This window comes from Paenibacillus segetis (assembly GCF_014639155.1).
Classification (GTDB): Bacteria; Bacillota; Bacilli; order Paenibacillales; family Paenibacillaceae; genus Fontibacillus; species Fontibacillus segetis.
Map to the genome: position 1 here is coordinate 2,768,233 of NZ_BMFT01000001.1, position 57,671 is coordinate 2,825,903.

Sequence of the window (57,671 nt, forward strand, 5' to 3'; positions counted from 1 at the left end):
TATGACATTACTTGGACTATAAAGCACATTATCACCAATTTGGGGTGCTGTAGGTATCGGCAATGGTGTTGGTCCTGTATTAGTACTAGACGAACCACTCATTAATGTTTGGTTATACAAAGTAAACGTATCATTTCGGACTGTGACACTCACTGCACTTTCTGCTGCTTTTTGTGGGTCTTGATCAAAATTAACTTTTATATCTTCTGGAACATCAGATGGCTCATAATCATTTGTTGATTCAGTGTTATAATACGGCTCGTTATACCCACTTGGTTGTATTCGAATGCCGCCACCATCAAAAGCATAGTTCCATAGTGCACTTTCATTGATCCTATAAATTTTCACATCTTGAATCGTCCAAAATGAGTACTCTTTCTCAACATCTACTTGTACCTTTGTTCCCGGTTCTTCTACTTCTTCGCCAGGAGCGGGAGGAGGTGTTGGTTCTGGTGCTGGAGCATTTGGGTCTGGTGGTGGTGGTAAAACTGTAACATTTATCTTAAACGAACACTTTCCAACCATCTCTTGGTACACATAATTATGTAAATAAGTCTTTGACCAGACATTTCCGTACAAGCTTTCAGTTGTTGGAATTCCATTTAATACGTTAAACCGCTCACTCCCACGGCTATCTGCTTTAATTACTGCGCTCACGTTTGGACTTAAATCCTGTCCTTGCATCGTCTGACCAGGTGAAGGTTGTGTACACTCAGCACTTCCTTCACCTGGATCTGGTGGATCTGGTTCATCGCCCTCATAGTAATAATTAACGTAATATACTGGAAAACTTCCGTCATATGTGAATGCCATTGGATCACCTATCAACATAGATGAACCAGACGGATCTCCACTTGTACTTTTCCTGTATCCTTTATAGCTATATTTTTGTGTTCCCGGGGTATGAAGCAAGGTATACAGCGTATTAATTTCAAGTTTCTTTTCTGTATCTCTAAACCCGTCTACTCCATTAATTGACACACCTTCTGTGGTGAAATGCTTGATGATTGCTTTTCCTTCGTTCGGTTCAAGCTCTGCTTTAAATAAAATAGGAAAATAATATCGATATGATTTTACTCCAGGATCAAACTCAGTTGTGTCGTAAACCTCAGGACGTGGAGCATCTAATGTGAAAGACTCATTAATTCTTATCGTTGCCGTATCCGTTCCTAAACCTCTTTTTTGTTTAATATCGACTGAATGGACCGTAGCGAACGTTTGTCTAAGACTATCCCATGTTGCTCCATATCTAGCTGTGGCAAACATTCTATCTACCCACGTTGAACTTTCCCCCGGAACAATATTTTGATTAAATGATTCAGCAGTAATAGACTTTACTTTTCTTCCGGAATAAATAAATTGGTATTCCCAATCATAGTGGGCTTCTGCCATTGTAGTCCCAGGTGCTAATCTTTGACCCGTATAAGGATCTGCAATATATTGCCCCGCAGAATTCGTCCAAACATCGGCATAACCCATTCCTACCGAATAATAGACATTATTATTTTGTTCACTCCTTGTCCACTGCAGCGTTACTGGTCCCTTTACACCTGCAGCCGCTTGCACTTCACTAAAAGACATAATGAAAAGTATACATATCATTACCAGACTGACTAATGATTGTTTTTTTCTTATCACACGATACCTCCATTCGTGACAATTATGTTCTTAAATTCACTTGAGAGGATTTTCAAATAAGTGAACACTATCATCATCATAATTTGCAGGGAAAAAGAAATAGTCGACATTCCCTATCTTAAAGTTTTTCCAATTCTTATCATTAACAATAAAACTATCTCCTTGTTCGACAATAGGAAATTGAGCTATGTATGTGCCATCTGTTTGTTCAGTGACATGACCTGTTCTTGAACGTATATTTCCATCCCCACATAACATATTAATGACAAATCTCTTTGGCCCCTTGTATCTCACATGAATCCCATAGTTTTTCCCATCCGTTACCATCCACATATCCATAATGGTGGTATTCTTAAAATGCACAGGCATAGTTTCATAGGAAACTTTACGCACTTCAGTAAATTTTTTATCAAATGACTCTAAAAAAAATTCGAGTCCAATAAAATATTTTCTTAAAGGATCAAGATCTTCTAGTTCCGTAACATCTTCAATTTCAGGAATCTCTTTATCCCCAATCCAAACCCAATTTCCAACCTGATCCCAGCTTACGGTCTCACCAAGATTCTCGCTAACAAAACGTAGTGGTACATAAGTCCGTCCCTTCACAGCCTTTGCAGCGGTTTCCATCGTCACCGTTTTACCATCGACAATAGCAAGTTTGCTGTCTAAAGTCAGTTCAATCGTTTTTTCATCTTTTACATACGTTACCGTTTTCCCGCTGAATCCGACTTTTGCACCCAGCGCTTCACCAATCCCACGAAGTGGAACTTGGACGTGATTATTCTCCGTAACTGGTTCTCCACCTTCAAACTTAACCTTGCGACCATCAACAAGGACCGCTAACTTTGGACTTCCAACGATAGGTGCACTTGTCGCTCCAGCCGACGAACCAAATTGAAAAATACTAAATCCAAGAACACACGTTAACAAAACTATACAAATCCTTTTCATAAACCCACGCTCCTATGCATTTTAAATTCTAAAATATTACAAAACATATAATTCGTCTTTATCTATGTTGAAATTAAGAATAGGTATACCATTCTAGGATTCTTTCGAGGGGCTGATCGCAATAACCTCCTTCACAATTACTTATTTGATAAAATAAGGTAAATTTAGACACAAAAAAAAACACACCCTGCCAATCGTACGACGATTGCAAAGGTGTGCTTCACCTGATTCCATATTATAACAGTAAGGGCTGTTCGTAAACAGTCTACCTAATATTATTTTTTCTTGCTGCGCTCTTATTTTTTGACCAAACGAGCGATATAAAATCCATCTGAATGATAGTCCTGCGGCAAAATTTGCAGTCCGATTGCTTCTCTTGCACTAGTCCCAATCAGCCCTTGCCAGAAGCTATGATCATCTTGTGCAATTTCAAATTCAGGATGGCGACTCAAAAAATGTTGTACCATTTCAGCGTTCTCCTGAGGTTCAATCGTACACGTACTATATACCAATATCCCTCCAGGTTTGAGCAATCCACTTACCGCATCTAATAACTCTGTCTGAATTCCCCGAATTTCAGAAATATCTCCAGGTGTCTTAGCCCACTTCAAATCGGGTTTACGTCGTATAACGCCAAGTCCCGAGCACGGAGCGTCAAGTAAGATGCGGTCAAAAGATTCCTGCGGATACCGCTCAGCCAATTTGGCTGCGTCCTCCGACAAAGTAACTACATTACCAAGTTCCAAACGCAACGCCTGGTCTTCGATCAGCTTTGCCTTGTGTGGATGAATATCGTTCGCGACTACTTTACCGCTACCCTCTAGCTTCTCCGCAATATGACAAGTCTTTCCGCCAGGAGCCGCGCAGCAATCCAATACAGACATACCAGGTTTCGGATCCACAGCATGCGCCACCAGCATCGAGCTTTCATCCTGCACAGATAATAAACCTTCCCTATACCATGGAGTCAACGCCATATTTCCGCCACTCTTTACGATAATACCATCTGGAGACAATTGCGAAGCTGACACATCTAAGCCCTGCTCTTCCATCAGCTTCAGCAGTTCATCCCGGCTAACCCGTGCAGTATTAACTCTTACGCTAACTGATGGAGGTTCGTTATTTGCCTGGCAAATGGCTTCGGCTGTTTCTTCGCCATACTGCTCAATCCAACGAGACACAAGCCATTCAGGGTGAGAATGCTGCAGCGAAATCCGAGCGACTGGTGACAAATGATCTGGAAGCTTCAATTCATCCTTACTGCGCAGCACACTACGAAGTACACCATTAACCATCCCAGAGATCCCTTGGTGTCCCCGTTTTTTCGCTATATTCACCGCTTCATTAACCGCTGCGTGCGGGGGGATCCGATCTAAATAATACAATTGATAGAAGCTGAGTCTCAGCAAATTCCGTACCCAAGGCTGAAGTTTCCCAAGCCCCTTCGAGACAAAAGGCTCTAGCAAATAATCAATTGTGTTCAGACGTGATATTGTACCATAGACTAACTCCGTAGCTAGACCTGCATCTGGACCGGATAGTCCCGACTTTTGCAGAGCGCCATTTAATAGCAAATTGCTATAAGCACCCTCCTGCTCAACCCCAGTTAATACTTGAAGCGCCGTATCGCGTGCGGAAGGTTTCTGGTTTGCTTTTGAATTCGTCTTGCTCCGGTTCTGCTGAGGCTTCGCCCCACTACGATCCCGACCTCCACCGCCAGGGTGAACATTTTTACCATTACTCATGACAATACCGTGCCTTTCTTCATCACACCACCGCGAATAAATTCCGTCGCTTCCATCGCTTTTTTACCTGCAGGTTGAACTCGGGTCAATAGAACGCTTCCGTCACCTGTCTTGACTTCAATCCCACGCTCAGACAAATTGAGCACCGTACCCGGAACTTGTCCAGATCCTGCGGAAGAAGGATTTTCAGAAGGATTAGCTACAGCCCATACCTTAAATACTTCATCATTCCACATCGTAAACCCGCCAGCAAAAGGAACTAATCCTCGCACACGATTAAAAATCTCACGCGAAGTTGCGTTCCAATCAATTCGCTCGTCTTCACGAGATAAGTTCGACGCATAGGTAGATGCCTCATCATTTTGTGGAATCCGCTCAGCTGTACCGGCTATAATCAACGGAAGTTGTTCTAGCAACAACTTGGCACCCGCTACACTTAACTTTTCAAAAATCGAACCTGATGTATCCTCATCCTCAATCGGGACAACAGATTTAGCAATCATATCACCTGTATCCAAGCCTTCTGCCATATACATAAGCGTAATCCCGGTTTCTTTCTCCCCATTGATGATAGAGCGCTGAATCGGAGCACCTCCCCGATACTTTGGAAGCAAGGAGCCATGTATGTTGAGACAGCCATATTGCGGCAAATCAAGTACAGCCTTAGGCAAAATTTGACCATAGGCAGCTGTTACAATAAGATCTGGCTGTAGTGCAGCCAACTCCTCCACCGCTTCCGGCGCACGCATACGCTGCGGCTGTAGCACGGGAAGACCATGCTTTAAAGCAGCTTCTTTGACAGGTGTCGGAGTCAGCACCTTTTTGCGTCCTTGTGGACGATCCGGTTGTGTCACAACTCCAACCACGTTATAACCTTCTCTTAGTAAACTTTCCAAAGCAGGAACCGCAAAAGCAGGGGTCCCCATGAACACTATATTCATCGAAGAAGTCACTCCTTCTCTTCACCCTCAGGTGTAATTTCATACACTCGTTCAGCTATATCCGTATATAAGACACCATTAAGATGATCAATTTCATGTTGGAACGCTCTTGCCAACAATTCGCTTCCCGTGTACGTCACCTCTTTACCATTCCGGTCCAGCCCTTTTACCGTAACCGTCATAGCTCGGCGTACTTCACCACGTAAATTTGGAATGCTAAGACAACCCTCTGAGCCAAATTGCTCACCTTCCATCGACACGATCTCAGGATTAATCAGCTCAATCAACCCATTCTCGTCCCCCACATCAACCACAATGACACGTTTCAAAATACCGATCTGAGGAGCAGCTAAGCCCACTCCTTCCGCATCGTACATCGTATCCGCCATATCGGTCAGCAACTTCTGCACATTCGGCGTAATCTTCTTAACTTCCTTCGCAACCTGGTGCAATACCTCATCCGGTTCATTCACAATTATCCGTATCGCCATAATGGCCACCATCCTTAACACAAGAAATGATATATAAATATATGCCTTATCAATATTCTGCAATTCTATACTAACATAATGCGCTTCCCGTAGGGACAGCCCTTCTTCGACTATGCTCTCAAAAGTTGCAGGAGCACCAACCGTAAAGCGTGCCCGTCAGGGTGAAAGCGCTCCACCTCCACCAGTCCCCAGGTACACCCACCCTAGCAGCTTTGAGCAGCATGTTTTCCCTGGTTTCCCGGGTGAGCCAAAAGTGAGACGTACCCGAAGGGGGAAAAGCGTACCACGGACCAACCAAAGCGCATTCCCAAAGGGAACAGCGATGCAGGAGCGCCTCTTTCCCTCCAACGTTCCTTAAAGCGGGTATCCAAAGGGCAGCCAGCCCTTGGGGCCCTCCCTTACGATAAGGGAGGGTTTGGGTGGGTTGGGACCCCCTACATGAGCATCTGCGGATCCACATCAATACTAATCTGCAGCGAAGCATCGCGCAAATTATCCACAGTGGCAGATGCCGTCTCTCGTACGAGACCAACCGCGTCCAAAGCGCCGCGATATTTCACCATACATTGGAACCGATAACGGTTCTTGATCCGTGGAATTGGGGATGCTACTGGCCCGAGAATGTCCAGTGCCTCCGGCATAAACCTGTCCAAACTGCCATACCAGCCCTTTCGCTGAGCCTTGGCACGTAGCTCAACAACGAAATTCTCAGCCATTCGCAGAAGAAGGGGTAGCTTCTCATGTGACATTGTCACTAGGATTAAGCGGCTGTAAGGTGGATAATGTAACGCCTTCCGATGTTGCAACTCCTCTCGAACAAAGGAAGTGTAGTCATGCCCGCTCGCATGAACGATCGAATAATGATCCGGTACATACGATTGAATAAACACCTCACCAGGAAGCTGATGCCTACCCGCGCGACCAGCGACCTGAGTGAGTAGCTGGAATGTTTTCTCCGCTGAGCGGAAATCCGGGAAATTCAGTGCTGTATCTGCGGCGATGACACCAACCAAGGTTACATCAGCAAAATCTAGCCCCTTGGCTACCATTTGCGTACCAAGCAGTACGTCTCCTTTTTTCTCACGAAAAGCTTGTAATAACTTCTCATGGGAACCTTTCTCGCTGGTGGTATCAACATCCATCCGGATTACCCGGATGCCCGGGAATAACTTGCTGAGTTCCGCCTCTACTCGCTGAGTGCCTGTCCCAAAGTACCTTATATGCTCACTGCCGCATTCTGGACAAACGGCTGGAACTGGAGCCGCATAACCGCAGTAATGACAGCGCAAATTATTCGACTTCTGGTGATATGTTAGTGAGATGTCACACTCAGAACAACCCGCTACATAACCACAACTACGGCACATCACAAACGTGGAATGTCCACGTCGGTTGAGAAATAACACCGTTTGCTCGCCACGTTCCAAGCGAGTTGCAATCCCCTGATGTAAAGCCCGGCTAAACATCGAACGGTTGCCTTCCTTCAGTTCTTCCCGCATATCTACAATATGAACCCCAGGTAACGAACTACCGGAAGGGCGTTGTTTCATTTCAAGTAAGGTGGGCGCAAAATCATCATCAGACTTTGAACGAGCAGCATAATAACTCTCAAGAGAAGGCGTTGCTGATCCAAGAATAACTGCAGCACTATGCTGTTTCGCACGTCTCACCGCTACATCACGCGTATGATATTTAGGTGTCTCTTCTTGTTTGTAAGATGTCTCATGCTCCTCATCCATAACGATCAGCCCTAAATCTTTAAATGGAGCAAACACAGCAGAACGAGCACCAATGGCTACTTCTACGCGTCCTTCACGGATTTTACGCCATTCATCATAACGTTCTCCAGTTGAAAGACGGCTGTGCATGACCGCAACCTTAGCACCAAATCGGCCTTTAAACCGCTCCACCATTTGTGGGGTAAGTGAAATTTCAGGTACTAACACGATTGCCTGTCGTCCCATAGCAATACAGCGTTCAATTGTCTGTAGATATACTTCCGTCTTCCCGCTCCCCGTTACCCCATGGAGTAAAAACACACCATGCGCACGTTCATTAAGCGTTCCAATCAGTGCGTTATACACATATTCTTGTTCATGAGTACGTTCTAATGGAATTGTTCCTTTAAAGTACCGATCTTGATAAGGATCGCGGAATACCTCCACATCCTCCATGATGGCATACCCTTTCTCTACCAACTTCTTCACCGTACCCGCTGTGACGCGGAGGGTAGAGAGCACTTCTTGAAGCGATAGTGAAACGCCCACTTCAAGCAGAAACTCAAGTACTTCCTTTTGACGACGAGCCTGAGCAGTGAAAGACGCTAGAGCAATCTCTGCTTCTTCTCCACTTACAGCAGCAACAACGGTTTTCACCGTCTTTTTACGTATTTTATCCTTAATGCTCTGGCTTTCAGACAGGACTCCCTTACCGAGAAGCCCTTTGATCACTCCGAGATGGTCTGGGTAGCGCGAGCTTAGATGAGACATCGTCACTGGTCCCACCGATCTTAGATAAGAAATGATTTCTTCTTCATCGCTACTGAGAAAAGACGACATTGCAAACAAGGTACCCTCATCAGGCTCCCCAAATTCGCTATCTTGTTCATTCAAATGAATATATCTTTCCGCTTTACCTTTAAGAGCGGCTGGTATCATCGCCTGCAGTGTAGAAATCATACTACAGGCATATCTTTGACTCATCCATGCTGCAAGCTCCACCAAATCTTGCGGGAGCGGGGGAAGCAAATCCAATAGCTCTTGAATCGGCTTCATCCTGGACTTGTCCATTTCCGGCTGTTCATGTAGTGAAACAACAAATCCCTGAACCGTCCGCCGACCGAAAGGAACGCCAACCCGGCTTCCGACTTCGATCCATTCCGACATCGATTCAGGGATCAAATAGTCAAAAGGCCGGTCGGTTTCCCGGCTCGGCACATCAACTATGACTTTGGCCATTCTGTATATCATCGAGATAATCCCACCGTACGTTCTGCCACAAGTTCCATAATCCGCAGCCCCACTTCCTCTTTGGATAACTTAGGCAAAGACACGGCCAGACCATTTGTGTCATAAATGTTTACAACGTTTGTATCTGAACTAAATCCTGCGCCTTCCATGGTTACATCATTTGCAACTAGTAGATCGCAATTTTTGCGGCGGAGCTTATCCATCGCATAGGTCTCTAGTTCATTCGTTTCTGCAGCAAAACCAATTAAAAATTGTGATGTCTTATTCCGACCTAGTGTTTCAAGAATATCAATATTCTTGACCAGTTCGAGCGTCATGGTATCACCGGACTTCTTCATCTTGTGCATAGCACGTTCCTTAGGGCGATAGTCAGCAACAGCCGCAGCCTTAACTAAGATGTCGGTTGCTTCCCACAATGCATTTACTGCTTCGAACATTTCAGATGCTGATTCAACTGAAGTGATCTTAATACCAGACGGTGGTTGAACTTGTGTACTGCCAGCAATAATAGTTACTTCTGCACCAAGCTGCTGTGCAGCACGGGCAACAGCAAACCCCATTTTACCAGACGAGTCATTACTAATGAAACGAACGGGATCGATACGTTCTAGGGTACCTCCTGCTGTAACAACTACTTTTTTACCTGCGAGAGGTTTCTTGGACATGGCTTCCTGACGTTTGAAGAAATCTATGACAACAGAAACGATGGTCTCCGGTTCCTCCATTCTGCCTTTTCCCGTGTAGCCACATGCAAGTAATCCTTCTCCCGGCTCAATCATCATAACCCCACGCGATACTAGTTCTGCTAAATTCCGAGTTACCGCTGGGTGTACATACATATGTACGTTCATAGCAGGAGATAACATAACTGGACTTTGCGTAGCAAGCAATGTAGTCGATAGCATATCGTCAGCAATACCTGCCGCCATTTTCCCAATAATATTAGCAGTTGCTGGAGCCACTAGCACAAGATCAGCCCAATCAGCTAGATCAATATGAGCAATCGCATTTGGGTTCTTCTCATCGAAGACATCGGTATATACGGGATTCTTGGATAATGCCTGTAGCGTTAACTCAGTAACAAACTTGGTCGCAGATTTCGTCATAATAACCCGGACTTCCGCCCCTTGTTGCACAAGTTTACTACATATTGATGCTGCCTTGAAAGCCGCAATGCCTCCCGTGATGCCAAGCAAAATCTTCTTGCCAGTTAACATCGGTATCCCCTCGCTTTTCTCCCAATGGATATGACCAGAAAAAAATAACAACCTCGCGGTTGTCGTAAAGCAGCCCGGAGGCCAGTAGATTTAATCCTCGTCTATAAGTGGTTGACCTTGCTCATTTCTCTTGATTTGAACGTAATCACCATAAATTTCTTCAAGTGCAATTCCAACTTGTTTGTGGGATCTTGGTTGTTTCAGTTCGCTCTTCTCGCCTTCTCTAAGCTGTCTCGCTCTACGTGAAGCCGCCACAACTAACGAATATTTACTACCAACCTTGTTTAGCATTTTATCAATGGATGGATATAGCATTCATTACACCTCTTCTTATTAGGCTCATTCGCCAACAATTATTTTCTTACTTTACAATGTTCGGCGATGATGATGGATTCTATTCTTTTGCAGGCAAGATCAATCTCGTCATTAACAACCGCATAATCATATTTCTCTATCAAACCAATCTCATCTGCCGCAACCGACATCCGATGATCAATTGTCGCCTGATTCTCGGTACCTCGTCCTTGAATGCGCCCTTTGAGTTCATCTAGCGATGGAGGTAACAAAAATACAAACACTCCTTCTTTGAACTTCTCTTTCACTTTAAGCGCACCCTGAACTTCAATTTCCAAAATGATGTCTTTCCCCTCTTCGAGGGTCTGTTCCACGAAGTCACGCGGTGTACCATAGTAATTTCCAACATACTCCGCATACTCCAACAGCTGATCGTTCTCTATCATCTCAAGAAACTGTTCCTTACTCTTGAAGAAGTAATTCACCCCGTGTTCTTCTCCGAACCGGGGTTGCCGCGATGTAGCGGATACGGAATAGACAAGTTCCGGCATACGAACCCGTAATTCATTACAGACTGTTCCTTTGCCGACACCCGAAGGTCCCGATAATACAATAAGTAATCCTTTAGCCATAGCTCTCTCCATTTTATTCGTCGTTGTCGTCATCTTTGGTGGACAGACGATGAGCGACCGTCTCGGGTTGTACTGCCGAGAGAATGACGTGATCGCTGTCTGTTATAATTACTGCACGCGTACGACGACCATAAGTGGCGTCGATCAGCATGTGGCGGTCCCTAGCCTCCTGAATGATCCGTTTAATTGGAGCAGATTCCGGGCTAACGATAGAAATGATGCGATTGGCCGATACGATATTTCCGAAACCAATGTTAATAAGTTTAATTGCCATATACAGGTTGTTCCCCCTAATTTACTTGACTCACCAGCGTCAAAATACCAAATGAACATTACTCAATATTCGCTGTCTGCTCACGAATTTTCTCCAGTTCCGCTTTCATTTCGACGACACGGTTGACTAGAGTCAAATGATTGGCTTTGGATCCAATCGTATTGGTTTCCCGGTTCATTTCTTGGATCAGAAAATCTAATTTCCGTCCGACTGGCTCACGGGACTGAAGAAGTCCGCGGCACTGCTCAAAATGACTCTTCAATCGAATAAGCTCTTCGTCAATATTGGAACGGTCTGCAAATAGAGCCACTTCCATCGCGAATCTCTGCTCGTCAAATGCAGTCCCATCTAGCAGTTCATCAAGACGTCCCTTCAGGCGGTTGCGATAATCATTCACAACCTCCGGCGCCAGTTCAAGCAGTTCTGCATGAATCGCCTCAAGTTTTGCAAGACGATTCTCTACATCGGTAACCAAATGAAAACCTTCCTGTTCCCGCATTTGTAGCAACCCAGTAATTGCCTCTTCGATCCCTTCATTCAGTATAGTTCCCCATTCCTCATCCGGATGGTTACCGTTAGTTGAAGAATCTGGTACAGACAGAACATCAGGTAGAGCAAGCAAATCCTTCGCGCTCAAATGAGCATCGGCACCATACTTAGTTCCCAGCTCTTCAGCAGCGCGTAAGTAGGCCTCCACAACGGAAGAATTCAGCATGAAAGGCAAGGAATTCTCATCATCCCGCTCTCTGCTGATATATACATCAATCCGTCCACGCTTAACGTGACGCTGAACCAGGCGCCTTAGTCCGTCTTCGTAACATGCCCACTCCCGTGGCATCCGAAGAACAACCTCGGCGTACCGGTGATTGACGGATTTAATTTCAAATTGAACGACGAAACCGCCATAATGCTTGGCGGAACTACCGTAACCAGTCATACTGTGAGACAAATACATCACATCCGTTATACTATTGTAATTGATAATTATGAGTGAGACAAGTGGGATACATTGCGTTTCGACTTCTCTGTAACATAATTCATTAAAGCGACATTCATTTCATAGAACATAAATGGCGTCATCAAATAGATTCCGTTAAAATGTTCCATTGCCGTATCGAGTAATTCTTTGGCAATTTCCACACCCATTTCTCGACCTTCAGCGCCCTGTAATCCCTCAATCCGCTTACGAACATTCTCCGGAAGCTGGATGCCCGGCACCTCATTATGAAGATATTCAGCATTCTTGCCACTTGCGAGCGGCATAATACCAATAAATATCGGAATATCGAGATGGGCTGTTGCCTTTTTGATCTCTACAATTAATGCTGGATCATACACCGGCTGAGTCATGATATAGTCTGCACCTGAGGCAATCTTCTTCTCTAACCGTTCTACCGCTTTGTGCAAATATTTCACATTCGGGTTAAAGGCAGCACCAACTACAAATTTTGCTTTTTGCTTAAGAGGCTTACCTGAGAAGCCAATACCTTCGTTTAACTGTTTGATCATTCGAATAATCTCGAATGAAGTTAGATCATATACCGAGCTTGCTCCAGGTAGGTCACCAAATCGAGCCGGATCACCTGTTACTGCAAGCACATGATCAATACCCAAGGCATCAAAGCCCATCATATGTGACTGTGTTCCGATTAGATTACGGTCACGACAAGCAATATGGATGAGTGGACGAATCCCCAGCTGTGATTGAACAAGATGCCCCAAAGCCATGTTGCTCATTCTTGTAACGGCCAGTGAATTATCAGCAAGCGTCAATGCATCGACCCCAGCCTCTTTAAGGGCAGCTGCCCCCTTCATGAACTTAGTAATATCTAGATCGCGCGGAGGATCAAGTTCGACAATAACGGTATGCCGCTCCTTCACCGTCTCCACAATACTTGGAACATCTGTATCTCGACCATTTGACACTTTTTCAGCTTGTTGTCCCCGCTCAGCAAGTACAACTGAAGCTTGCACTTGTGGCAGTTCTCTACCTTCAGATAAAGGTGTAGGAACATATTTCTGCAGTGTCCGTGCAATGGATGCTATATGCTCAGGTGTTGTGCCACAGCACCCTCCAATAAGCCTAGCCCCCAGATCAGCAAATGGTAGCGCACATTCTCCAAAATAATTGGGTGTTGCCCCGTATATATACTCGCCATCAACATAATCCGCCAAACCCGCATTAGGATAAACCGATAGGGGAATATCCAGAGGTCCGTCCAACTTCTTCATTACACTCATAATACCTTTTGGACCAGAGTGACAGTTAAAACCAAAGACGTCAGCCCCATCTTGACGGAGTATTCCGAATGCATCTTGAATACTGTATCCATCCAACGTACGTCCTACTTGATCGACAGCGAATTGACATATCGCCGGAATATCCGTTAGCTTCCGTGCTCTCCCTAATGCGATACGCATTTCTTCAAGATCATAGAAGGTCTCGAACAATATAGCATCTACACCTTCTGTTAAGAGTGCAGAAATCTGTTCTTCAAAAAACATATCAAGTTCTCTTACAGAAACGTCCGATCGTTTCCCTCCGCGAATAGAACCTACTGCCCCGGCAATATATGCACGATTTCCTGCAGCCTTTCTCGCAATGCGTACAGCAGCACGATTGATCTCATCAACCTTGGATTCCAGACCAAACTTGGAGAGTTTGTAGGAGTTTGCAGAAAAAGTATTCGTCTCAATAAGTTGAGCTCCTGCCTCAATATAATGACGGTGTACATCACCAATTACTTCCGGCCGTAGCAAGTTAAATTCTTCAAAAGAAATACCGACAGGGAACCCCAATTGATACAAATAGGTACCCATTGCACCGTCGCCAACCAGAACATTATTATCCCATGCTTTACGTAAATCCAACATCATCCAAGACCCCCATTGCCGCAGATCATATTCTATCAATAATAGCTACTTCAAACACTCTGCACTTCATAATTTCACTCTAATGTACCATAAATCCCCCGGAATGATAAGAATTGTTCCAGAAACTCTAGAGATCTATTTATTTTCATCCAATAAAATAAAACAGTAGACCATGATTATCACCACGGCCTACTGTTATTCTTGAACTAATACAATCCCATTACAAACTGCCTTGGAAAGCAATTTCTGCAGGACCTGTCATATAGACATGATTGTCATGCTCATCCCATTCGATAAACAGATCTCCACCCTTCAATCCAATCCAAGCGGCCCGATCGGTAAGCCCGTTCAGTACGGAGGAGACGAGCGTAGCGCAAGCACCTGTTCCACAAGCTAGAGTGGGGCCAGCTCCCCTTTCCCACACCCTCATTTCTACGCGATCCCTGGAAGTTACGGTTGCGAATTCAACATTTATTTTCCGCGGAAAATAGGGATGTACTTCTAGCTGTGGTCCCCATGTTCCTAGGTCAAAGTTAGGGGCATCATCTACATAAATTACGCAATGTGGATTCCCCATCGAAACCGCGGTAAAAGCAAATTCTGATCCCCCCGTGGTAATGGGGTGATTCAACACCGGATTTTCCTCCAGTATGGTCGGAACCGCAAGACCGTCTAACACAGGTTCCCCCATATCAACCCGAGCCGTTCTAACGGAGCCCTGTTCCACCTGTAGGCGTACCTGCTGAACTCCCGCACCCAGCGTTTCAATCGTAATGTTATCTTTGTTGGTATAACCCTTCTCGTACACATATTTGGATACGCAACGGATGGCGTTACCACATTGCTCTGCTTCAGTCCCATCCGAGTTGATGATCCGCATTTTGAAATCAGCCTGCTCCGAGGGCAAAATAAATACGAGACCATCCGCACCTACTCCAAAAAATCGATTACACCATTTAATCGCTAGTTCAGATACATTCTCAGGTAGCGCCACTTCACCATATATCACAAGAAAATCATTACCCAATCCGTGCATTTTCGTAAAATCCATCTAACCCCACTCCTTATTAGCTTTGCGAAGCAAAGCTGACTTCGTAAGCATATGCCAAGCTTTGCTTAAAAAAGAGTGGTGAAACAATCCCCGCTGCGTAAACCGTTTGATCCTTCGATCGCTGTTGTAGTTGGATTGTCTTCATTGTATAACACCAAATAGGGATACAATCCAACTACAAAGGCGAACGCAGCTTATGCTTCCGTGGTAGCTTTCTATCGAAAGCTTGGAGCTTCTCCAGATTCAAACGTTTCACTCCGCTAACTTTTCACCAAACTTTACACAAAGCTTTGCTTTATGGGGTTAGTCTATATTTTAGCGCTATGAAAGGGTATTGATTTTATGCACGAATATTTGTACTTTTCACTGTTGCCATAGGACGAGGACCATTATATTTGCGGCGACGATTACCCGACCAGACGCTTCCAGCCCCCATTAGGAAAGTTGGAATGCCCGCAGCAACCAATGTAATCGCCCATTCGCGAGTTCCAAGCGGTACGGTTTTGAAGATAGGTTGTAACGGTTCAATGTACATTACCCCAAGGAGTAGCAGTACTGAAGATAATACGGCTATGACCAAATAGCGGTTTTGAAATATATTACGATGGAAAATCGAGCGAGAGCTGCGGCAATCAAATACGTGAATCAACTGTGCCATTACAAGGGTCGCAAATGCAACGGACTGTGCCTTGAGTAATTGATTCGCATCATTTGGAGAAACCTGCAGCGTGAGCCAGAAAGCCCCTAAAGTACACAGACCAATCAGAAAACCACGGCTCAATATTTTCCAGCCCATACGTCTAGCAAAGATATTCTCGTTTGCTCCGCGAGGTTTGTGCTCCATCAAGTCTTTCTCCGGCTGATCTACCCCGAGTGCCATGGCTGGCAGCCCATCTGTGACTAGGTTCACCCATAGTATCTGAATCGGAAGTAGTGGCAATGGTAGACCTGCCAACATAGCAAATAGCATGGTTAATATTTCTCCAACGTTTGAAGCAAGTAAATATCTAATAAATTTACGGATGTTCTCATAAATATTTCTTCCCTCTTCAATTGCAGCCACAATAGTAGAGAAATTATCATCGCTAAGAATGAGCGAAGAAGCTTCTTTTGCGACATCCGTACCTGTAATCCCCATGGAAATACCGATATCGGCCGCCTTGATTGCGGGCGCATCATTTACTCCGTCACCGGTCATAGCAACGACATGTCCTCTATTCTGTAAAGCCTTAACGATCCGCAGCTTGTGTTCCGGCGATACGCGAGAATAGACGTAGACTCCTTCAACCTGACGGTCAAGTTCCTCGTCCGTAAGTAACGCCAATTGTTGACCAGACATGGTCTGACCGCCTCGTGGTATAATGCCTAATTCGTTGGCAATTGCTTCAGCCGTAAGCCCATGATCTCCAGTGATCATTACTGTTTTGATACCCGCACGACGGCATACGGAGATGGCTTCTCTCGCTTCACGCCGCGGAGGGTCGATCATTCCAGTCAATCCGACGAAGATTAGCTGTGATTCAACCGCATCCTCATGATCAATACTATCCTGTGGACGCAGATCCCGATAGGCCATTCCCAGAACACGTAGGGCACTTCTTGCCATCGCCTCATTCGCTGCTAGAACCTTCTGCCTAAATGTACCTGTAAGCGGAACAACCTTACCCGCCCATAAAATATAAGAACATTGCTCCAGAAGCATATCTGGCGCGCCTTTTACTAATGCAATTTTCCCTCCTTGATGGGAAACAACAACCGACATCCGCTTACGCTTAGAATCGAATGGGAACTCTAGTTCACGAGCGTACATACTACCTAGTGAAGCAGGGGATAGTCCCATCTTTGAGGACAGGGTAACGAGCGCACCTTCCGTTGGATCGCCCTTTAACCGCCACTGAGAGTCAGCACCTTCATCTTTCCCTTTACGGCGAGCTCTTGCTTCCTCCCCTCCATCCTCTTCATAAATAACCGCATTACTGCACAATGAACTGATTTGAAGTAGACGACGTAGGGTTTGATCTCTTTTCAAATCAATAGGGATACCCTGATCGAGAACATTGCCTACAGGCTCATAACCCTCCCCCGTAACTTCCAGAGGCCGCCCCTCAATCCATAACCGAGTAACCGTCATTTTATTCTGAGTGAGTGTACCCGTCTTGTCACTGCAAATAACGGAAGCGCAACCTAGCGTCTCAACTGAAGGAAGTTTACGCACAATCGCTTTACGCTTGATCATCCGTTGTACACCTAACGCCAACGCGATTGTGACGATAGCAGGTAGTCCTTCTGGAATAGCCGCTACGGCAAGGCTGACCCCCGCAAGGAACATACCGCCTGCTGGCTGGCCATTAATTATCCCTACAAGAACAACTAGTACGGTTAATGCTAATGACAAGTAAATCAATATTTTACCTAACTGCGCGAGTCGCCGCTGTAATGGCGTTTCTTGTACTTCGGTATTTTGGAGTAAGTCGGCAATTTTTCCCATTTCTGTGTCCATGCCACTACTGACGACAATACCTTTACCAGAACCACGGGTAATCATAGTACCCATAAATCCCATATTCTTTTGATCGCCAAGAGGTACTTCAGACTCATAAATCGCTCTAGTATGCTTACCCACAGGATGTGATTCCCCGGTTAAGGCGGATTCTTCTGCGTCCAAACTCTGGATGGACAACCAACGGATATCCGCAGGAATACGATCCCCGCTCTCCAATGATACGATATCCCCCGGTACAAGTTCCTTGGCAGCAACATGCACAACTTTTCCCTGTCTCAATACATTAGCGTGAGGAGCTGACAGTTGCTTGAGTGCTCTAAGCGATCGTTCTGCCCGGAATTCCTGAATAAATCCTAGAACCCCATTTAGAATAACGATGGCTATAATGGTAACGGCATCTAAATATTCGCCGAGAAGTCCAGAGATCAAAGTGGCGCCCATCAGTACAAGCATCATAAAATCTTTGAACTGGTTCAAGAATAATAGGATCGGCGATATCCGTTCCCCCTCCAACAGTTCGTTCCAACCGCTTACTTGACGTCTTCGCTCTACTTCTTCCTCGGTCAGGCCCTGCTCACGCGTGACGCCGAACGACTGCAGAAGTTCGTTCTCGCTTTGCTGGTGCCAATTTTTTTGTTCCATTCTCCGTTTTCCCCTCCCGTATTTAGTACGATATACAGCGTGAAGGCTTTTCCACCTAGGGTAAATGTATTCCAGCCAGTCCCAAAATATCACAGAGTAGCACTTAAGTTTTTGCCCAAAGTATGGCATCATAAAGAATAGCTATTAGAGGTTGTTCAAAAAGTCATCTTTTGATCACGAAGTAGAACGAGATGTATATTCGACATCGAATCTTGGATTCAGCCGGGCCAAGCATATGCTTACGAGGTATGTTTCCTGCAGAAACATTTTAGGTGCTCACGTAGGTTTTGCCTACGCTCCGCTCCTCTGTCCCTAGCTTCATCCAACCTTCTCGGTGCTGAAAAACTGACTTTTTGAACCATGATTATTAGTGTAATTTATAGACAGGAGAATAAACGATATGGCACTTGATGGCATTGTTACGCGTTCTATCGTCCATGAACTACAAGTTTGTGTAGGTGGACGAATCAATAAAATACACCAGCCTTCTGCAAGCGATATTATTATGAATCTACGCTCTCAAGGTGAGAATCGCAGGCTCTTGCTGTCGGCGAATCCAACTTATCCTCGCGTTCATTTAACTGAGGAATCATTCCCTAACCCGCAGGAAGCACCTATGTTCTGCATGCTGCTACGCAAGCACTGTGAGGGCAGCGTAATTGAAGCCATCTCGCAAGTCGGTATGGAACGGATCATTCATATCGATGTAAGACAACGAGACGAACTCGGAGATATGTCTCAGAAACGGATTGTTATCGAACTCATGGGGCGTCATAGTAACATTATTATCGTGGACCCAAGCACAGGAACCCAACTTGATGGTATACATCATGTGACTCCGGCGATCAGCACTTTCCGGATTGTTATGCCTGGATTCGCATACACCGAGCCCCCACAGCAACATAAACTCAACCCTCTGAAATCCAGTAAGGAAGAGTTCCTTGCCGCCCTGAAAGAAGCTGCAAGCAAAGAAGAGAACAAGGGGAAGGGATGGATGGTCGATGCTTATAGCGGCCTCAGCCCATTAATCGCCGAGGAGATCTATTATCGCGCATTTGGTAAATCTTCGGCTGGGGAAGGAGCGGAGGAAGAGAGTATATCAACTGAGAATAACGAGACTCTGTGGAGTTCTTTTAACAGTTTGATGAATGACATCCTTGAACATCGGTATTCACCTCTTATTGGGGATAATTCCAAAGGGAAAAGTGTATTCTCAGCCATCCCTCTAAGTCTCGTGCAAGGAGACATCCGAACTTACGATTCCATCAGTACATGTATGGAAGCTTATTACGGAGATAAGGCGCTTCGGGACACCGTCAAACAAAGAACCAGTGATCTTCTGCGCTTTTTGCAGAATGAACGAAATAAGAACATCAAAAAACTTACCAAGCTAGAAGAAGATTTGGCCCAAGCGGATGACGCTGAGCGCTACCGAATTTCAGGTGAACTACTGCTATCATCTCTGCATATGATCACAAAGGGCGACCGCGAGGTGAAGCTTGTCAACTACTATGATGAAGAACAGAACACCCTAACGATCCCGCTCGATCATCTACTTACTCCTTCTGAAAATGCTCAACGTTATTTCAAAAAATATAACAAGTTCAAGAATAGCCTTGTGGCAATTGAAGAACAAATGAGTAAAACTAGAGAAGAAATTACTTATTTAGAAGGATTGCTCCAACAGCTAACCTATGCCACGATAAATGATATTGAAGAAATCCGTGAGGAACTGGTGCAGCAAGAATATTTAAGAGAACGTGGGAAGAAGAATAACAAGAAGAAGAAAAAGAAGGATGCCCGTCCGACACTTCATGTATTTAAGTCATCCGAAGGCATTGAAATCTATGTTGGAAAAAATAATCTTCAAAACGAGTATGTCACGAATAAGCTTGGTAATTCCAATGATACATGGCTTCACACTAAAGATATTCCTGGATCACACGTACTTATTCGAAGCTCTTCCTTTGGTGAATCAACATTAAACGAAGCAGCGCAGTTAGCCGCTTATTTCAGTCAGGCAAAGGAATCTAGTAGTGTTCCGGTAGATTGTACTTTAATCAAGCATGTACGAAAACCTAGTGGTGCAAAGCCTGGATTTGTCATTTACGACCATCAGAAAACATTATTCGTCACACCAGACGAGCAAATGATCAAGAAGATGCCTAACACGATTAAGAACGGGTAAAATTAAAGAGGCACCCTTATACGATTGCAGGTTTACAATCGTGTAAGGGAGCCCTTTTTTATGATCTCGTAGTCTCCATAAGACGTTCTATTGTCTCTACCGGCACGCTACGACTACCAACATCACCATGAAACACGACTCCTTGTCGTATGCCGTGATAATCCGACCCCCCCGTAGCAATTAATCCATATTGATTAACCATTTCCATATATCGTTCTTCATCTGCAGGTCCATGGTCAGAATGGTACACCTCGATCCCTGCTGGTTTCCCCTTCTCCACAATGTCTCGAACAAGATGGTCATCTCCATACAGGCCTGGATGAGCTAGAACTGGCGCTCCGCCTGCATCGCGGATCCAATTCATCGCTACCTCAGGTGCAATACGTGGCAAAGAGGCATAAGCAGGTCGCCCCTCGCCCAAATAACGATCGAACGCATCGCGCAGATCGGTTACATATCCTTTACGTACCATAGCGTCTGCGATATGTGGTCGTCCAATACTCTCATCAGGGGATAGCGGACGATTAAGTCCCTCTTTCACTTCTTGTAACGAAATCGGAATATTCAGTTCTCGTAGCTTATCTAAAATCATTTCGTTTCGCTTCTCGCGTGTTGCACGTAATTGCGTTAATCTTTCCAGTAAGAGTGAATCTTCGTGATTTAATCCATATCCCAATACATGAATGTCCTTCCCTCCGGCATTAGTACTAATTTCAATCCCGGGTACAACAATCATTCCAGCTTCACGTCCCATTTCCAGCGCTTCAGTAATTCCAGCCACTGTATCATGGTCTGTGATCGCGATGCCGGACAGACCTTTCTGCTTGGCGAGCAGCACATTCTCGGCAGGAGAGTTCATTCCATCAGATGCGCTTGTATGAGTATGTAAATCACATCTCCCATTACCGTTAGTTGATCTCATGAATACTTCATCTCCTTTATTTAAGGTAGCAATTTATGTTCCCGTAAAAAGGTCAAAAACGTGACTGCGGACACAGGTAACAGGGCAGATTTCAAATGGACAGAATAAAATTGCCGCTTAAAGGTTACATCCTTGATGTCCAGTATTTCCATTAACCCCAAAGCAACCTCGTGTTTCACCGAAGAAGGTGACAGCATGGTTAACCCAAAGCCCGCTTCAACCGCTGATTTCACCGCACCCGTGCTACCTAGTTCCATAACCGTCTCTATTTGGCCAAGATCGATTCCTCTGCGCTCCAATTCCTGCTCCATCACCTGACGAGTTCCTGAGCCTTTTTCTCGAAGCACGAAGGGATATGAAACAACCTCTTCTAATTCAACCTGCCCTCTACCAGATAATATATGTCCAACGGGTACTATTAGCTTCAGTTCGTCCTCCATCACAGCTTCCGATACTAGATCAGGATGTTGAACAGGGGCCTCCACTAGACCAAAATTCAACTGATGATTAACGATTTCGTCGACGATCTGACTAGTATTCATAACCTTTAGAACTATGGAAATATGCGGATATTGGCGACCGAAGGGACCCAATAAGCGAGGCAATACATATTCACCAATTGTAAGGCTAGCACCAAGCTGTAATCTACCCTCAAGCATAAAAGTAAAACGAGACATCGCCTGCTCCGTCTCCCGAATCAGTTGCATACTTTGATGCGCAAAAGGGAGCAATGTTTCTCCTGCTTCCGTTAACTCGATTCTTTTGGTTGATCTTACTAATAGTTTACAACCTAGATAGTCCTCAAGCGACTGGATCTGCATGGTTACTGCCGGTTGGGTCATATGTAGTGCCTGTGCCGCAGCCGAGAAGCTCCCACGCTCGGCAACGGTATAAAAAATATGTAATTGATGATAATTTATCGCCATTGGATGATTCCCTTCCCTTCTATATCCTTTACAATAGCATGGAAAAGTAGACAAAAAAAGCATGTGCAAGAGTAGCACATGCTTCCGTACGAATCTATATTTTTATTTTATCTACGTTTACGAGTATTCTTCATTAATGTCATCCGCCTGGAATGACGAAGCCATGAATAGTATGATTTCAAATCGCGTAATTCAATCGTCTCCGACATGCGTCCGAGAAATGTAACGACGATCATCCGGTGCAACGTTCTTCCCATAGAATCGACTTTGTCTGGAATTTCAGCAAATTCAGCTACCATCACGAGATCGTCGTCGATAAGATAGACGTCCTCTTCTTTGCGATAGTAAGGTTTAATACGCCCTTGTTTTAGACATTCCCAGGCCCAAGTTGCGATATTGTTATAATCCTTGCTACTACGATCGATCCGATCGTGATACCTCACCTTGGCATGGTTGGTTATTACGATATCGGTAACTCTTTTGTCACCCAAGAGAACATGACTTGCTTCGTATGTTCCCCACCGTTCTTTAACCTCATCTCTCATGCCGCACCTCACGAATAGTAATAGGCCTTATTAACTAAGCATTTTTACCTACTATACCACATCTTTCTCCATTATTCTACAAGATTGGCGTTTAAGAATAGTTCTTATGCCCCTCTATCTAAAATCGACATTCTACCTCAGCATAAAAAAAGCAGCCCGAAATGGGCTGCTTCGTTACATCATAAGTAATGCTTTATAATCCATAGTATTGAGTTTTATCAGGGGCATCTTTCGTATACTCCGTCTTGATCTCATTACGATAAGACCGTTCAATCTTGCGAACATAGGATAGCTTCCGAACATTCTTCATAATATCTTCCGCGCGATCTGCGTTCACATACATTACAACGTAATGCATTCGCCTAGATAAATAATGTACGCTTCCGTATTTCTCCAAATTTCTTGCAGCTTTTAAATCACTTACCCAAATAATATAGCCTGTACGCTCCGGAAACATCATTTTCCCTCCGTTCAATTGCCTGTTATACATTCCGGAATAGACAAGCTTTCGGCTATAGTCTGATCCATCGCTTTAGCCGCAACTACACTTGCCTCCACTTCCACATCCACCACCAGATGGTGTAGGATCGTTACTAGGCACCTTAATGGTGTCTGACACGGCAAATGCGATAGTCTCCGACATTTGATGCAATATATCATCAAGTTCCTTCTCTGCAGCCTTGAAGTTGCGAACCGCTTCGAATTGCTCAAGCTCCCGCTCTACCTCTAATACCTTATCTTTAGCCTCGTGATAGTTCGGGTGGAAATGACCGAACCGCTCCGTCTCTTCAAAAAGCTCTCTCTGAGCGGAAAGTTTCTTCACCAAACTTTGTACTTCAGTATCTTCCTCAACACGCCGTTTCCAATACAAGTAGTCAGAGACAGCGGATGAATTATTTATCATATCGCCTAATTCATAGGCGTAAGTCAATAGTTCGGCCATATCAACCGTGTTGATTTCCGATACGCTCATGAATTTCAACTCAATTCTGTTGTGTAATGGTCTACTGCACAGTAGACGATTTTATCATACCACAATCTCACTAGGAGAAGAAGAGTTTCGTTACAGCATTTTCCGCTTTATGTCAGGAAGAAGCAATTGAATAGCTTCCCACTCCCCCGGAGCCAGCTCATGCTCAGCACCCTTATTCTCCTCCTTAAGGAACATCAAGCCTCTTACTTTCCAATTCTCCTCGCCCACCACGGCTAATGGTAGACATTCAACAACCTCACCGCGAATTTTCAGTGCGATCTTTGTCCGCCAAAGTAGAGCTTGCACGATGATCTTTCGAGTCGTAGAGGCATGATACGCCCTCATTTCTTTTATCCACATCACTGGGGTATCCTCCAGGCCAGGAAATAAATCATGAACCTCTGGAATGCCATCATCATACTCATAATTTTTATATTCACTTCCACAATATATCCAACCTTGCCGTCCAAGCAAACCATTTACTCTATTTATCGATACTCGGAAGTCTGCTGTTTCTTGAGTACCGTTTATAATCCGCATCCTCTCGTCATGTTTAGTTTGATCCATTTCTCGGCCCCACTGCTCAATTGCTAGCCTTACATGCTCAGGAACTCCTGTGGAATGTTCCTCCAGAAGCGTCAATATATCCTTGGAAGAACGGCCATTACGTACAGCCTGAGTCACACTTAATCGGCTTATTCGATACAATGACATGATATCCATCGTGATGTGCTCAAAACATGACTCTAATTCCCAACGAACCGTAAACGAAACGTCCGGCGGAACTAAAATTTCAAAATCAGGCTGAACATGACAAAGTCCCGTATGCAAATGGACTCCTTCAGGTACGCCCCCCCGTTCTCTCATCATGTCCGGTTTATCTACCCAACGGAGATATAACTTTTCGTCTCTCCCTTGCCCTAGTTCCATCCAACCGAATCCGCATAAAGCAATGAGCCAACTTCTCATCCACAATTGCTGTTCCGGTAGCAATGATCCCGTAAATATACCTTGTTGCTCCAGTGAATCAAGCACATTCTGAAGACCATACCACATACCACTCTGTATAGAAGATGAAGTTATCCCAAACACAAAATGTTGGAGTACAGCGTCAGTTGGAACATATCTCAGCATGATCTGACGGAAGAATGCTGCATTCATCTCTTCCAAGTCTAATTTAAGCCATGACCTTACGTTGACCTGGTTTAACAGCCACTCTCCATGTTCTTGCACAATTAGATCAAATGCTATTAACATATCAAACACAACAGCAACCGGAGGAGCATAAACCTCCTGATATGGATAATATAGTGAAAGGCCCATAATATCCTCACTTTCCAAGGAAATTAGGCCCCCTATTTTACTTAACACTTTTTGATAAAGGGTTCCCTTAGCTGTGATCTGCAGACGATTCATTGATATCCAAGCCAAGGTACGGAACATATCACAGGCTAGCCCACGTCTGGACTCCCGGTATAGAAACACATCCAGCCCGTCATATGACCTGATCGAAGGGAGTACATACATCTCCTGAAGCTGAGGTAGAAGGTCAAAAGGAATGTAATACAACCGTTCTCCCCATACTTTCTTCACCGCATGTAAATATCCTTGTTGAAGTAGAACAGGGATTGAGGCACGTATGTCAGCACCACTTAACCTACCTCTCGTCACCTCATTCAGACCTTGAAGTGTAAACGGCTGTCCAGCAAATCGTCGAAATATGGCAGACAACGCTTCTTCATCTGCTAAGGATAATGCCGCCAGTTTTACAATTACAGAGGAAGCCTGTTGGTATTCGAAAATCTCCATTACGGCGACACCTCCAGTTTCCCAGCCGTAACAATTGCATCATCACAACCATCTTCGTGATCAAATGTTATGATATATTCATATCCTTGCTCTATTAAGAACAACTGTCTACGCATCGCAAAATCCTGCTCCCTAGTATCCTCTGACACTAAGGTATAGAAATAGGCCTGGCTTCCGTCTGATTTCGGTCGTAAGATCCGGCCCAATCTTTGAGCTTCTTCTTGACGAGATCCATAACTACCGGAAATCTGTAGCGCCACAGATGCATCCGGAAGATCGACTGCAAAATTTGCAACTTTAGATACGGCTAGAACTTGAATATCTCCGCGACGAAATGCCTCGAACAGCTTTCCCCGTTCCTCCTGTGGCAAACTGCCAGTAATAAGCGGCACATTCAACTGTAATGCCACGCTTCTCAGCTGATCTAAATATTGTCCTATAATTAGAATTTGTCGACCCACATGTCGTTTCATCAGCATTCGGAGCCATTCAATTTTCCGGGGATTCTCGGCAGCGATTCGAAACTTCTCACGTTCTCCTGCATTTAAATAATAATCTCTAAGAACTCGAGACATAGCAACTCTTATTTCGCAGCATTGCACCTCAGCTATGTACCCACTCTGCTCTAGTTCTCGCCAAGGTACCTCATAACGTTTGGGCCCAATTAAAGAGAATACGTCACACTCACAACCGTCCTCCCTAACCAGAGTAGCTGTCAGACCAAGACGACGAGTCGCCTGAATATCAGCAGTCGCACGAAATACGGGTGCAGGTAGAAGATGAACCTCATCATATATAATGAGACCCCAATCCCGTTGATTAAATAAACCCATATGCTTAAATCCTTCGCCCTTGCTGACTCGATGAGTCAGGATTTGATAGGTTGATACCGTCACAGGTCTCACTTGCTTTTGTCCGCCTGAATACTCACCCACATTCTCTTTGGACAAAGTTGTCTTATCCAGGATCTCCGATATCCATTGCTGGACTGAAGTCACATTCGATGTCAGGATCAACGTTTCGCATTGAAACCGTTCCATCACCGCAAGACCAATTACCGTTTTTCCTGCCCCACAAGGGAGAACAAGGACACCACTCTCTCCAGTGTTGTTTTCAAACCCAGCAAATGCAGCGACCCCTTCTCTCTGATAAGGTCTCAATGACAAAGACAAACCATTATCCAAGGTTGATCTCATCCTAAATGAAAGGGGCTGTCCTAGGTGGTAACCCACTTCATCCGTTACGGGGTATCCAAGTCGGGTTAACTCCTGTTTCAATATACCTCGATATCCTGCAGGCAGAACTAACCGATGTGACTCCAATCGTTGCAAATGTAGCTCAGCTAGCGAAGATTCTTGTTCAAGTCGCTCGAGTAAATAAGCATGCTCAGGTTGGCATTCCAGCCATAAAGTTTCTGGTTCGTGTTCTGAGCGTCGAAGTACTAAAGATCCATATCGCGTAACCCACATGCGGATATCTGTAATTACCTTAGTAGGAATATCAGAACGAGAAATAAACCGTAACATCTCGATAACTTCCTCAGCCGTCAATCCCGAGGCAGCAGCATTCCATAAAGAAAGAGGGGTGATTCTATAGGTATGATACGAAGCCGGACTTTTTACTAATTCTGCAAAGCGGGCTAACTGCCCCCTAGCCTCCACAAATCCAGGATGTTCCTTCTCCAATAGTACGGTGAAATCACGCTGAACGATACCCGCACCCGATCCGATCATAGGCTCTACCTCCTCTTCGTGTTCTACATGCTTAAAGAAGCCCGCCAACATGCACGAACTTCTCCCTTTAGAATTTATTGATTCGGTTACATCAATGGATTTGCTCCGATATGTGTGTCAACGCTTCGCCAGCTTCATTAGCAAAAATGTTACGAACTGCTAAGTCACCAATCGATACGATACCTATCAATCGCTCTCCATCCGTTACCGGCAACCTACGTATTTGCTGCTCAGCCATAAGTTCAGCCGCTTCATCAACAGAGGTATCCTTAGATACGGTCTCAATTCCTTTTGACATTACGGTCTCAACTGCTGCAGAGCCTGGATGCTTCTCCGCAATACCACGTATGACGAGATCACGATCGGTAATAACTCCGAGCAACCTGCCCCCGTCTACTTCAACAACGGGTATGTATCCAATATCGTGCTGCTTCATCTTTACAGCGACCTCATATACATTGTCCCTTGGAGTAACTGTAACGACATCGGTAGTCATAATTTCGCTTACTTTTCTCATGTACAATCCCTCCTTCGGAGATTATAATTCCAAAGTTGGGAACAAATTATGCATATTCCACTAGATAAGATTCCGCCATCCTAATCATCAATCCGGCAGCATGGAGCATTGCATCCTCATCAATGTCAAATCTCGGATGATGATGTGGATGTACAATTCCTTTATCCTGATTGCCGGCACCTACAAGTATGAAGCAACCTGGCACGTGCTGTAGATAATAAGCGAAGTCCTCGGCAGGCATGATTTTGGCTGATAGATCGGTTTGGAGATTAGGTACCTGCGGGCCGGTCTGGATAAAACGATTAAATTCATATTCATCGTTAATCAAACACGGATATCCGCTCATATAGTCTACTGTTGCTGTAGCTCCATAAGCTCGGGCTGTATACTCTGTCATGAATAAGATTTTATTGCGGATCAATTCTCGCGTCTCCTCACGGAAACAACGGACTGTACCTGCAAGACGACAACGTTCAGCAATTATATTTTGAGCGGTGCCTCCTTGAATAGAGCCGATGGTTACAACCGCGGGATCTAATGGATCAACAAACCTACTTACAACACTTTGTAACTGAAGTACAAGAGCAGAACCCGCTACAACACTATCAACTGCTGCATGAGGCATCCCGCCGTGGCCGCCCTTACCGTGAACTTCGATAAAAAACTCATCGGTCGAAGCCATTAGGGGACCCGGTGCACTTGCTGCCGTACCTACAGGAATCGGTGTCCATAAGTGTATGCCGTAAATAACATCAACCCCATCTAGCGCACCATCTTTTATCATCGCTTGTGCTCCACCGGGACACACTTCCTCTGCCGGTTGAAAGATCAATCGGATGGATCCTCGCAACGTTTCCTTATGCTTGCAGAAATATTCTGCCACAGCCAATAAAACAGCGGTATGACCATCATGTCCACAGGCGTGCATCACACCAGGAACTTGCGAAGCATATTGGCAAGTCTTCTCATCTTGAATCGGAAGCGCATCCATATCTGCACGTAGAGCAACCGTCCTTCCAGGAAGATCGCCTCGAATCGTCCCGAACAACCCATAGCCACTTGTAACTGACTGAAGTTCCACGCCTAAATCATGAAGAATTTCTCTCACGTATGCTGTCGTTTCCTTCTCCATATAAGACAGCTCAGGATGACGATGTAAATGTCGCCTCCATTCAACCATAGATGGTAACAGTGCTGTAAGTACTTCTTGTTCCATTGCATTTCACTTCCTTCATCTATATATTTCTATCGTTCCTTCATCACTCCATCGCTCGAAACTTCATCAGCAATCTGAAGCTACATATTAGTTCTATTGTATCAGAAATAAAGTGAGCACAGAGTATAGAACCAGTGAAACTTCCCGGACTTGGCAAGTCTTGCCACCCTTGCACAAGTGAGGGAAACATAATATCATGAGAAAGAGAACTTTTAAGGGGGCAATCTACAAGATGATAGTTGAGAATACTGGGTTAGAAGGTTTAAAAGTTGAGTTGGCCTACTTAGATGAATCATCCGAAAAGATTGGGTTTATTCGTTGGCAATGGGAGTACTACCGGGCTACATATGATTACAAAATTACTTTCGATAACCAAGAATATTTCCTTCGCATGAACACACGCGCCGTGGAAGGAAAATTAGAGCGGCCAGACACAGTACTGGACATTGAAGCAGTCTATATGGGACGTGCCACTTTCCCACATGGATTGGAATACGAATCAGAAATCCCGCCGCACGTAATGAAAACAGCACAACTCAAGCTGGCTGAGTTGAAGGAACTTCTCGAGGCCTGAGAAGGAATTCCATGAGAGACAACAACGAAACGCCCAGACGCGGGGCTCCAGATTTCCAACTTCTCATCCTTACCCTTTTATTAGTAGGTTTTGGGATCGTCATGGTATTCAGCTCCAGTTCCAGCATTACCATTGTCAGCGAGAGATTCGGATATGATCCGATGTATTTCACAAAACGTCAGCTGGCTTTTGGAGCTATTGGTCTATTTGGTATGTTCATCACAATGAACATACCCTATGAAAAATTCAAGAAACTATTTATTCCTGTCTTCATCATAGCGATTATACTATTGTTATTTGTACCTTTTGTTGGTGCCATTAACGGCGCGAGTAGCTGGATCAAATTAGGTAACTATGGTATTCAACCTACGGAACTTGCTAAGGTTACAACTATTCTGTATCTATCTGCACTTATATCAAAAAAAGGTGAACGGTTTCGCGACTTACGTACAGGATATATTCCTGTCATGGTGATCGTCGGAATCGTGGCTGGACTCATCATGATGCAGCCCGATCTAGGTTCCTGTTTCATCCTAGTTGCCACCGCCGGTTTAATTATTTTTGCGGGTGGAGCCAACCTGAAGCACATCCTTGGCTCTATTGTCCTCTTGATCATCGGAGCCAGCCTTGTATTAGGCGCACGAGCACTATGGGATAAAGTTAACCCTAGTGATATCGCCGATGCTGCTGCTGTAGGGACAAACTATAAAATAGGCCGGTTTCAAGCCTATATCAACCCTTGGGAAGATCCACAAGGAACTGGATTCAGTCTTATTCAATCTCTAACAGCCATTGGCCATGGAGGACTAACTGGAACAGGGTTTGGCCAAGGTATTCAGAAGCTTCACTACCTAACGAATAGTTATAACGATTTTATCTTCGCGGTAATCGGTGAAGAATTTGGTTTTATCGGCACCTTTTTATTCTTATTGTTCTATCTGTATTTTATTTGGAGGGGCGTACTAGTTTCTCTGCGGAGTTCTAGTACCTTTGGTATATTAACTGGGGTCGGAATCATGGGGTTAATTGCCATCCAAGCTTTTATTAATATCGGTGGTGTTACTAGAACGATCCCTATAACCGGGGTAACCCTTCCTTTCATTAGCTATGGGGGCTCTTCGTTGCTTGTCATGATGATCGCCATGGGAATCGTATTAAGTATCTCACGTCAATCATCTCTACCAACCAAGCAGGAGAGAACCAAGTCTGTTGTAGTGAAACAAGCCTCAAATGAGTTACAAACGATGAGACGCAGATAAATTTATTGACGTAACAACAAATGGGCTGAGCAAGGAATAAAATTCCTCGCTCAGCCCATATTCATAACCTAAATTTATATATACCCTAATTAACTAAACCTCGTCATCCTTAAATGCCACATTCTCAACTTTTACATTTACTTCTACGATCTTCAACCCGGTCATACTTTCCACCGCTTCACGGACGTTCTGCTGCAACATACGACATACCTCATGGATTGGAGTTTCATAAAGTACGATTATTCGTAAATCAATCGCTGCTTCCAATTGACCGACTTCTACGGTGACACCTTTTTGCACATTCTTACCACTTAAACGTTTGGCCCATCCTTCAGATAGCCCTCCAGACATCGCTGCGATACCTGGTGTTTCCAAGGCTGCCATTCCAGCGATTTTGGAAACGACATCATCTGAAATCCGAATAAGCCCCATATCCAACTGTAATTGCTCGGTCATGGTAATTCCTCCTTCAACCTCATTATAATCATTGTAATTCGTAAAACCTAGTAAAGCAACTATAGACCAGTTCCAAGCTTATCGCTTATAATCTTCTCGTTATTGGTTATATTGGTTTTGACCCCATTTTTTACAGATCCACAAAATAATTGTTGAGGTGTGTCTCCTATGAAAAAATATCTTTTTCCGGGTTTACTTGCGTTTTTCTTCATCCTTAGTGCCATCGGACATTTCGTTGAATGGCCAGCAACTTTACAATTCATCATTTCTGCAATTGCTGTTATTTTCGTGGCAGGATTTCTCGGAAAAGCGACTGAAAGTGTAGCTCACTACGCCGGGCAGCGTCTAGGTGGGTTTCTGAATGCCACTTTCGGTAACGCTGCAGAGCTCATCATTGGTATTTTACTCGTCAAGGAAGGCCTATTTGATATGGTCAAAGCTAGTATAACGGGTTCGATCATAGGGAACCTACTTCTTGTACTTGGTTTAAGCCTCTTTGCTGGTGGTTTGAAACATAAGGTACAACGCTACAATGTGTCCCTTGCTGGAATGAATGGCTCTCTGATGATCGTTGCAATCATTGCCCTATTCGTACCTGCAATCTTTCTCAATTCCCACGAGCTTCCTAAAGAAAACATAACGACTTTAAGTCTTGTTGTAGCTGGAATTCTGATCGTTGCTTACATACTCTGGCTCATCTTCTCCATGATCACTCATAAAGATTACCTAGCAGATGTGACAGAAGATAAAGCTGAGGAACTCCCACATGAACATGCACCAGCCTGGTCCAAACGTCAATCGATCCTCTACCTGATCCTTGCTACGGTCATGGTTGCCTTTGTCAGCGAATGGCTAGTTGATACTCTTGATACCTTTACTACCAAATTTGGACTGAGCGAAATTTTCGTCGGCGCCTTCGTTGTAGCTATTGTTGGGAATGCGGCCGAACACAGTGCGGCAATCATGCTTGCATTAAAGAATAAAATCGGAGCTTCAGTAGAAATTGCCGTCGGAAGTAGTCTACAAATCGCCTTGTTTGTAGCCCCCGTTCTTGTCTTTGTCAGTCACCTGTTTGGCAGACCGATGGATATCGTATTTACCGTAATCGAGCTTTCCGCAATTGGGGTATCTGTATTCATTGCCAAGTCTATTACCCAAGATGGGCAAACTAACTGGTACGAAGGGTTACTTCTTATCGCAGTGTATGCTATTCTAGGCGTATCCTTCTACTTAATATAATCGGCGATACCCACTGCTCAATTTATACATTATCATCAAAAAAAGCGTATGTTCCGGAAAAGTCCGGAATATACGCTTTCTTCATTTTTTGTATATAGGTCTGTTTCTATCAAAACAGGTCATTCTTTATTGTTCATCGCTTCGTAGAGTGTAGCCAAGTTCCGTTCGAGCTTACTCACGATCCCTTTCCCTACCGCTTCCTGGATAAGACCAATACGAACCGCATAATCAACCTGTCTGGAGAAGCCGTACATTTGGGTATCCAGCACTTCCTCATAAAGGGGACAGTAACGTGTAGCCAGGTTCTCCATCTGCACTTCAATCAGCTTCTCTATTTTATCAGCATCTTCCTGCAGAAGATTTAACGCTTTAAGGTTCAATTGCTCCTGCAAATCAGATGAAGTCATGTTGTTTCCTCCCCATGTCCAAAATCGTCACTCACCTATTCTATTCTTAATATTAGACGAAATTGAAGACCAATACAAGAACCTCTCTAAATAAACTAAGTTGAGAGTTCCTTGCCCCCTAGAATGAACCTAGTATTTCTGCAAAAAAAGAACACTCCCAGCCTAATAAGGCGGGAGCGTCTTCTTAATTAACTTATTCAGCTACAACTTTAACATTCAGATCATATTTAGCAAATACCGCAGCAACCGCTGCTTTTGCCTCTTCAGCGTCCGAACCATGAACATGCAGTTCGTAGCTTTGAGTGTTCACTAACGTAGTAAAAAGACCAAGGATACTTTTAACGTCAATATACTTGTTGTCAGCTTGCAATACGATCGAAGAAGCAAACTTACCTGCAGTTTGAGCAATTTCAACTACCGCTTCATTATTAGTGGCCATGAGAATCCCTCCGTCTCTAACTTTGGAAACATAATAATATGATACATTGAATCCGCTTTCCTAGCAAGTTGTTTTCTGCTTATTTTAGGTTTTCGGGGTTCAAACCTTCCAGTTCTGGAAGCACAAATATACCATCTTTGCGAATTAGTACATCATCAAAATAAATTTCCCCACCACCATACTCTGGACGCTGGATCAGTACTAGATCCCAGTGGATGGAGGAACGGTTACCATTATCAGCTTCCTCATACGCTTGCCCTGGTGTGAAATGCAGACTACCTGCAATTTTCTCATCAAACAGTGTATCTTTCATTGGGTGCAAAATGTAGGGATGGAAGCCAATCGCAAACTCTCCAATATGTCTCGCTCCATCGTCGCTATCCAGAATTTCGTTGATCCGCTTGTTGTCATTGCTGGTAGCTTCAACGATTTTACCATTCTCAAAACGGAATACGATATTCTCGAAAGTAATGCCGTTATATAAAGTGGCTGTATTGTAGCTGATCGTTCCATTAATGGAATCGCGTACTGGAGCACTATATACTTCACCATCTGGAATGTTTCTTTTACCTGAGCACTTAATAGCGTTGATGTCTTTGATCGAGAACGATAAATCCGTTCCTGGTCCAGTAATTCGTACTTTATCCGTACGTTGCATAAGATCAGCTAGAGCGTCCTGCGCCCGGTCCATCTTAGCATAGTCCAGATTACAAACATCAAAGTAGAAATCCTCAAACGCCTCTGTGCTGACATTTGCTAGCTGCGCCATGCTGGCATTAGGATAACGAAGCACAACCCATTTCGTATGCTTCACCCGCTCTTCACTATGTACAGTATGTTGATAAAGCGAGTTATACAGTTTCATTTTATCTTCAGGTACGTCGGAAAGATCGTTCACATTCGCACCCGCCCGAATACCGATATAACAGTCCATTTGTTTCATCCGGATTAAATCATAGTCAGCCCAGGTTTTAATCCCTTCAGCAGTGGCATATTTCAATTGCGAGCTTTGAACTGCCTTGTCCGTCAGCTCAACAAACGCATTTCCTCCCTTCTTTCCCACTTCTTCTACAATTGCAGTTAATAAATCGCGTTCTGAACCAATCATTTCAACTAGGACGTTTTCACCCGGTTGAACATCTACTGAGTACCCTACTAGGTTCTCCGCCAATTTCTGTATTCTTGGATCTCGCATGCCTTGTAACGCCTCCTTAAAATTGCGCAATATGCTTGCGCTTAAGAGTTTCCCAACATAGAAACTCTTAGTTGAACATCGGTTAATTCTTCTCTATTGTAGCACGGCTGTAAAGGGAAGTCAGCATATTCAACCCCACTACTGATAACTCGAAAACCGATTGTCTGTTAGCAATACTTCACGTTGTTGAAGCCCCGCTGGGCTCAAATAGATCAACTCCGACTCTGAAGTTAAACGTTGGGGTAGCCCGTTTCTGCGGCCTATCGTTAGATGATAAATAACCTTTGCATCCGTTTGCTTCAATATTTTAGCAAGTTGTTCGTTGCCGCTGGTCCAAAGATTATTTATTTCAGGTTCTACTTTATTGCGGAGTTCAGGTTCCATTTTCGCAATTTTGTTTTCATAATCATTCCTTAGCACCTGCATCTCAGCTGTCAACTTTTCCTTAATCATTTCCTTCGCTTCACTAGGATCAAGCTCAATTCGCAGTACCTTTGTTCCTCTGGCCGCTCCACTCTCCGTCGTAATTTTCTTATTCATCTTACGGATCGTCTCTAATTGGTCCAGTGGATTCAGCCTGGTCATCCCTTTGCTTAATACCTCACCTTGATTGGCTGATATTGTCCAGGCTCCTCCTTTCCAGAGTAGCTTGGATTGAATTTCATCATTAGTCTGTTTGTTGCCTGCAGTCTTCCATGTACCAACTTCGTTCAGTCGCGGTAAAATCGTAACCATCTCTAGTTCATGATGATTCTTTAATTGCCCATAGTAACTTATGTTCTCTTCCATGAGCGGTTTATCTTGGCGTACAAGTGAAGCATTCCCTTGAAAGCTTAAGGCATCTCGACCAGCCAGACCAGACCATGTAAATTCGAACCACTCTTCCGGGGTTTTTGCCTCTCCAATACTACAAGCCACCATGGAGCCCAGACAGCAAAGTATGAATATCATTTTGATTCCTCTATATAACATATAACCTCGCGCCCTTTGTCTCCCGGGAAGCACGATAGCGAACCGGGAAATGATGTGTTAACCAGTAGGTTTTCCCTCATCCCAAAATCTATTCGAAAACAAAAGAACGCCCCAACTGGGCGTTCCTATACTTCAATCTATGCTTAATTACCAATTTGAGTTTGGTTTCTTCCGTTGTTCTTAGACTTATACAAAGCCATATCCGCTTGGTAGAACAGGGATTCTACACTAACCTTGTCATCATACTCTCTCCACTCTGAAACCCCACACGAGACGGTTACAGGCGGATCCGTTTCCATTGCTACACGTAGACGGATTGTTTCTGCAATTTGATAACAGTTTTCAACATCAGCTCCAGGTAGATAAATCGCCAGTTCTTCTCCACCCCAGCGCGCAGGTACATCGCTTTTTCGAATGGAACTTTTAACGATAGCACATACCTGTTTAAGGATTTTGTCCCCAGTCTGATGACCAAATGTATCGTTTACTTGCTTAAATTGGTCAATATCCACGATGATAAGTGATCCATTGACATCCTTCTTCTGATAATTTTGAATCGCATCATCCAAGTAATGCCGAGCATAGAGCCCGGTAAGCATATCTCGGTTCGCCATTTTACGTACTTCAGCATGCAGGGAGGCATTAGAGATAGCTAGTCCGATATGTGAAGCTAATACCTGAAGCAGCTTATAATTCTCATATGAGAAGAAGCGTTCATTCCGGTGAGCCAATATTATGGCCCCATTGACTTCTCCCCCTACTATAAGAGGGGCTGCAATCATTGAGCGGGATTCCGTCTCATCCATCAATCTGGACGTTACTTTTCCATAAGCCTTGTAATCCGATAAAATAATCGGTTCCCGTGTTGAAAACACTAAACCACAGAATCCGTAATCCTTAGGGAAAATTTCCTTAGATAAGGAAGGAACATTACAAGATACGATTTCAAAGATATCACTTTCTTGATCAATCTGCGTGATACAACAAAACTCCGCCTGAAAGATCGAAAGCAATTCATCGGTAGCAAATTTGAACACTTCTTTTAACTTTAAGCTTTGATTCAGCCGCTTGGTCAGTTCATTAATTAATCTTAACTCACTGATTAACAGGTTAGATTGCTCGTACAATTTGGCATTCTCAAAGGCAGTACCAGCCGTATCCGCAAGCATCCCGATTAATTGTAAATCGATATCCTCGATTCCTTCTTGCTGAAGGGTCAAATGAAACACACCATACACGCCTTGCTTACCAATCAATGGAACTGCAATTTCTATGATAGGCTCCCCGTCTTTGTTCGTGTATTCTTTACGAAGCATCCGGCCTTCCATGAATGCCCTAACACACATGTAATCCTCTTGCTCTTGTCCCTGTAACTGCAGTGACTTCACGCGAGGGTCACGACTTGGATGATCCTGCGACATCAAAAGCTCGAGCTTGCCTGCTGGATACATTCCTGCAATTCTCTCGAATACCTCTGTGATCACCGAATCCACATCTATTTTATCATGAAGTCTTTGCACAACTTGAAACAGCATCGATCGTCTGTTTTCTTCACGTTTTGCCTGCTTCTGAATATTAAGTAAATCACTGACAAATAAATTCTCAAATCTCTTATAAAAACAACTTCTAAAATGTTGTGCAGCTGCTTTTACAAGCATCTGCGCAGCTTGGCTTGGCTCACCATCCATATAGCAACCCATCAGAGCAAACAGCTCGCTATGGTCCCGCGTCACAATTGGAGTGGCTATCCATATTCCTGTAGCAGACTTTATGATTGCTGAAGACTGTTTCTCAAGACATTCACGAATAGATGTACTGACCAATTGTCTCTCTACTCCGGTAATTAACTCCGGTTCGTACTCTTGGTTCAGTATTTCTCCCAAATGGTTTGTAATAAACCACTTAACGCCATCATGCTGAGATAAATCAGAGGCTTGTTTTTTCCAATCCTCATAACTGGCTTTTAGAAGAGCTTCGGTATATGGATAATCGTAAGGGGTAATATCGAGCTGTTCTAGCCAATTCATCTGTGCCTCGTCGTCACCCCAAACATTAAGCGGCGGAAAAGATAATTCTGTATACATCTTATTCTTCAGGTCATCTCGTGAATGTTTTGCCATAGGATAGCTCCTTTTCGCCACGTCCAGCTCGCAGCGATGTTTTTCGATTCTGTCCTGAACTCCGCCATTTGAGTGATAGATCCGTTCAATTTCCGTGACTATATGTTTATATTACTATCTTCCTTCCCGTTTTGCATCAAATTTCCTTAAATTTGCCTTACTTTTTTAGGACAAAAGCCCTATCGACAAATTCCTACTTAATTAAACAAAATAATGTCCCTTGATTAGCTCAAACCTTCCCTTGACTCCCCTCATTACATCCTATATAATTTATTGTTGATAAAGACTGGATAGAGTCTTGATAAGGGAGTAACGATTGCGGCACCCTCTTGGTTTTTGTTGCTGACACGACAGCGGCTGAACTTTCATGTCAGTTTGAGCGATTTCATCTATCCTCCGCTCAGGCAAACAAAAACTGCGCAAGTAGAACCCTACAACTAAAATTTCATTTTAAAAGGAGTCTACCTATACAATGGCACGTTACACAGGACCTAAATTTAAACTAAGCCGCCGCCTTGGCATTTCTTTGAGCGGTACTGGCAAAGACTTGAAACGCCCGTTCCCACCAGGACAACACGGTGCGAACCAACGCAGAAAAATCAGTAACTACGGTATGCAACTTTTGGAAAAACAAAAACTTCGTCACATGTACGGCTTGGGCGAAAAACAATTCCGCACTTTGTTTAACAAAGCGCAAAAATTGCCAGGTATCGCTGGTGAAAACTTCATGGCTTTGCTTGAAAGCCGTCTGGACAACCTTGTATACCGCCTTGGTTTTGCCAACTCCCGTGCAGGAGCACGTCAATTGGTATCCCACGGTCACATTACAGTAAACGGCAAAAAAGTTGATATCGCTTCTTACCGTGTAGAATTAGGCGATGTTATCGGCCTTCGCGAAAGAAGTCGTGGTCTTTCTTCCGTCAAAGAAGCTTTGGAAAATCGTTCGCATCTTCCAGCTTACCTTGAGTTCAACGATACTGCACTGGAAGGCAAGTTCATCCGCCTACCTGAGCGTTCTGAATTGTCTCAAGAAATCGATGAGAAACAAATCGTCGAATTCTACAACCGTTAAGATTAATATTGAAATAGCCCGGGGTCTTAGACTCCGGGTTGTTTTTTTCTATAGCGACTATTATATAACAACTAAGCAAACTTTCGTTTAAAAACCGCTAACTCATCCCACCGATTTTCACCTTCAACTAAGTCTCTCCAACCCTTTGTCCACATGAATTCAAAGATCCCCTAATATATAATCTTATCCAAAATCAAATCGAAATTGATGCTATCTCAATCTATATTGTAATTGAAAAGGCTTAAAAAACATCCAAGTTTTGCGAATTTATGCTATAATGTTGCTGTTAAAAAGGAGGATACCCATGGTTGATACTAACGATAAAAACTCCGGCAAGGAACAAGGTACGCACGAAGACAAGCCACCTGTTCGCAAGCGTAAAAGAGGAAGATGGGTCTGGAAAACACTGGGCTGGCTTACTCTACTCGTAGTTGCCGGAGTTCTTTTTGCAGGGGGCGCCGCATTCGGTTATGTCTCCTCCATCGTCAAAGACGATCCGGTACGTTCACGTGCCGATATTGAAGAGAAGATCAATTATAACGAAGTAACAGGTTTCGCTTATTTCCGAGACGGTACGCCCATAGGCCAACTTCGATCAGAAGAAGATCGTCGTCCTGTCAGTTATGAAGAAATCCCTTCATCGGTCATCGATGCGGTCATCGCTATCGAAGATAATAATTTTAATAACCATATTGGGATTGACTTTAAAGGTACCCTGAGAGCAGTCAAGGAAAGATTGCTTAAGGAGAACGTCCAAACTGGCGGAAGCACGTTAACCCAACAACTGGCACGTCGTGTGTTCTTGAATTTGGATCGAACGGATAACCGGAAAATCAAAGAAATGCTGCTCGCGTTACGATTGGAACGATTCCTCTCGAAAGAGGAAATTATTACGGCTTATTTAAATAAAGTTCCTTTTGGAAATGGTTCTAACGGCTATCAAGTCTATGGCATCAAAGCTGCAGCTAAAGGTATATTCAATACTACTAAGCTAGAGGATCTGAATATCGCCCAGGCTGCTTATCTAGCTGGCTTACCGCAGCTTCCCTCGACCTACTCGGCGTTTAATGGGAAGGGTGAGTTTAATCAGGAGGCATTTGATCGTGCACTTAAGCGGCAACGCCTTGTCCTCCAACGTATGCTGGAAGAGAACAAAATAACAAGTGCGCAATATGACGAAGCTATGGCTTTTGATATTCGTGGATCGCTTGCTACAACAACGAAAAAAGCTTACGAGACCTATCCGTATCTAATGCTGGAAACTGAACGCCAAGCAGCCGTGGTCATCGTTATGTTAAACAACCCGGAAATGACTAAAGAAGAGGCTTCTAAAAATTCACAATTGATTGAAGAAGCCCGTCAACAGCTCTTAACTGGCGGATACCGAGTTTACACTACGATTGACAAAAAAGTGTATACTTCGATGCACACTGTTTCAGATAATGAAGCCAACTTCAGCCCTTATAGTGAAACTAAGGGGCTTGAGCAAGTAGCCGCGATGATGATCAACAATAAAACCAGTGAAATCTTAGGTATGATTGAAGGTCGCGACTTCTATACTGAACAGATGAACTATGCAACACAAATGGTGAGGCAACCGGGCTCGACCATGAAACCGATTGCCGCCTATTTACCGGCGATGGAACTCGGATTAATTCAACCCGCGAGCATCATCGATGATTCGCCTATCATATTGCGAGATTATACAAAAGGGTATCATATTCCTGTTAACTCCAGCGGTGGGTATAAAGGTCTAGTGACCGCTCGTACTGCACTGAATGAATCTCGAAATGTCCCAGCGCTGAAAATTTTCAATCAAGTTCTGGGTATCGACAAAGCTTGGGACTTCTCTAAGAAGCTCGGTATAACGACGTTGGACGAACGAGATTATGGAGCGCAAACAGGGGTACTTGGCGGACTTAGATACGGCGTAACCGTTGAGGAATTAACCAATGCCTACAGCTCAATCGCAAACGGCGGAGAATTCGTTGATGCGTATATGATCTCTAAGATAACCGATTCTAAAGGTAATATTGTATACAAGCATAATGCTGACCCACAACGAGTATTTTCCAAGCAAACCGCTTACTTGATGACCGATATGCTACGTACTGTCATTACTGACGGTACAGCTAAATCTATTAAAAGCGAGTTTAAGAATTACGGGAAAATTCCGATTGTCGGAAAAACCGGTACCACACAAAATTATGGTGATGTCTGGTTCATGGGCTTCACGCCAGATGTTTCTCTGGGTGTCTGGATCGGTTATAAAGAACCGGTTAATACACTATCCAATGCCGGGAAATCGAGAGCCAAATCCATTTGGTCCTTAGTCATGAATGAAGTAACGACTAACAAACCCGATTTATTTACGACAACGGAGTTTACAAAACCAGATGGTATCGTCTCTAAGACGGTATCCGGGTATAGCGGGAAGCTTCCAACTGAATTAACAAGTCAGGCTGGTAAGCTCGTTACTGATATTTTCAACTCTAAGTTTGTACCTACTGAACCGGATGATGTACTTGTTCGAGCGAAATATATAACGTATGAAGGGGTTAATTATATCCCTCAAGAATCCACGCCTTCAGATATGGTTCTAGAAAAAATAGTGATGAAGCGTGAGAAACCGATCAAGGAATTAGTTGACGATCTTCAAAATGCTTTTAAAATCATGAAATCTCATAAAGACATAAGCTTCTACATGCCTAAAGATGCTGGCGAAGACGCACCAACCAAGCCTGACCCACGTGTAGATGATGGCATTGATCCAAGTGCCCCAATAAACGTAAGATTCTCGTCCAAAGATAACTCTGCAACGATTACGTTCAATAAGAATCCGGAGAATGATGTTGTTGGATATCGTCTATATAAATCATTAGATGGTGGAGCATTCCAATACACTGGAACAGCAGTACTTACTGGTGGTGCAACATCCTTTACCGATAACATCTCATCCGACCACAGCTACAGTTATTACGTTACAGCGGTCGATGTTGCAGGTAGGGAGTCAGGACCAAGTGCATCCGTTGGTTATGACGGTTGGTTCCCTCCTGATGACTCAGGTACTACTCCAGATTTCGGAGATAGCGTGTGGCCAGATGACAACACAGGAAATACTGGCGGAGAGCTCTCAATCCCCGCTACTCCATCTTCGGTTACTATACGTAACGGAGACAATGGATTAACTGTTACCTGGGGAGAAAACTCCACACAGGACCAAGTTTCGAGCTATAACATCTACCTATCAGCTACCTCAGATGGCGCATATTCCAAGGTTGGCTCGACTCCTGGAACACAATTTTCATTCAAGACTGATTCTCCAAGTGGATGGATTCAAGTAACGGCAGTCAATGCCAGCGGAGAATCCACAGCGTCAACACCTATTCAATTTAATAAGTAATCTATACAAAAAGAGTTCCTCAAGTCAATTGACCTGAGGAACTCTTTTAAAATTCATTGATATCGTGATCCTTTTAATCCTCTATCGTAGATAAGTCGCCTACCGGAAGATTCAATTCCCAAGCTTTAAGCACCCGTCGCATGATTTTACCGGAACGTGTCTTAGGTAGCTTATCCTTGAATTCAATCTCTCTAGGCGCTGCATGAGCGGATAGCCCTTCCTTAACAAACTTCGCTATTTCGGCCTTCAATTCCTCGGAAGGTGCATACCCATCCATTAGGGATATGAAAGCTTTAATTATCTCGCCACGCATCGGATCGGGCTTACCGATAACACCCGCTTCAGCAACAGCTGGATGCTCCAGTAGCTTACTTTCAACCTCAAACGGACCGATACGTTCACCAGATGAATTGATGACATCATCAATCCGTCCTTGGAACCAAAAATATCCATCCTCATCCATATATGCAGTGTCACCTGAAATATACCATCCAGGGATTCGGAAATACTCTTCGTATTTAGGTGCATTATTCCAAATGAGTCGCATCATCGATGGCCAAGGAGTTCGAATCGCCAAGTTACCCATTCGGTGCGGTGGAAGCACCTTTCCATTATCATCAATAATCGCCGCCTGAATGCCTGGAACAGGTTTTCCCATCGACCCTGGCTTCAAAGGCATAGACGGGTAATTACAGATCAGTTGCCCCCCCGTCTCAGTCATCCACCAAGTATCGTGAATTCTTTGACCATATACTTTGAGTCCCCAACGTACGACTTCAGGATTAAGTGGTTCTCCAACGGATAAGACATGTCTCAGCGAAGATAGATCATATTCCTCAACAACATCCTGTCCAGCGCCCATTAACATCCGGAAAGCTGTCGGAGCACTATACCATACCGTTATCTTGTTACTCTGAATGGTATTATACCAGTCACTTGGACTAAATCTACCACCACGGATCACATTGGTCACACCAAGCAGCCATGGCGCAAACATGCCGTAAGACGTTCCTGTAACCCAACCTGGATCAGCAGTACACCAATATACGTCATCTTCTTTAAGATCAAGAACTACTTTCCCAGTATAATAATGCTGAATCATTGCGTTGTGAACATGGTATACACCTTTTGGTTTGCCAGTAGAGCCGGAAGTGTAGTGAAGGATTAGTCCATCTTCTCGATTCACCCACTCGATTTCTGCTTCAGGTGAGGATTGTTCCATCACCGCATGATAATCGATAATCCCTTCTATAGGCTCCAGATCCTTACCAACTAGAAAAATCTTCTTCAGCAAGGGTAGTTCATCAATCTTCACACGCCCTAGTAACGCAGGAGTTGTAACAATAGCTACGGCTCCGCTATCTTCCAAACGATCCTTCACCGCAGTCTCCATAAAGGCTTCAAACAACGGGCCTACAACAGCCCCAGCCTTGATGGCGCCAAACATACTAACATATAGCTCAGGACTTCGTGGCATGAATACAAATACGCGATCCCCTTTGGATATACCATGCTTACGAAGTACATTGGTGAATTGATTGCTCAAATCTTTCATTTGTTGAAAAGTATAAGCTTCATCTCTTGACGCATCACTGTAACGAAGTGCAATTTTTCCACCCTTACCTAAATCCACATGACGATCGATAGCTTCATAGGCCATATTAATGAGACCCGTTTGGTACCAGGAGAATTCCTTCTCCACGTCTTCCCACTTGAAATTGTTATACGCTTCTTCATAATTGCCCAAGTTGGACAAGGGTGCATCTGCCGAAATTATTTCGCCTTGCAATTGACTCATACTTTCATCCTCCCTTGAAACTGTCCCTCTGGATAATATAAGATTGAAACAAATGAAAACGGATTCATGTTAGTAGATTGAAATAGTTAAGGATAATTATCACAATGTCAATTGATAGATGTGAATTTTTTATGTCGGGATTAATTATATCACACGATTTAATCGAATGGCTATACTTTTCAAATTTTCATTTATCTGTTATAAGTGAAGGGAACAATCAAAGGAGGCGGCAAGATGGAACACCGTAAAACGTATATCCGCCATACCCTGCCACAGCCCAACAATGAGATTGTCATCGAGGGACCTCTTAATCCATCAGGATTGCTAGGTTTGCAAATGCATCCCGATCTAGATGCCTTCCGAAAGCCTAAAGATCAACACGAAGCGTTAGTAGAGATTGCCGGACTTCCAGAGGGTCGCATTATTCTAGCTCGAGAAAAGGACGTCATTGTAGGATATGTCACCTTTCATTACCCAGATCAGATGGAGCGTTGGTCCCAAGGCAAAATGTCTGATCTTATTGAGCTTGGAGCTATTGAAGTATCCAATGAGTATCGTTCTTTAGGTCTCGGATCCCGAATGATTCAGACGGCTTTTGAGGATGATCAGATGGAGCGCTATATTGTATTCACAACGGAGTATTACTGGCATTGGGATCTGAAAAGTAGCGGGCTTAGTGTATGGGATTATCGTAAAATGATGGAACGACTGATGCAAACCGTCGGCATGGTATGGTATGCCACCGACGATCCAGAGATCTGCTCTCATCCGGCCAACTGTCTTATGGTTCGCATCGGAAAAGACGTTCCCTTAGCGTCTGAGGAGCAGTTTGACCGCATCCGCTTTCAAAATCGCTTCATGTATTAGTAGGACTCTAGCAGCAGATTAAGAGAAAGAGAAAGGGCGTGTGCGATCATGTCTGGAAAGGCTTTATTTGTCCATCACGATAAGGTTATGAGCTATCGTTTTCACGATAATCACCCTTTCCATCCGATTCGGCTGCAATTGACGCTTGATCTTCTAAAGGAGATTGGAGCGTTAGACGTAACACAACAAATTGAATCCCGCCCGGCAACTGAGGAGGATTTACTGCGGATTCATCACCCAGCATATATTGATGCTGTCAAAGGTTTAAGTCAATCCCCTCCCTCGCCCCTCTGGTTAGACCGTGCAGAGCAATATGGTCTGATGGACGACGATACTCCATTCTTTCCAGACATGCATGAGGCGACATCTTATGTTGCCGGTGGATCAATTACTGCTATCGATGCTGTTCTATCAGGAAGATGTACTCATGCCTTACATTTAGCCGGAGGACTCCACCACGCCCTCACAGCAAAGGCAGCAGGGTTCTGTGTATATAACGATGTATCCATAGCCATTGCATACGCCAGACATCATTACGGCGCCAGAGTGCTGTATGTGGACACAGATGTTCATCATGGGGATGGTGTACAATGGAGCTTCTATTCAGATCCAGACGTATGTACGTACTCTATCCACGAGACTGGCAAGTACTTATTCCCCGGCACAGGATTCCTGCAGGAGAGAGGCGAACATCAAGGTTACGGAGCCTGTATGAATATACCTATGCAGCCCTACACCGAAGATGCATCTTGGATGGAGTGTTTTGAGCAATCGGTTACTCGATTAGTGAAATATTTTAAACCGGACATTATCATTAGCCAACACGGATGTGACGCACATGTCCTAGACCCCATGTCGCACATTCAATGTAGTATGCAAATCTATAATGAAATGCCCGCCATTCTTCATCAGCTAGCTCATACGTATTGCGACGGACGCTGGGTCGCGGTTGGTGGTGGTGGATATGACTTGTGGCGCGTCGTCCCACGTGCGTGGAGCTTACTTTGGTTGGAAATGAGTCAACATCCTCTTAAGGCTGGCCTAGTCAAAGATATCCATTCCAAGGTTCCAACAGCATGGATTGAGAAGTGGCAAAGCCAAACCTCTGTACATCTTCCATCCGAATGGCTCGATGATCTATCCCATTGGGAAGGCGTTCCGAGACGAACGGAAATCACAACAAAAAACCGCGAGAATCTCGCGGTTGCGTTACAGGACTATCCTTAATTTAGAACGGTGTCCAATTTAGAAACCATATGGTTAACTATTTCAAAAGAACGAGTTGCAGCTTCCACGGTAAACTCAGTATAGTTAATCTCTGCGGTACCGTCTGCCTTATCCGACATGGAACGGACAACAACATACGGAATCTCATTCATATAACACACCTGTGCCACGGCAGCACCTTCCATCTCCACACATGCTCCACTCATCGTTTCATGCAGTGTACGGACGAAATTATTATCTGAGATGAACTGATCACCTGACAAGACCCTGCCGACAACAAAATGTCGGTCCTTACATAACAAGCTACAAGCCTCTTTTGCCAGGTTTATTAACCCCGGATCGGCCGGAAAATCAGATATTTTCTGATACGGAATAACGCCTCTTGCATATCCTAAGGGACTTACATCCATGTCATGCTGTTGACAGGAAGACGAGATCACGATATCGCTAATCCCTAATAGGGGATCCACAGCACCCGCTACTCCTGTGAACAAGATCAGGTTGACTCCAAAGCGATCAACTAGCACCTGCGTAGTCGCTGCGGCATTAACCTTACCGACACCTGATTTACAAACAACAACCTCTTTGCCATGGAAAAGTCCTGTTACGAAGGTAATTCCGGCGTGAACAATACTTTTCTGCCGATCAAGGCGTTGCAATAGCAAGGCTATTTCTTCATCCATGGCCCCCATAAGGCCAATTGTTCTAATCATAACGACCTCCAAAATTAGATGCGTAGTGTAGAAACACTCAAATACTGTATCTCATAAAACTGCTATAGACCCCAAAAAAAGCTCCTTTTCAGGAGCTTTTTCACGTTACCCTTTTTCATATCTTTGTCTTTGTATATTTATCTCTATAGGATGTAAGCCAATTAAATTTGACTTACAGATAATCTTAAAATCGTTTCGTGTGGTAAAATTACCCGCGGATTATCAACAGGTTCTTTCTTCATCAGCTTCGTTAGCAACCGCATTGCAACGGCTCCAAGGTCATACATTGGCTGAGCCACTGTTGTTAACTGTGGACGCACCATCGATGCCATACGAATATTGTCTACGCTAATGATTGAGAAGTCGTCAGGCACCTTTAGGCCTTCGTCTTGGATGCTGTGGATTGCCCCAATCGCCATTTCATCGGTAGCCGAGAAGATCGCTGTAGGCTTCTTCTTCAATCCTAAGAAATATTTCATTGCCTCAACACCAGATTCATAACGGTAATTACCGATACGAACCAAGTCCTCTTTGTACTCAATTCCCGCTGTTTCCAGCGCCCGTTTGTAACCTTGGAACCGTGCATATCCATTTGCAGGATCCTGCAGTGTTCCGCTAATCATCGCGATCTCCCGGTGTCCGTGGCGGATCAGTGTGCTTACAGCGTCAAATGCCGCAGACTCATGATCGATATCCACGGAAGGAATAACACCTTGTTCATCACTTGTTGCACATAACACAATTGGAACCGAAGACGTCTGAAAAGCTTGAATATGCTCCTCTGTCACAGCTCCACCCATGAAAAGAAGCCCGTCCACTTGTTTCTCGAGCAGTGTGTTAATAACGCGAATTTCCTTTTCCTTCTTCTTATCCGCGTTACATAAGATAATATTATAGTGATACATGTTGGCTATATCTTCAATGCCCCGAGCAATTTCTGCAAATATTGAATTCGAGATATCTGGGATAACCACACCGACCGTGGTCGTCTTCTTGCTGGCAAGTCCTCTTGCCACCGCATTTGGACGATATCCCAAACGTTCAATCGCTTCGTAAACCTTCTTCCGGGTCTGCGGTTTCACATTAGGGTTGTTATTCACTACCCGGGAAACCGTGGCCATCGAGACGCCTGCTTCACGTGCCACATCGTAAATGGTAACCGTCACATTCTTCTCTCCATTGCCAATAGATTTTCAATCATAATTCACGTTAATTCCATGACTCCAATTAAATTTATGATACGACAAAATATTACTTTGTGCAATGATAACGCTTCACTTAGTTCAGAATTCCCTTCAAAGCGTTACTTGTGATGGCCGAATGGGAAGTATTCCAGACGGATTGTCCGTTCTTCACCAACACAACTTGCGGTGATGCATGCTGGACATTCAATCGTTCAGCAGCCTCGTTAGATACTTCTCTGTCCTCAACTACGTAAATAAGTCCGTATGTAACCTCGGCATTTGGACTATCACTTAAGTAAGCTTCAACTTCCAGGTGTGCTGCAGCACTAATTGGACAGCGGGTACTATGTTTAAATATCAGCAACGACTGCTGGTTAGAATTATCCAAAAGACGATTAAGTTCTTCTATGGAAGTTATTCTTAACAATGAAACCACGACCTAACCAACTCCTTTCACTTACCCTTTTCTATTTTAACAAAAAGTGAAATAGAAAAACAACTTAAACCGTCGAATTAGTAAGGAAATCGTTGATTTACTTCAGAAAACTGACGATCTTTAACAATATTGGACATTTGAGCGAGACGATTTGAAGTTTCATTCATCCATTCCGTATCGTTCATACTTTTAGCACATCCGTACAAATCAAGTAATAAATTTATATGTTCATTAGATTTTTGTTCCAGAAGAGCTTCAAATGACGACGCTTCCCCCTCGTCCCATGTCCGATAGATCTCGAAAATAAAATGAGCCAGCTCGTTCATTTCGGTAAATATTACCCGTCCAGTTTTTCCTTGTTGCTTCAAGGACGCGAGTAACTCTTTAAGGTCCTCTTTGATCGCAGGGAATACCTCATAAAAGCAGCCTTCTTCACATTCGTAGATGGGAACACGATCTATTTCTATAATGCCTTCGAAAATAACTAACCTAAAATCAAGGTTCATCATTCCACCACAATGACAATGCTTCCGCACAATATCACCTCATCTTAATCCTTATCATTAGAGATCACAATCGATGAATGCTAGATGTATTCGACCCTACATAAGCGATCTCCTTCACCAAACTAAAAACACTTTATATTCCATAGAAAGAAAGGCTTACCGCTAGTCAATTGGTATGAAAAATATCATCAATTTGATACAATTAAAATATTGAAAATGTTATTCGTCAAGAGCAGTCCAAGACAGGAGGAAACGAATTTGAGACTTACTGGTAAAAAGGTCATTGCATTGGTTGATGATGAATTCGAGGATTTAGAGCTGTGGTACCCGATCTACCGCGTTCGAGAAGAAGGTGCCGAGGTACATCTGGTTGGACCTACGAAAGGCAAAAAATACATTGGGAAGTACGGCGTTCCTGCAGAGGTTGAATACTCATTTGAGGAAGTACATGCCAATCAATATGACGGTATTCTTGTTCCAGGGGGCTGGGCTCCAGACAAACTTCGTCGATATGATAAAGTACTGCAATTAGTTAAAGAATTGAACGCCGCAAAGAAGCCGATCGGTCAAATCTGTCATGCTGGATGGGTGTTAATTTCTGCTGGAATCCTTAAGGGAGTTACAGTTACATCAACACCAGGGATTCGTGATGATATGACCAATGCTGGAGCAATCTGGAAAGATGAACCAGTGGTAGTGGACGGGCATATTATCTCTGCTAGAAGGCCTCCAGATCTCCCTCCCTATGGCAAAGCATTTGTAGATGCGCTTATATCAACTTCTAAATAATAGCTCATTGGAAAATAACAACAAAAACAACGCCAGAGAGTTTCTTCCTTGGCGTTGTTCCTATTGTCAAATCATTCTACTGTAACATTTCAGCATCTATTCCGACAAATTTTGTCAACTCGGACTCAATGTCAGTGCTTGTAGAGAGGCAATAACAATGCGCCCCAATATCCTGACTATCCTTAGCAGTCGTATTCAAAATCCGATGTTTCACCCGAAGTAATGATTGCGGTGACATACTAAGGTTGTTGACCCCTAAATAATTCCAAATAGGGATCGCCTTTTCATCACCAGCCATTTCCCCACACACACTAATGGGAATCCCGGCCTCCTTGGCAGCCAACACGGCTTGTCGCAACGTTCTCAGTACGGCAGGATGATAAGGAGTGTACAGGTGTGCGATTTTCTCATTCATCCGATCTACGGCTAGTACATACTGAACAAGATCATTAGTACCTATACTGAAGAAATCGGCTTCCTTAGCAAGCAAATCCGCAATAGCAGCTGCCGCAGGAACCTCAATCATTATGCCAACCTGTATATCCTTGTCATAGGCAATACCGCGTTCCTGCAAGCCTTGCTTTGCTTCAGCCAGCAACTGATTCGCTTCATGTACTTCCTCCAATGAAGAAATCATTGGATACATGATCTTAACATTGCCATGTGCACTTGCACGCAGGATAGCAGTTAATTGCGTTATGAACAGCTCTTTACGATCCAAACTTATCCGGATAGCCCGATAACCAAGAAATGGATTATCTTCCTCAGGTAAAGCAAAATACTCTAATTGTTTATCCCCACCAATATCGAGCGTACGAATAACGACGGGATGGATACCAGCTGTCTCGACAACTTGTCGGTACACCTCATATTGCTCTTCTTCTTCTGGAAAATTTGTGCGGTCCATATACAAAAATTCAGTTCGAAACAGGCCTACACCTTCCGCTCCATGTTTGAGCGCCTGTTTCAAATCTTTTACGGAGCTAATGTTACCTGACAATTTAAAATGCACACCGTCCTTAGTTACTGCATCAACGGAGGCTAACAATTGCAGTTGTTCTTTCCGCCGTGAGAGCTTCTCGGCGATTGTGGTATAACGATCAATAATACTCGGGCTTGGATCTAAATAAAGCAGCCCTTCATCCCCGTCAATAACGAGCATATCGCCCGTTTGAAGCGGCTCAGGTAGCTTATTCTCCATCCCGGCTACCAAAGGAATGCCAAGTGCTCTTGCCATAATTGTGGAATGTGATGTCTTTCCACCTGCAAGCGTTACTATCCCGAGCACATTATTGGGATTCAAATGTACCAGTTGAGAAGGAGATAGTTCCTTCGCAACCAAAATATAGGGTTGTGTATCTGCCGGCAATGTAATATCCGGAGTACCAAGTAAGTGTTTGAGCAGACGATTACCAACATCCTTGATATCGAGTGCTCGTTCTTTCATGTATTCATCATCCAGAAGGTCAAACATCGTGACGAAATGATCGATAGCCTCTTTCACTGCAACTTCGGCAGCTTTATACTGTCGCTCAATGATCCCTTGAATCTCACTCATAAAGACGGGATCTTCCAAAATGGCTATATGAGCGTCAAAAATACTCGATTCAGCTACGCCCACGGTTTGTTTGATCTCGTTCTTCATCACTTCAATTTCAGTTTTCGATGTCCGAATACCTTCATACAGTCTTTCGAATTCCTTAGCCAGATCTACTTTTTCCATCCGGCGATCCGGTACATCCCAGTCCCAGGTGGGCAGCACAAAAGCTTTACCGATGGCTACGCCTCCGGCTGCACCAATACCCTGTATCATCTTACGACCCCCTATGTTCTAACTCTGTTATAGGTTATCCTCTCTCTATTCCATTATGGTAAGCCTAGCCTTATAAATTTGTCAAAGGAAAATACATAGAAGAACAAAAGCGGGGGTGAAAGAGCAGTAAAAAAGGGACCTTTCTTTATCATAAAAAGGTCCCTTACATTGGTACTATCTTAGCTTCTCTTGCCAATCAAGATACTATCCTCTACTTTGATACATCGGTCCATAATGACCGTCAGTCCGGCCTTTGAGGCGATTTCATTCGCTTCATCACTTAGTATTCCCTGCTGTAGCCATAATACTTTCGCACCAATCTCCACCGCAGCTTTCGCTACCTCTGGTGTCTGCTCGCTACGTCGAAAAACATTTACGATGTCAACAGGTTCAGGAATGTCCTGTAAAGAGGCATATACCTGTTCATTTAGGATTTTTCCTGTAACAGTCGGGTTAACGGGAATGATCCGATAACCGTTATTTTGAAGCGCCCCCGCCACCATATAAGAGGTTCGGTCCGTCTTATCTGACAATCCCACGACGGCGATATTCCCGGCATGTTCTAATATTTCCTTGATCTCTTCTCTTGTTGGGTTCTGGAATGTCATATTTGAATTCCTCCTCTTTTTATATTGTTATACCCATTCTACAGCTGCACCAAGCGCTGTAATGTGATCAAAAAATTGGGGATACGATTTAGCGACATGATGAGCATCCTTAATGACAAGAGGTTTCTTACAACGTAGTCCAACTACTGTCAGCGCCATAATTACACGATGATCATAATGTGCATTAATTTCAACACCGCCCTCCAGACCAGAAGGCCGACCATGTACAATAATCTCAGCTTGCCGCTCTTCTACATTTGCCCCGGCTTTTCTTAGCTCGTTCAAATAGTCAGTTATACGGTCGCATTCTTTGTATCGCAAGTTCTCAACGTTATAGAACCTAGACGTCCCATCTGCAAACACGGCAGCAGCTACCATCGCTAATACTGCATCTGTCGCCGCATCGCCATCGAATTCAACGGGTCGTAGTCGGCCGTTCCCTTGAACATGGACCGTACCATCACGATGAGTTAACGGAACATCCATCATTTGCAGAACGTCAACAATCGCGCGCTCTCCTTGCTTACTCTTCTCAGCTAAGCGGAAAATCTTGACGTCCGATTTCGTCACTGCTGCAGCAGCCAAAACCGCCGCTGAACCAGGATAATCACCTTGAACCGTGTAAGACTTTGCTTGATAAGACTGTCCACCAGGTACGCGGAAGTTCATGTAGTCGTTACTTGCATGGATAACAATTCCTGCTTGCTCTAACACTTCTAAGGTCTGACCAATAACAACCTTGGATTTCAAATCGTCTAACACTTCGATTTCGCTGTCCTCAGCAAGTAGCGGGGTAAGGAATAACAACGCGCTTAGATATTGAGAACTTACTGCTCCAGATACTTTAATCTTACCTCCACGAGGTTCTCCGCCTCGGATCGTAATCGGCAATCTCCCCTCTTGATGGTCAACCTCCACGCCCATTTCTCCAAGGGCTGTAATTAAGTCATCATGGGGACGCTTTCCAAGTGAATCAGGATATGAATTAACAAACGTCACTTCAGGGCATAACGCTGTAACCGCCATAAGAAAACGCAGCACCGCTCCTGCGTTGCCTACATTCAATTCCTTTACATCCTTAGGGTGTCGACCAAAGCCGGTTATAACAATTTTCTCGTCGTCCTCTTCAAGTACAGCACCAAGATCTCTAATGCAGCGGCGCATAGCATCGCTATCCTCACTATGAGCAGGATAATATACCGTACTTGTCCCCTCAGCCAAAGCAGCGACGAGTAGGTAACGGGTCGTGTAATTTTTGGATGAGAGTGCTCCGATCTCACCCTTAAGCTCAGAAGTAGGTTTAACGATAACGTCCATATACGAATCCCCTTTATTTATATTTATTTGATTTAGTGGCAGTTAGACGCGGTAATGTATTAAATTAATTAACTGTCTCATATCATAACACAGGCTGGTACATTTAGGCACTGCCCTAGTGCTACTTGAGGGAAAATTCTATACTTCAAACCAAAAAAAGAGATGCCAGAGTGAGCGGTAGTATACGCCCCCTCCGACATCTCTTGAAGATATTTCGGATTTATCTTAGAACCATTGGTGATGGAATACGCCTTCTTTGTCCACACGTTTAAACGTATGAGCACCGAAGTAATCGCGCTGTGCTTGCAGCAGATTAGCCGGTAGACGTTCTGTACGGTAGCTGTCGTAGTAAGACAGAGCGCTGGAGAAACCAGGAACAGGAATTCCACCTTCAACCGCAGCTGCAATCACTTTACGCCATGCCCCTTGATAAGTCTCAACAATGTTCTTGAAATAAGGATCAAGCAACAAATTCTTGAGTTCAGGATCACGATCATATGCGTCTTTGATGTTATGCAAGAACTGCGAACGAATAATACATCCACCGCGGAAGATCATCGAGATATTTCCGTATTTCAAATCCCAACCATATTCGTCGGAAGCCGCACGCATTTGTGCAAAACCTTGAGCATAGGAAACAATTTTACTAGCGAACAACGCTTTACGAACGTTCTCGATAAATTCTGCTTTATCCCCAGTAAATGAAGTTGCTGTAGGACCACTAAGGATCTTGCTAGCTGCAACACGTTCTTCTTTCATTGCGGAAAGGAAACGGGAGAATACAGATTCTGTAATCATGGACAACGGTACACCAAGATCCAGTGCACTTTGGCTTGTCCATTTACCAGTTCCTTTTTGTCCAGCAGCGTCAAGAATAACATCAACCATCGGCTTACCAGTCTCTTCATCGTATTGTGAGAAGATATCAGCTGTAATCTCGATCAGATAGCTGTCCAGTTCGCCTTTATTCCACTCTGTGAAAATTTCATGTAACTCTTTAGCATCCAAACCAAGTACATCTTTCAACAAGTGGTAAGCCTCGCCGATCAATTGCATGTCTCCATACTCGATGCCGTTATGCACCATTTTTACATAATGGCCAGCACCGTCTGGTCCGATATATGTGCAGCAAGGATCGCCGTTTACTTTTGCAGAGATCGCTGTAAGGATAGGTTCAACCAATTGATAAGCACTTTCTTGTCCACCTGGCATGATTGCAGGGCCTTTCAAAGCACCTTCTTCACCGCCGGATACTCCTGTACCGATGAAGCGGAAGCCTTTAGCTTCAAGCTCTTTACTACGGCGTTGCGTATCTGGGAAGTAAGCATTACCCCCGTCGATAATGATATCGCCTTGATCCAAATACGGAAGAAGTTGCTCAATGGTACCATCGGTTGCAGCACCAGCTTGTACCATAATCAAAATTTTGCGTGGTGTTTCCAAGGAATTCACAAATTCTTCAACTGTGAACGTACCTACAAGATTCTTACCTTTGGCTTCATTTTCTAGCAGGTCATGTGTTTTTTGCGGCGAACGATTGAACACCGATACAGTGAAACCCCTGCTTTCAATATTTAGGGCCAAATTTTTGCCCATAACGGCAAGGCCGATAACACCAATTTGTTGTTTTGACATGGTCTCCATCCTTTACACACTATTTTTTCAATAGTATCATTTTAACTCTTTTGAGTACAGAAGTGAACCCCTATACCTACCAATTCACAAAACAACCCCCGAATATATGGGGGGGTGCAATGATTTTTCACACATCATACTCCATATTTAAGAATGGGCTCATTACCACTCAAGTTGAATCAACTCAATTCGTAGTCTGCGCAATTTTTCTTTGCATGCTTCAACTATGTCCTTATCTCCACACTCTAATGCATCAAATAGCTTCTCAAGTTCCGCATCAAGCTCTTGCTGAAGACTCAGTAGCTGCCATTCAGCAGACTGGGATGCGAACAATTCAGCTAATTTCCGCGAATCCACTACAGGGCCCTTCTGAAAAATCACTCGATGCTCCACTCCTGTGATTTCCACCTGCCTAATGACTTCACCGAACATGATGCTCTCAATCAATATCTGACGATCTTTAAACCGCTTAACCACGGCATGACCCCGCAGATCTCCAATCTGCTTCTCCAACCAATCCGAGAGTTTAACATCCTTTATTACGTAATCGCCCACAAGCTTGTATCCTTTAGCAAGCCGATGAAATCGTAACTTAGTTAATTTACGTCCTGTGCGGACTGAAATAATGAAGATGGTTTCACTCTCACTCCAATATAAAGAATACCCGTCTTGGATCAAATCGCGGATTAGTTGCTGAATGTGCCGGCGGTCGAATCGGAGCTCCAGGTTGCAATATTCTACCTCGTAACTTTTATTCACGGCACTCCCTCCCCAAAGTTTGGTTAACCAAAATCCCGATTATGACTTACCTTATCTTATACTCCATATTATGTAGTGGAACTTGGTTTATTGATTAATTTTACCCGCTTCGGGTTGCAATTGACGCAAAAGGGCGTATTTTTGATCGCAATCCACAATAAATGTTCTAAATGCGCTTGTCCCATTAGCAGAGAGGAAGTCTCGAAACGATATATGTTATACTGAGAAACGTACGTTTGATAGGTTGAACCTACACTTTTAGCTAATAAATTATTTTTGGAGGTAAATAAAGAATGACATTTCCCGGTTTTTCCAAACAGGATTTCGATTGTATGACCATACCTGGTCTTGAACCCCGGATGGAAGCGATCATAGATCAAGTACGTCCTAAACTGACCTCACTTGGAAGTGAGATATCCCCTTACTTGTCCGCACTTTGTGGGGAAGAAATGTACCCTCATGTAGCAAAACATGCTCGGCGTACAATAAATCCACCAAATGACACATGGATCGCTTGGGCTAGCAATAAACGTGGATACAAAGCGTTACCTCACTTTCAAGTTGGCATGTTTTCCACTCATTTATTCATCATATTTGCGGTTATTTATGAAAGCCCGAATAAAGTTACATTTGCCGATTATTTAGAGAAGCATACGACCAAGGTGCAGAAGTTAGTGCCAGATCATTTCTATTGGTCTACAGATCATTTAGATCCAAGCGGTACACTTCACAAAGAAAGTGACAACCAAACCTTGAAGACACTAGCAGAAAGACTCAAGACCGTGAAGAAATCAGAAATTATGTGCGGACTACGCGTGGAACGGGATAACCCTATCCTACAAGATGGCAGCGGGTTGATCTCTACAATTGAAGAAACCTTCGCCACTTTACTACCGCTATACAAGGGTTCTTTCTAAAATAAAGTTTTGTTTGAGAAGTTTCTATCGCTTTATTTCGGACAGGCTGTGCTGTCTTCTCGTTAACGCAAGGTGGATGAAGAACAGCACAGCCATCACAATAGCGCTCCCTAGAAAAGGGGCAGGCGGCCCTAACAGATCCCACAGCTTCCCTGAAACGATAGGACCCACTACCATCCCTGACCCCTGAATGGTCAGAAACAATCCCCAAACCGTGCCTTTCTCGCCTTCCGGAACCATATGCGAAATCATGGTATCCCAGGTTGGAAGAATAAAGGCGTAACTAATTCCGATTAATATGACAACAATCCAGATCATTGGCACTGAGCGCATAACCGCAAATAAACCAATAGATACAGAGCTTAATAAGAATCCAGCGTGAAGAAACCACTTCGTTCCAAATCGGTCAACCAGTTTGCCGATAGGTATAAGACCCAGCACAGTAATCCCGCCCCCCGTCACCAGCAAGGCACTAAAAGCTTGAGGTGACATTCCAAGTTCCGTGCGTACGAAAAGTGTAATAACCGGCGTTAAAAGGCCTACAGCAAAAGATTGCAAAAAAAGTGCCGGATACAGGAGTGGACTAACATCTAAGTTGTCTCTTACTTTAATCCATGTCTCCTTCAGGGCACGAATTCCCTTTATTTTCTTATTGTTAATATCGAGTGGAACATCATTCGAAGCTTGCTTAATCTTCTTGCCAGGAAGAAAAAATGCCACGATGATAACAAGGGCCAAACAACCGAGAAGAATCCAGAACACCCGTGTATATGAATCGCCTACGAAGAAATTAATAATTACTGGTCCTGCTCCTGTACCACCTAGACATGAAATTTGAATGACTCCCATAGCCGTTCCAAAATTTTTATTTTCTTTAGTGACGGCAGAGATTCCGATCATTACACAAGGCCACAG

Annotated in this window: 51 protein-coding genes (2 of these 51 only partly in view); 10 read left to right on the forward strand and 41 right to left on the reverse strand. The window is 44.0% G+C overall.

The genetic code is table 11. From position 1 onward, the window contains the following. The 15 genes from IEW05_RS12980 to IEW05_RS13045 all read right to left on the reverse strand — a co-directional run. On the reverse strand, window positions 1-1,638 hold the 5' portion of the coding sequence (locus IEW05_RS12980; protein WP_188539348.1) for a DUF5704 domain-containing protein. It extends 1,593 nt beyond the left edge of the window; the window shows 1,638 of its 3,231 coding nt (coding positions 1-1,638); it begins with the start codon at window positions 1,636-1,638; its stop codon lies off the left edge, out of view. A gap of 36 nt (window positions 1,639-1,674) precedes the next feature. After that, the gene (locus tag IEW05_RS12985) at window positions 1,675-2,589 is read right to left on the reverse strand and encodes a copper amine oxidase N-terminal domain-containing protein (protein ID WP_188539350.1); all 915 of its coding nucleotides are present in this window, start codon (window positions 2,587-2,589) and stop codon (window positions 1,675-1,677) included. Between the two features lie 296 nt (window positions 2,590-2,885). Further along, window positions 2,886-4,334 carry a 16S rRNA (cytosine(967)-C(5))-methyltransferase RsmB gene (rsmB, locus tag IEW05_RS12990; protein ID WP_188539352.1) on the reverse strand — a complete coding sequence of 483 codons (1,449 nt, stop codon included), beginning with the start codon at window positions 4,332-4,334 and terminating at the stop codon, window positions 2,886-2,888. Next, window positions 4,331-5,275 (reverse strand): methionyl-tRNA formyltransferase, encoded by a 945-nt coding sequence (gene fmt / locus IEW05_RS12995; protein ID WP_188539354.1) that lies wholly within the window; start codon window positions 5,273-5,275, stop codon window positions 4,331-4,333. The genes rsmB and fmt overlap by 4 nt, the downstream gene beginning before the upstream one ends. A gap of 8 nt (window positions 5,276-5,283) precedes the next feature. After that, window positions 5,284-5,766 (reverse strand): peptide deformylase, encoded by a 483-nt coding sequence (gene def / locus IEW05_RS13000; RefSeq protein ID WP_188539356.1) that lies wholly within the window; start codon window positions 5,764-5,766, stop codon window positions 5,284-5,286. 434 nt (window positions 5,767-6,200) lie between these two features. Then, complete coding sequence (priA, locus tag IEW05_RS13005) at window positions 6,201-8,735, reverse strand: primosomal protein N' (RefSeq protein ID WP_188539358.1); 2,535 nt, start codon at window positions 8,733-8,735, stop codon at window positions 6,201-6,203. Continuing rightward, window positions 8,732-9,952 carry a bifunctional phosphopantothenoylcysteine decarboxylase/phosphopantothenate--cysteine ligase CoaBC gene (coaBC, locus tag IEW05_RS13010; RefSeq protein WP_188539360.1) on the reverse strand — a complete coding sequence of 407 codons (1,221 nt, stop codon included), beginning with the start codon at window positions 9,950-9,952 and terminating at the stop codon, window positions 8,732-8,734. The genes priA and coaBC overlap by 4 nt, the downstream gene beginning before the upstream one ends. Before the next feature lie 90 nt (window positions 9,953-10,042). Beyond that, entirely contained in the window at window positions 10,043-10,267 is a 225-nt protein-coding gene (gene rpoZ, locus IEW05_RS13015; RefSeq protein WP_188539362.1) for a DNA-directed RNA polymerase subunit omega, read from the reverse strand. Window positions 10,268-10,305: 38 nt separating this feature from the next. Beyond that, window positions 10,306-10,878: a guanylate kinase gene (gene gmk / locus IEW05_RS13020; RefSeq protein WP_188539365.1), complete on the reverse strand. Its 573-nt coding sequence runs from the start codon at window positions 10,876-10,878 to the stop codon at window positions 10,306-10,308. 13 nt (window positions 10,879-10,891) lie between these two features. Next, window positions 10,892-11,152, reverse strand: a complete 261-nt coding sequence (gene remA, locus IEW05_RS13025) for an extracellular matrix/biofilm regulator RemA (protein WP_005548256.1) — start codon at window positions 11,150-11,152, stop codon at window positions 10,892-10,894. 58 nt (window positions 11,153-11,210) lie between these two features. Then, window positions 11,211-12,101, reverse strand: a complete 891-nt coding sequence (locus IEW05_RS13030; RefSeq protein WP_188539367.1) for a YicC/YloC family endoribonuclease — start codon at window positions 12,099-12,101, stop codon at window positions 11,211-11,213. Between the two features lie 35 nt (window positions 12,102-12,136). Further along, on the reverse strand, window positions 12,137-14,029 hold the full coding sequence (locus IEW05_RS13035; protein ID WP_188539369.1) for a bifunctional homocysteine S-methyltransferase/methylenetetrahydrofolate reductase: 1,893 nt from the start codon (window positions 14,027-14,029) through the stop codon (window positions 12,137-12,139). Between the two features lie 217 nt (window positions 14,030-14,246). Then, complete coding sequence (dapF, locus tag IEW05_RS13040; protein ID WP_188539371.1) at window positions 14,247-15,077, reverse strand: diaminopimelate epimerase; 831 nt, start codon at window positions 15,075-15,077, stop codon at window positions 14,247-14,249. 16 nt (window positions 15,078-15,093) lie between these two features. Beyond that, on the reverse strand, window positions 15,094-15,222 hold the full coding sequence (locus IEW05_RS25930; RefSeq protein ID WP_268238728.1) for a hypothetical protein: 129 nt from the start codon (window positions 15,220-15,222) through the stop codon (window positions 15,094-15,096). A 195-nt stretch (window positions 15,223-15,417) separates the two neighbouring features. After that, entirely contained in the window at window positions 15,418-18,222 is a 2,805-nt protein-coding gene (locus IEW05_RS13045) for a calcium-translocating P-type ATPase, SERCA-type (RefSeq protein ID WP_188539372.1), read from the reverse strand. A 400-nt stretch (window positions 18,223-18,622) separates the two neighbouring features. Here IEW05_RS13045 and IEW05_RS13050 point away from each other — a divergent pair, with 400 nt between their 5' ends. Continuing rightward, window positions 18,623-20,410, forward strand: a complete 1,788-nt coding sequence (locus IEW05_RS13050; protein ID WP_188539374.1) for an Rqc2 family fibronectin-binding protein — start codon at window positions 18,623-18,625, stop codon at window positions 20,408-20,410. Between the two features lie 58 nt (window positions 20,411-20,468). Here the strand turns inward: IEW05_RS13050 and IEW05_RS13055 are convergent, their stop codons facing one another. The 9 genes from IEW05_RS13055 to IEW05_RS13095 all read right to left on the reverse strand — a co-directional run bounded on the left by IEW05_RS13055 (window position 20,469) and on the right by IEW05_RS13095 (window position 29,051). Further along, window positions 20,469-21,332 (reverse strand): PHP domain-containing protein, encoded by an 864-nt coding sequence (locus IEW05_RS13055; protein ID WP_188539376.1) that lies wholly within the window; start codon window positions 21,330-21,332, stop codon window positions 20,469-20,471. Between the two features lie 20 nt (window positions 21,333-21,352). Next, window positions 21,353-22,252 (reverse strand): selenium metabolism-associated LysR family transcriptional regulator, encoded by a 900-nt coding sequence (locus tag IEW05_RS13060; protein WP_188540859.1) that lies wholly within the window; start codon window positions 22,250-22,252, stop codon window positions 21,353-21,355. 113 nt (window positions 22,253-22,365) lie between these two features. Beyond that, entirely contained in the window at window positions 22,366-22,803 is a 438-nt protein-coding gene (locus tag IEW05_RS13065) for a hypothetical protein (RefSeq protein WP_188539378.1), read from the reverse strand. 193 nt (window positions 22,804-22,996) lie between these two features. Next, window positions 22,997-23,260 (reverse strand): YlbG family protein, encoded by a 264-nt coding sequence (locus IEW05_RS13070; RefSeq protein ID WP_188540860.1) that lies wholly within the window; start codon window positions 23,258-23,260, stop codon window positions 22,997-22,999. A 75-nt stretch (window positions 23,261-23,335) separates the two neighbouring features. After that, complete coding sequence (locus IEW05_RS13075; protein ID WP_188539380.1) at window positions 23,336-23,776, reverse strand: YlbF/YmcA family competence regulator; 441 nt, start codon at window positions 23,774-23,776, stop codon at window positions 23,336-23,338. A gap of 90 nt (window positions 23,777-23,866) precedes the next feature. Beyond that, on the reverse strand, window positions 23,867-25,585 hold the full coding sequence (locus tag IEW05_RS13080) for a helicase-associated domain-containing protein (RefSeq protein ID WP_188539383.1): 1,719 nt from the start codon (window positions 25,583-25,585) through the stop codon (window positions 23,867-23,869). Next, window positions 25,585-27,318 carry a DNA repair helicase XPB gene (locus tag IEW05_RS13085; protein ID WP_188539385.1) on the reverse strand — a complete coding sequence of 578 codons (1,734 nt, stop codon included), beginning with the start codon at window positions 27,316-27,318 and terminating at the stop codon, window positions 25,585-25,587. The genes IEW05_RS13080 and IEW05_RS13085 overlap by 1 nt, the downstream gene beginning before the upstream one ends. 91 nt (window positions 27,319-27,409) lie before the next feature. Next, window positions 27,410-27,835, reverse strand: coding sequence for a CBS domain-containing protein (locus IEW05_RS13090; protein WP_188539386.1), 426 nt, complete (start codon window positions 27,833-27,835; stop codon window positions 27,410-27,412). 46 nt (window positions 27,836-27,881) lie between these two features. Beyond that, window positions 27,882-29,051 (reverse strand): amidohydrolase, encoded by a 1,170-nt coding sequence (locus IEW05_RS13095; protein WP_188539388.1) that lies wholly within the window; start codon window positions 29,049-29,051, stop codon window positions 27,882-27,884. A 232-nt stretch (window positions 29,052-29,283) separates the two neighbouring features. Between IEW05_RS13095 and IEW05_RS13100 the strand changes: the two genes are divergently transcribed. After that, a complete protein-coding gene (locus IEW05_RS13100) occupies window positions 29,284-29,625 on the forward strand; it encodes a YugN family protein (protein ID WP_188539390.1) in 342 nt (113 codons plus the stop codon). An 11-nt stretch (window positions 29,626-29,636) separates the two neighbouring features. Continuing rightward, window positions 29,637-30,884, forward strand: coding sequence for a putative lipid II flippase FtsW (gene ftsW, locus IEW05_RS13105; protein WP_188539392.1), 1,248 nt, complete (start codon window positions 29,637-29,639; stop codon window positions 30,882-30,884). A gap of 93 nt (window positions 30,885-30,977) precedes the next feature. Here ftsW and IEW05_RS13110 read toward each other — a convergent pair whose 3' ends face one another. Further along, the gene (locus IEW05_RS13110; protein ID WP_188539394.1) at window positions 30,978-31,340 is read right to left on the reverse strand and encodes an Asp23/Gls24 family envelope stress response protein; all 363 of its coding nucleotides are present in this window, start codon (window positions 31,338-31,340) and stop codon (window positions 30,978-30,980) included. A gap of 168 nt (window positions 31,341-31,508) precedes the next feature. On the opposite strand from IEW05_RS13110, the gene cax reads away from it, so the two are divergent. Then, the gene (gene cax, locus IEW05_RS13115; RefSeq protein WP_188539396.1) at window positions 31,509-32,579 is read left to right on the forward strand and encodes a calcium/proton exchanger; all 1,071 of its coding nucleotides are present in this window, start codon (window positions 31,509-31,511) and stop codon (window positions 32,577-32,579) included. A gap of 119 nt (window positions 32,580-32,698) precedes the next feature. Here the strand turns inward: cax and IEW05_RS13120 are convergent, their stop codons facing one another. The 5 genes from IEW05_RS13120 to IEW05_RS13140 form a co-directional block, all read right to left on the reverse strand. Further along, the gene (locus tag IEW05_RS13120) at window positions 32,699-32,986 is read right to left on the reverse strand and encodes an Fpa/YlaN family protein (protein WP_188539398.1); all 288 of its coding nucleotides are present in this window, start codon (window positions 32,984-32,986) and stop codon (window positions 32,699-32,701) included. Between the two features lie 193 nt (window positions 32,987-33,179). After that, window positions 33,180-33,425, reverse strand: a complete 246-nt coding sequence (locus tag IEW05_RS13125) for an HPr family phosphocarrier protein (protein WP_188539400.1) — start codon at window positions 33,423-33,425, stop codon at window positions 33,180-33,182. Between the two features lie 79 nt (window positions 33,426-33,504). Continuing rightward, window positions 33,505-34,620, reverse strand: a complete 1,116-nt coding sequence (locus tag IEW05_RS13130; protein WP_188539402.1) for an aminopeptidase — start codon at window positions 34,618-34,620, stop codon at window positions 33,505-33,507. Window positions 34,621-34,758: 138 nt separating this feature from the next. After that, entirely contained in the window at window positions 34,759-35,571 is an 813-nt protein-coding gene (locus tag IEW05_RS13135) for a hypothetical protein (RefSeq protein ID WP_188539404.1), read from the reverse strand. 164 nt (window positions 35,572-35,735) lie between these two features. After that, window positions 35,736-37,712, reverse strand: coding sequence for a sensor domain-containing diguanylate cyclase (locus IEW05_RS13140; RefSeq protein ID WP_188539406.1), 1,977 nt, complete (start codon window positions 37,710-37,712; stop codon window positions 35,736-35,738). A 472-nt stretch (window positions 37,713-38,184) separates the two neighbouring features. Here IEW05_RS13140 and rpsD point away from each other — a divergent pair, with 472 nt between their 5' ends. Both rpsD and IEW05_RS13150 read left to right on the forward strand, forming a co-directional pair. Beyond that, window positions 38,185-38,784, forward strand: a complete 600-nt coding sequence (gene rpsD / locus IEW05_RS13145) for a 30S ribosomal protein S4 (RefSeq protein WP_188539414.1) — start codon at window positions 38,185-38,187, stop codon at window positions 38,782-38,784. A gap of 304 nt (window positions 38,785-39,088) precedes the next feature. After that, window positions 39,089-42,187, forward strand: coding sequence for a transglycosylase domain-containing protein (locus tag IEW05_RS13150; protein ID WP_188539417.1), 3,099 nt, complete (start codon window positions 39,089-39,091; stop codon window positions 42,185-42,187). A gap of 73 nt (window positions 42,188-42,260) precedes the next feature. Here the strand turns inward: IEW05_RS13150 and acsA are convergent, their stop codons facing one another. After that, entirely contained in the window at window positions 42,261-43,985 is a 1,725-nt protein-coding gene (gene acsA / locus IEW05_RS13155) for an acetate--CoA ligase (RefSeq protein WP_188539419.1), read from the reverse strand. Between the two features lie 234 nt (window positions 43,986-44,219). On the opposite strand from acsA, the gene IEW05_RS13160 reads away from it, so the two are divergent. After that, window positions 44,220-44,852: a GNAT family N-acetyltransferase gene (locus IEW05_RS13160; RefSeq protein WP_188539421.1), complete on the forward strand. Its 633-nt coding sequence runs from the start codon at window positions 44,220-44,222 to the stop codon at window positions 44,850-44,852. A gap of 48 nt (window positions 44,853-44,900) precedes the next feature. Then, window positions 44,901-46,079: an acetoin utilization protein AcuC gene (locus IEW05_RS13165; RefSeq protein WP_188539423.1), complete on the forward strand. Its 1,179-nt coding sequence runs from the start codon at window positions 44,901-44,903 to the stop codon at window positions 46,077-46,079. Here IEW05_RS13165 and IEW05_RS13170 read toward each other — a convergent pair. From IEW05_RS13170 to IEW05_RS13185, 4 genes are all read right to left on the reverse strand, one after another. Then, entirely contained in the window at window positions 46,076-46,792 is a 717-nt protein-coding gene (locus tag IEW05_RS13170; RefSeq protein ID WP_188539425.1) for a 5'-methylthioadenosine/adenosylhomocysteine nucleosidase, read from the reverse strand. The two genes, IEW05_RS13165 and IEW05_RS13170, sit on opposite strands and share 4 nt — an antisense overlap. Before the next feature lie 161 nt (window positions 46,793-46,953). Beyond that, window positions 46,954-47,958, reverse strand: a complete 1,005-nt coding sequence (ccpA, locus tag IEW05_RS13175; protein WP_188539427.1) for a catabolite control protein A — start codon at window positions 47,956-47,958, stop codon at window positions 46,954-46,956. A 112-nt stretch (window positions 47,959-48,070) separates the two neighbouring features. After that, the gene (gene ytxJ, locus IEW05_RS13180; RefSeq protein ID WP_188539429.1) at window positions 48,071-48,412 is read right to left on the reverse strand and encodes a bacillithiol system redox-active protein YtxJ; all 342 of its coding nucleotides are present in this window, start codon (window positions 48,410-48,412) and stop codon (window positions 48,071-48,073) included. 77 nt (window positions 48,413-48,489) lie between these two features. Beyond that, window positions 48,490-48,948, reverse strand: a complete 459-nt coding sequence (locus tag IEW05_RS13185) for a hypothetical protein (RefSeq protein ID WP_188539431.1) — start codon at window positions 48,946-48,948, stop codon at window positions 48,490-48,492. 186 nt (window positions 48,949-49,134) lie between these two features. On the opposite strand from IEW05_RS13185, the gene IEW05_RS13190 reads away from it, so the two are divergent. Continuing rightward, on the forward strand, window positions 49,135-49,707 hold the full coding sequence (locus IEW05_RS13190; protein WP_188540861.1) for a type 1 glutamine amidotransferase domain-containing protein: 573 nt from the start codon (window positions 49,135-49,137) through the stop codon (window positions 49,705-49,707). A 76-nt stretch (window positions 49,708-49,783) separates the two neighbouring features. Here the strand turns inward: IEW05_RS13190 and ptsP are convergent, their stop codons facing one another. The 5 genes from ptsP to IEW05_RS13215 form a co-directional block, all read right to left on the reverse strand. After that, window positions 49,784-51,520, reverse strand: coding sequence for a phosphoenolpyruvate--protein phosphotransferase (ptsP, locus tag IEW05_RS13195; protein WP_188539433.1), 1,737 nt, complete (start codon window positions 51,518-51,520; stop codon window positions 49,784-49,786). Between the two features lie 179 nt (window positions 51,521-51,699). Beyond that, on the reverse strand, window positions 51,700-52,128 hold the full coding sequence (locus IEW05_RS13200; protein ID WP_188539434.1) for a CoA-binding protein: 429 nt from the start codon (window positions 52,126-52,128) through the stop codon (window positions 51,700-51,702). Window positions 52,129-52,155: 27 nt separating this feature from the next. Next, entirely contained in the window at window positions 52,156-53,445 is a 1,290-nt protein-coding gene (gene aroA / locus IEW05_RS13205) for a 3-phosphoshikimate 1-carboxyvinyltransferase (protein ID WP_188539436.1), read from the reverse strand. A gap of 225 nt (window positions 53,446-53,670) precedes the next feature. After that, entirely contained in the window at window positions 53,671-55,080 is a 1,410-nt protein-coding gene (gene gnd, locus IEW05_RS13210; RefSeq protein WP_188539438.1) for an NADP-dependent phosphogluconate dehydrogenase, read from the reverse strand. A 162-nt stretch (window positions 55,081-55,242) separates the two neighbouring features. Continuing rightward, window positions 55,243-55,839 carry a YkzI domain-containing protein gene (locus IEW05_RS13215; protein WP_188539440.1) on the reverse strand — a complete coding sequence of 199 codons (597 nt, stop codon included), beginning with the start codon at window positions 55,837-55,839 and terminating at the stop codon, window positions 55,243-55,245. A 293-nt stretch (window positions 55,840-56,132) separates the two neighbouring features. Between IEW05_RS13215 and IEW05_RS13220 the strand changes: the two genes are divergently transcribed. Further along, window positions 56,133-56,756, forward strand: coding sequence for a YktB family protein (locus tag IEW05_RS13220; protein WP_188539442.1), 624 nt, complete (start codon window positions 56,133-56,135; stop codon window positions 56,754-56,756). Between the two features lie 24 nt (window positions 56,757-56,780). Here the strand turns inward: IEW05_RS13220 and IEW05_RS13225 are convergent, their stop codons facing one another. Next, window positions 56,781-57,671, reverse strand: the 3' portion of a protein-coding gene (locus IEW05_RS13225; protein WP_188539444.1) for an MFS transporter. Its footprint extends 363 nt past the window's final position; only the last 891 of its 1,254 coding nucleotides appear in the window; the start codon falls outside the window, past its right edge; its stop codon occupies window positions 56,781-56,783.

Excerpts from the sequence above, each read along its gene's own strand:
- acsA (WP_188539419.1), bottom strand. The coding sequence starts at position 43,985 with ATGAGTCAATTGCAAGGCGAAATAATTTCGGCAGATGCACCCTTGTCC.
- IEW05_RS13190 (WP_188540861.1), top strand. The coding sequence starts at position 49,135 with ATGTTATTCGTCAAGAGCAGTCCAAGACAGGAGGAAACGAATTTGAGA.
- IEW05_RS13090 (WP_188539386.1), bottom strand. The coding sequence starts at position 27,835 with ATGAGAAAAGTAAGCGAAATTATGACTACCGATGTCGTTACAGTTACT.
- remA (WP_005548256.1), bottom strand. The coding sequence starts at position 11,152 with ATGGCAATTAAACTTATTAACATTGGTTTCGGAAATATCGTATCGGCC.
- rsmB (WP_188539352.1), bottom strand. The coding sequence starts at position 4,334 with ATGAGTAATGGTAAAAATGTTCACCCTGGCGGTGGAGGTCGGGATCGT.
- IEW05_RS13110 (WP_188539394.1), bottom strand. The coding sequence starts at position 31,340 with ATGACCGAGCAATTACAGTTGGATATGGGGCTTATTCGGATTTCAGAT.
- IEW05_RS13150 (WP_188539417.1), top strand. The coding sequence starts at position 39,089 with ATGGTTGATACTAACGATAAAAACTCCGGCAAGGAACAAGGTACGCAC.
- gmk (WP_188539365.1), bottom strand. The coding sequence starts at position 10,878 with ATGGCTAAAGGATTACTTATTGTATTATCGGGACCTTCGGGTGTCGGC.
- IEW05_RS13050 (WP_188539374.1), top strand. The coding sequence starts at position 18,623 with ATGGCACTTGATGGCATTGTTACGCGTTCTATCGTCCATGAACTACAA.
- ftsW (WP_188539392.1), top strand. The coding sequence starts at position 29,637 with ATGAGAGACAACAACGAAACGCCCAGACGCGGGGCTCCAGATTTCCAA.
- IEW05_RS13125 (WP_188539400.1), bottom strand. The coding sequence starts at position 33,425 with ATGGCCACTAATAATGAAGCGGTAGTTGAAATTGCTCAAACTGCAGGT.
- dapF (WP_188539371.1), bottom strand. The coding sequence starts at position 15,077 with ATGGATTTTACGAAAATGCACGGATTGGGTAATGATTTTCTTGTGATA.
- IEW05_RS13035 (WP_188539369.1), bottom strand. The coding sequence starts at position 14,029 with ATGATGTTGGATTTACGTAAAGCATGGGATAATAATGTTCTGGTTGGC.
- cax (WP_188539396.1), top strand. The coding sequence starts at position 31,509 with ATGAAAAAATATCTTTTTCCGGGTTTACTTGCGTTTTTCTTCATCCTT.
- IEW05_RS13095 (WP_188539388.1), bottom strand. The coding sequence starts at position 29,051 with ATGGAACAAGAAGTACTTACAGCACTGTTACCATCTATGGTTGAATGG.
- rpsD (WP_188539414.1), top strand. The coding sequence starts at position 38,185 with ATGGCACGTTACACAGGACCTAAATTTAAACTAAGCCGCCGCCTTGGC.
- priA (WP_188539358.1), bottom strand. The coding sequence starts at position 8,735 with ATGATATACAGAATGGCCAAAGTCATAGTTGATGTGCCGAGCCGGGAA.
- IEW05_RS13130 (WP_188539402.1), bottom strand. The coding sequence starts at position 34,620 with ATGCGAGATCCAAGAATACAGAAATTGGCGGAGAACCTAGTAGGGTAC.
- IEW05_RS13140 (WP_188539406.1), bottom strand. The coding sequence starts at position 37,712 with ATGGCAAAACATTCACGAGATGACCTGAAGAATAAGATGTATACAGAA.
- fmt (WP_188539354.1), bottom strand. The coding sequence starts at position 5,275 with ATGAATATAGTGTTCATGGGGACCCCTGCTTTTGCGGTTCCTGCTTTG.
- IEW05_RS13170 (WP_188539425.1), bottom strand. The coding sequence starts at position 46,792 with ATGATTAGAACAATTGGCCTTATGGGGGCCATGGATGAAGAAATAGCC.
- aroA (WP_188539436.1), bottom strand. The coding sequence starts at position 53,445 with ATGGACGTTATCGTTAAACCTACTTCTGAGCTTAAGGGTGAGATCGGA.
- IEW05_RS13075 (WP_188539380.1), bottom strand. The coding sequence starts at position 23,776 with ATGAGCGTATCGGAAATCAACACGGTTGATATGGCCGAACTATTGACT.
- IEW05_RS13045 (WP_188539372.1), bottom strand. The coding sequence starts at position 18,222 with ATGGAACAAAAAAATTGGCACCAGCAAAGCGAGAACGAACTTCTGCAG.
- IEW05_RS25930 (WP_268238728.1), bottom strand. The coding sequence starts at position 15,222 with ATGAAGACAATCCAACTACAACAGCGATCGAAGGATCAAACGGTTTAC.
- ptsP (WP_188539433.1), bottom strand. The coding sequence starts at position 51,520 with ATGATACAGGGTATTGGTGCAGCCGGAGGCGTAGCCATCGGTAAAGCT.
- coaBC (WP_188539360.1), bottom strand. The coding sequence starts at position 9,952 with ATGTTAACTGGCAAGAAGATTTTGCTTGGCATCACGGGAGGCATTGCG.
- IEW05_RS13080 (WP_188539383.1), bottom strand. The coding sequence starts at position 25,585 with ATGGAGATTTTCGAATACCAACAGGCTTCCTCTGTAATTGTAAAACTG.
- IEW05_RS13200 (WP_188539434.1), bottom strand. The coding sequence starts at position 52,128 with ATGACATTCCAGAACCCAACAAGAGAAGAGATCAAGGAAATATTAGAA.
- IEW05_RS13120 (WP_188539398.1), bottom strand. The coding sequence starts at position 32,986 with ATGACTTCATCTGATTTGCAGGAGCAATTGAACCTTAAAGCGTTAAAT.
- def (WP_188539356.1), bottom strand. The coding sequence starts at position 5,766 with ATGGCGATACGGATAATTGTGAATGAACCGGATGAGGTATTGCACCAG.
- rpoZ (WP_188539362.1), bottom strand. The coding sequence starts at position 10,267 with ATGCTATATCCATCCATTGATAAAATGCTAAACAAGGTTGGTAGTAAA.
- IEW05_RS13160 (WP_188539421.1), top strand. The coding sequence starts at position 44,220 with ATGGAACACCGTAAAACGTATATCCGCCATACCCTGCCACAGCCCAAC.
- IEW05_RS13065 (WP_188539378.1), bottom strand. The coding sequence starts at position 22,803 with ATGAGAGATGAGGTTAAAGAACGGTGGGGAACATACGAAGCAAGTCAT.
- IEW05_RS13165 (WP_188539423.1), top strand. The coding sequence starts at position 44,901 with ATGTCTGGAAAGGCTTTATTTGTCCATCACGATAAGGTTATGAGCTAT.
- IEW05_RS13100 (WP_188539390.1), top strand. The coding sequence starts at position 29,284 with ATGATAGTTGAGAATACTGGGTTAGAAGGTTTAAAAGTTGAGTTGGCC.
- IEW05_RS13135 (WP_188539404.1), bottom strand. The coding sequence starts at position 35,571 with ATGATATTCATACTTTGCTGTCTGGGCTCCATGGTGGCTTGTAGTATT.
- IEW05_RS13085 (WP_188539385.1), bottom strand. The coding sequence starts at position 27,318 with ATGATCGGATCGGGTGCGGGTATCGTTCAGCGTGATTTCACCGTACTA.
- IEW05_RS13070 (WP_188540860.1), bottom strand. The coding sequence starts at position 23,260 with ATGTTTCCGGAGCGTACAGGCTATATTATTTGGGTAAGTGATTTAAAA.
- gnd (WP_188539438.1), bottom strand. The coding sequence starts at position 55,080 with ATGTCAAAACAACAAATTGGTGTTATCGGCCTTGCCGTTATGGGCAAA.
- IEW05_RS12985 (WP_188539350.1), bottom strand. The coding sequence starts at position 2,589 with ATGAAAAGGATTTGTATAGTTTTGTTAACGTGTGTTCTTGGATTTAGT.
- IEW05_RS13220 (WP_188539442.1), top strand. The coding sequence starts at position 56,133 with ATGACATTTCCCGGTTTTTCCAAACAGGATTTCGATTGTATGACCATA.
- IEW05_RS13055 (WP_188539376.1), bottom strand. The coding sequence starts at position 21,332 with ATGAGATCAACTAACGGTAATGGGAGATGTGATTTACATACTCATACA.